General features: G+C 64.9%; 53 protein-coding genes, 1 tRNA gene and 1 pseudogene (1 of these 55 only partly in view). 23 read left to right on the forward strand and 32 right to left on the reverse strand.

What is annotated here, in order from left to right; genetic code table 11:
- Nucleotides 1-24: 24 nt before the first annotated feature.
- The 6 genes from fusA to NIBR502772_RS18225 all read right to left on the reverse strand — a co-directional run bounded on the left by fusA (nt 25) and on the right by NIBR502772_RS18225 (nt 11,815).
- Nucleotides 25-2,139 carry an elongation factor G gene (gene fusA / locus NIBR502772_RS18200; RefSeq protein WP_104062632.1) on the reverse strand — a complete coding sequence of 705 codons (2,115 nt, stop codon included), beginning with the start codon at nt 2,137-2,139 and terminating at the stop codon, nt 25-27.
- A gap of 69 nt (nt 2,140-2,208) precedes the next feature.
- The gene (rpsG, locus tag NIBR502772_RS18205; RefSeq protein ID WP_011692813.1) at nt 2,209-2,679 is read right to left on the reverse strand and encodes a 30S ribosomal protein S7; all 471 of its coding nucleotides are present in this window, start codon (nt 2,677-2,679) and stop codon (nt 2,209-2,211) included.
- 1 nt (nt 2,680) lies between these two features.
- A complete protein-coding gene (gene rpsL, locus NIBR502772_RS18210; RefSeq protein WP_011692814.1) occupies nt 2,681-3,055 on the reverse strand; it encodes a 30S ribosomal protein S12 in 375 nt (124 codons plus the stop codon).
- A gap of 422 nt (nt 3,056-3,477) precedes the next feature.
- Entirely contained in the window at nt 3,478-7,377 is a 3,900-nt protein-coding gene (locus tag NIBR502772_RS18215; RefSeq protein ID WP_104062633.1) for a DNA-directed RNA polymerase subunit beta', read from the reverse strand.
- 161 nt (nt 7,378-7,538) lie between these two features.
- Nucleotides 7,539-11,048, reverse strand: coding sequence for a DNA-directed RNA polymerase subunit beta (gene rpoB / locus NIBR502772_RS18220; protein WP_104062650.1), 3,510 nt, complete (start codon nt 11,046-11,048; stop codon nt 7,539-7,541).
- Nucleotides 11,049-11,344: 296 nt separating this feature from the next.
- A complete protein-coding gene (locus NIBR502772_RS18225; RefSeq protein ID WP_141141215.1) occupies nt 11,345-11,815 on the reverse strand; it encodes a hypothetical protein in 471 nt (156 codons plus the stop codon).
- A 242-nt stretch (nt 11,816-12,057) separates the two neighbouring features.
- Here NIBR502772_RS18225 and NIBR502772_RS18230 point away from each other — a divergent pair, with 242 nt between their 5' ends.
- Both NIBR502772_RS18230 and NIBR502772_RS18235 read left to right on the forward strand, forming a co-directional pair.
- Nucleotides 12,058-13,257, forward strand: a complete 1,200-nt coding sequence (locus NIBR502772_RS18230; RefSeq protein WP_141141216.1) for an acetyl-CoA C-acetyltransferase — start codon at nt 12,058-12,060, stop codon at nt 13,255-13,257.
- A 16-nt stretch (nt 13,258-13,273) separates the two neighbouring features.
- Nucleotides 13,274-13,771: an aminoacyl-tRNA deacylase gene (locus tag NIBR502772_RS18235; RefSeq protein ID WP_104062636.1), complete on the forward strand. Its 498-nt coding sequence runs from the start codon at nt 13,274-13,276 to the stop codon at nt 13,769-13,771.
- Between the two features lie 125 nt (nt 13,772-13,896).
- On the opposite strand, the gene rplL is transcribed toward NIBR502772_RS18235, so the two are convergent.
- From rplL to NIBR502772_RS18280, 9 genes are all read right to left on the reverse strand, one after another.
- On the reverse strand, nt 13,897-14,274 hold the full coding sequence (gene rplL / locus NIBR502772_RS18240; RefSeq protein ID WP_056344416.1) for a 50S ribosomal protein L7/L12: 378 nt from the start codon (nt 14,272-14,274) through the stop codon (nt 13,897-13,899).
- An 80-nt stretch (nt 14,275-14,354) separates the two neighbouring features.
- Entirely contained in the window at nt 14,355-14,954 is a 600-nt protein-coding gene (gene rplJ / locus NIBR502772_RS18245) for a 50S ribosomal protein L10 (RefSeq protein ID WP_141141217.1), read from the reverse strand.
- Nucleotides 14,955-15,250: 296 nt separating this feature from the next.
- Nucleotides 15,251-16,369, reverse strand: coding sequence for a GNAT family N-acetyltransferase (locus NIBR502772_RS18250; protein WP_141142151.1), 1,119 nt, complete (start codon nt 16,367-16,369; stop codon nt 15,251-15,253).
- Nucleotides 16,370-16,377: 8 nt separating this feature from the next.
- Nucleotides 16,378-17,496, reverse strand: coding sequence for a GNAT family N-acetyltransferase (locus tag NIBR502772_RS18255; protein WP_141141218.1), 1,119 nt, complete (start codon nt 17,494-17,496; stop codon nt 16,378-16,380).
- A 158-nt stretch (nt 17,497-17,654) separates the two neighbouring features.
- A complete protein-coding gene (rplA, locus tag NIBR502772_RS18260; protein ID WP_104061918.1) occupies nt 17,655-18,362 on the reverse strand; it encodes a 50S ribosomal protein L1 in 708 nt (235 codons plus the stop codon).
- Nucleotides 18,363-18,504: 142 nt separating this feature from the next.
- On the reverse strand, nt 18,505-18,936 hold the full coding sequence (gene rplK / locus NIBR502772_RS18265) for a 50S ribosomal protein L11 (protein ID WP_141141219.1): 432 nt from the start codon (nt 18,934-18,936) through the stop codon (nt 18,505-18,507).
- 130 nt (nt 18,937-19,066) lie between these two features.
- Nucleotides 19,067-19,933: a transcription termination/antitermination protein NusG gene (nusG, locus tag NIBR502772_RS18270; RefSeq protein WP_141141220.1), complete on the reverse strand. Its 867-nt coding sequence runs from the start codon at nt 19,931-19,933 to the stop codon at nt 19,067-19,069.
- Nucleotides 19,934-20,049: 116 nt separating this feature from the next.
- Complete coding sequence (gene secE / locus NIBR502772_RS18275; RefSeq protein ID WP_056344431.1) at nt 20,050-20,334, reverse strand: preprotein translocase subunit SecE; 285 nt, start codon at nt 20,332-20,334, stop codon at nt 20,050-20,052.
- An 81-nt stretch (nt 20,335-20,415) separates the two neighbouring features.
- A tRNA-Trp gene (locus tag NIBR502772_RS18280) sits at nt 20,416-20,488 on the reverse strand.
- 275 nt (nt 20,489-20,763) lie between these two features.
- Here NIBR502772_RS18280 and NIBR502772_RS18285 point away from each other — a divergent pair.
- A complete protein-coding gene (locus tag NIBR502772_RS18285; protein WP_141141221.1) occupies nt 20,764-21,981 on the forward strand; it encodes a pyridoxal phosphate-dependent aminotransferase in 1,218 nt (405 codons plus the stop codon).
- Between the two features lie 85 nt (nt 21,982-22,066).
- On the opposite strand, the gene NIBR502772_RS18290 is transcribed toward NIBR502772_RS18285, so the two are convergent.
- The gene (locus NIBR502772_RS18290) at nt 22,067-22,765 is read right to left on the reverse strand and encodes a response regulator transcription factor (RefSeq protein ID WP_210412321.1); all 699 of its coding nucleotides are present in this window, start codon (nt 22,763-22,765) and stop codon (nt 22,067-22,069) included.
- Nucleotides 22,762-24,180 (reverse strand): ATP-binding protein, encoded by a 1,419-nt coding sequence (locus NIBR502772_RS18295; RefSeq protein WP_141141222.1) that lies wholly within the window; start codon nt 24,178-24,180, stop codon nt 22,762-22,764. Before NIBR502772_RS18295 ends, NIBR502772_RS18290 begins: the two co-directional genes overlap by 4 nt.
- Before the next feature lie 124 nt (nt 24,181-24,304).
- On the opposite strand from NIBR502772_RS18295, the gene NIBR502772_RS18300 reads away from it, so the two are divergent.
- The 9 genes from NIBR502772_RS18300 to NIBR502772_RS18340 all read left to right on the forward strand — a co-directional run bounded on the left by NIBR502772_RS18300 (nt 24,305) and on the right by NIBR502772_RS18340 (nt 32,348).
- The gene (locus NIBR502772_RS18300) at nt 24,305-25,921 is read left to right on the forward strand and encodes a PspC domain-containing protein (protein ID WP_141141223.1); all 1,617 of its coding nucleotides are present in this window, start codon (nt 24,305-24,307) and stop codon (nt 25,919-25,921) included.
- 1 nt (nt 25,922) lies between these two features.
- Entirely contained in the window at nt 25,923-26,207 is a 285-nt protein-coding gene (locus tag NIBR502772_RS18305; protein ID WP_104061912.1) for a hypothetical protein, read from the forward strand.
- 3 nt (nt 26,208-26,210) lie between these two features.
- On the forward strand, nt 26,211-26,462 hold the full coding sequence (locus tag NIBR502772_RS18310; RefSeq protein WP_104061911.1) for a PspC domain-containing protein: 252 nt from the start codon (nt 26,211-26,213) through the stop codon (nt 26,460-26,462).
- A gap of 149 nt (nt 26,463-26,611) precedes the next feature.
- Nucleotides 26,612-27,574: an ABC transporter ATP-binding protein gene (locus NIBR502772_RS18315; protein ID WP_141141224.1), complete on the forward strand. Its 963-nt coding sequence runs from the start codon at nt 26,612-26,614 to the stop codon at nt 27,572-27,574.
- Entirely contained in the window at nt 27,571-28,437 is an 867-nt protein-coding gene (locus NIBR502772_RS18320; protein ID WP_141141225.1) for an ABC transporter permease, read from the forward strand. The genes NIBR502772_RS18315 and NIBR502772_RS18320 overlap by 4 nt, the downstream gene beginning before the upstream one ends.
- Before the next feature lie 64 nt (nt 28,438-28,501).
- Entirely contained in the window at nt 28,502-29,788 is a 1,287-nt protein-coding gene (locus NIBR502772_RS18325; RefSeq protein WP_141141226.1) for a sensor histidine kinase, read from the forward strand.
- Nucleotides 29,785-30,417, forward strand: coding sequence for a response regulator transcription factor (locus NIBR502772_RS18330; RefSeq protein ID WP_141141227.1), 633 nt, complete (start codon nt 29,785-29,787; stop codon nt 30,415-30,417). The genes NIBR502772_RS18325 and NIBR502772_RS18330 overlap by 4 nt, the downstream gene beginning before the upstream one ends.
- Before the next feature lie 97 nt (nt 30,418-30,514).
- Nucleotides 30,515-31,540 (forward strand): ATP-dependent 6-phosphofructokinase, encoded by a 1,026-nt coding sequence (locus NIBR502772_RS18335; RefSeq protein ID WP_141141228.1) that lies wholly within the window; start codon nt 30,515-30,517, stop codon nt 31,538-31,540.
- A gap of 91 nt (nt 31,541-31,631) precedes the next feature.
- Nucleotides 31,632-32,348 (forward strand): GNAT family N-acetyltransferase, encoded by a 717-nt coding sequence (locus tag NIBR502772_RS18340; RefSeq protein ID WP_141141229.1) that lies wholly within the window; start codon nt 31,632-31,634, stop codon nt 32,346-32,348.
- 19 nt (nt 32,349-32,367) lie between these two features.
- On the opposite strand, the gene NIBR502772_RS18345 is transcribed toward NIBR502772_RS18340, so the two are convergent.
- The 6 genes from NIBR502772_RS18345 to NIBR502772_RS18370 all read right to left on the reverse strand — a co-directional run bounded on the left by NIBR502772_RS18345 (nt 32,368) and on the right by NIBR502772_RS18370 (nt 37,796).
- The gene (locus tag NIBR502772_RS18345) at nt 32,368-33,885 is read right to left on the reverse strand and encodes a DHA2 family efflux MFS transporter permease subunit (protein WP_141141230.1); all 1,518 of its coding nucleotides are present in this window, start codon (nt 33,883-33,885) and stop codon (nt 32,368-32,370) included.
- Nucleotides 33,886-33,888: 3 nt separating this feature from the next.
- Nucleotides 33,889-34,326: an ankyrin repeat domain-containing protein gene (locus NIBR502772_RS18350; RefSeq protein WP_141141231.1), complete on the reverse strand. Its 438-nt coding sequence runs from the start codon at nt 34,324-34,326 to the stop codon at nt 33,889-33,891.
- On the reverse strand, nt 34,323-35,408 hold the full coding sequence (locus NIBR502772_RS18355) for a folate-binding protein YgfZ (RefSeq protein WP_141141232.1): 1,086 nt from the start codon (nt 35,406-35,408) through the stop codon (nt 34,323-34,325). Before NIBR502772_RS18355 ends, NIBR502772_RS18350 begins: the two co-directional genes overlap by 4 nt.
- Nucleotides 35,409-35,444: 36 nt before the next feature.
- Nucleotides 35,445-36,167: a flavodoxin family protein gene (locus tag NIBR502772_RS18360; RefSeq protein WP_141141233.1), complete on the reverse strand. Its 723-nt coding sequence runs from the start codon at nt 36,165-36,167 to the stop codon at nt 35,445-35,447.
- 74 nt (nt 36,168-36,241) lie between these two features.
- On the reverse strand, nt 36,242-36,856 hold the full coding sequence (locus NIBR502772_RS18365) for an FABP family protein (protein ID WP_141141234.1): 615 nt from the start codon (nt 36,854-36,856) through the stop codon (nt 36,242-36,244).
- Nucleotides 36,857-37,028: 172 nt separating this feature from the next.
- Nucleotides 37,029-37,796: a permease gene (locus NIBR502772_RS18370; protein WP_141142153.1), complete on the reverse strand. Its 768-nt coding sequence runs from the start codon at nt 37,794-37,796 to the stop codon at nt 37,029-37,031.
- Nucleotides 37,797-38,145: 349 nt separating this feature from the next.
- Here NIBR502772_RS18370 and NIBR502772_RS18375 point away from each other — a divergent pair, with 349 nt between their 5' ends.
- From NIBR502772_RS18375 to asd, 10 genes and pseudogenes are all read left to right on the forward strand, one after another.
- The gene (locus tag NIBR502772_RS18375; protein WP_056344481.1) at nt 38,146-38,844 is read left to right on the forward strand and encodes a response regulator transcription factor; all 699 of its coding nucleotides are present in this window, start codon (nt 38,146-38,148) and stop codon (nt 38,842-38,844) included.
- A gap of 224 nt (nt 38,845-39,068) precedes the next feature.
- On the forward strand, nt 39,069-40,040 hold the full coding sequence (mshD, locus tag NIBR502772_RS18380; protein WP_141141235.1) for a mycothiol synthase: 972 nt from the start codon (nt 39,069-39,071) through the stop codon (nt 40,038-40,040).
- 148 nt (nt 40,041-40,188) lie between these two features.
- Nucleotides 40,189-42,438: an RNA degradosome polyphosphate kinase gene (locus NIBR502772_RS18385; RefSeq protein WP_104061897.1), complete on the forward strand. Its 2,250-nt coding sequence runs from the start codon at nt 40,189-40,191 to the stop codon at nt 42,436-42,438.
- 10 nt (nt 42,439-42,448) lie between these two features.
- Nucleotides 42,449-43,417, forward strand: a complete 969-nt coding sequence (locus NIBR502772_RS18390) for an NUDIX hydrolase (protein WP_141141236.1) — start codon at nt 42,449-42,451, stop codon at nt 43,415-43,417.
- A 142-nt stretch (nt 43,418-43,559) separates the two neighbouring features.
- A complete protein-coding gene (locus tag NIBR502772_RS18395; protein ID WP_246848580.1) occupies nt 43,560-45,209 on the forward strand; it encodes a hypothetical protein in 1,650 nt (549 codons plus the stop codon).
- On the forward strand, nt 45,206-45,595 hold the full coding sequence (locus tag NIBR502772_RS18400) for a GntR family transcriptional regulator (RefSeq protein ID WP_141141237.1): 390 nt from the start codon (nt 45,206-45,208) through the stop codon (nt 45,593-45,595). Before NIBR502772_RS18395 ends, NIBR502772_RS18400 begins: the two co-directional genes overlap by 4 nt.
- Nucleotides 45,596-45,680: 85 nt before the next feature.
- Nucleotides 45,681-46,484, forward strand: a complete 804-nt coding sequence (locus NIBR502772_RS18405; protein ID WP_141141238.1) for a thymidylate synthase — start codon at nt 45,681-45,683, stop codon at nt 46,482-46,484.
- The gene (locus tag NIBR502772_RS18410; RefSeq protein ID WP_141141239.1) at nt 46,481-47,065 is read left to right on the forward strand and encodes a dihydrofolate reductase; all 585 of its coding nucleotides are present in this window, start codon (nt 46,481-46,483) and stop codon (nt 47,063-47,065) included. The genes NIBR502772_RS18405 and NIBR502772_RS18410 overlap by 4 nt, the downstream gene beginning before the upstream one ends.
- Nucleotide 47,066: 1 nt before the next feature.
- Nucleotides 47,067-47,284 (forward strand): annotated as a pseudogene (locus tag NIBR502772_RS18415) (NF038396 family protein).
- A 91-nt stretch (nt 47,285-47,375) separates the two neighbouring features.
- Nucleotides 47,376-48,509: an aspartate-semialdehyde dehydrogenase gene (gene asd / locus NIBR502772_RS18420; RefSeq protein ID WP_141141240.1), complete on the forward strand. Its 1,134-nt coding sequence runs from the start codon at nt 47,376-47,378 to the stop codon at nt 48,507-48,509.
- Between the two features lie 110 nt (nt 48,510-48,619).
- On the opposite strand, the gene NIBR502772_RS18425 is transcribed toward asd, so the two are convergent.
- On the reverse strand, nt 48,620-49,597 hold the full coding sequence (locus NIBR502772_RS18425; RefSeq protein ID WP_141141241.1) for a type IV toxin-antitoxin system AbiEi family antitoxin domain-containing protein: 978 nt from the start codon (nt 49,595-49,597) through the stop codon (nt 48,620-48,622).
- A gap of 212 nt (nt 49,598-49,809) precedes the next feature.
- Complete coding sequence (locus NIBR502772_RS18430; protein WP_141142155.1) at nt 49,810-50,907, reverse strand: winged helix DNA-binding domain-containing protein; 1,098 nt, start codon at nt 50,905-50,907, stop codon at nt 49,810-49,812.
- 37 nt (nt 50,908-50,944) lie between these two features.
- On the opposite strand from NIBR502772_RS18430, the gene NIBR502772_RS18435 reads away from it, so the two are divergent.
- On the forward strand, nt 50,945-51,454 hold the full coding sequence (locus NIBR502772_RS18435; RefSeq protein ID WP_141141242.1) for a hypothetical protein: 510 nt from the start codon (nt 50,945-50,947) through the stop codon (nt 51,452-51,454).
- Nucleotides 51,455-51,474: 20 nt separating this feature from the next.
- Here NIBR502772_RS18435 and NIBR502772_RS18440 read toward each other — a convergent pair whose 3' ends face one another.
- From NIBR502772_RS18440 to NIBR502772_RS18475, 7 genes are all read right to left on the reverse strand, one after another.
- Entirely contained in the window at nt 51,475-52,542 is a 1,068-nt protein-coding gene (locus NIBR502772_RS18440) for a UDP-N-acetylmuramate dehydrogenase (RefSeq protein ID WP_141141243.1), read from the reverse strand.
- Between the two features lie 26 nt (nt 52,543-52,568).
- Nucleotides 52,569-53,843, reverse strand: a complete 1,275-nt coding sequence (locus NIBR502772_RS18445; RefSeq protein ID WP_141141244.1) for a sugar MFS transporter — start codon at nt 53,841-53,843, stop codon at nt 52,569-52,571.
- A 4-nt stretch (nt 53,844-53,847) separates the two neighbouring features.
- Nucleotides 53,848-54,285, reverse strand: coding sequence for a MaoC family dehydratase (locus tag NIBR502772_RS18450; protein ID WP_141141245.1), 438 nt, complete (start codon nt 54,283-54,285; stop codon nt 53,848-53,850).
- Between the two features lie 2 nt (nt 54,286-54,287).
- Entirely contained in the window at nt 54,288-54,755 is a 468-nt protein-coding gene (locus tag NIBR502772_RS18455; protein WP_141141246.1) for a MaoC family dehydratase N-terminal domain-containing protein, read from the reverse strand.
- A gap of 44 nt (nt 54,756-54,799) precedes the next feature.
- A complete protein-coding gene (locus NIBR502772_RS18460) occupies nt 54,800-55,024 on the reverse strand; it encodes a DUF3188 domain-containing protein (RefSeq protein WP_141141247.1) in 225 nt (74 codons plus the stop codon).
- 301 nt (nt 55,025-55,325) lie between these two features.
- Nucleotides 55,326-56,189, reverse strand: coding sequence for a CoA ester lyase (locus NIBR502772_RS18470; protein ID WP_104061883.1), 864 nt, complete (start codon nt 56,187-56,189; stop codon nt 55,326-55,328).
- Nucleotides 56,190-56,357: 168 nt separating this feature from the next.
- Nucleotides 56,358-56,647, reverse strand: the 3' portion of a protein-coding gene (locus NIBR502772_RS18475) for a low molecular weight phosphatase family protein (RefSeq protein WP_141141248.1). Its footprint extends 133 nt past the window's final position; 290 of the gene's 423 nt are visible here — the last part of the coding sequence; the start codon falls outside the window, past its right edge; its stop codon occupies nt 56,358-56,360.

Here is a 56,647-nt window from a genome sequence, read left to right on the forward strand (position 1 = left end):
GTTTTTGCTGCGAAAGTCGGAAGACTACTCGCCGCGGTTCTTCTGGATGATCTCGTCGGCAAATGCCTTCGGGACCTCGGCGTAGCTGTGGAACGTCATGGAATACACAGCGCGGCCCTGGGTCTTGGAACGCAGGTCACCGATGTAGCCGAACATGCCGGACAGCGGGACGTGCGCACGGATGACCTTGACACCCTGCGCATCTTCCATGGACTGCATCTGGCCACGGCGGGAGTTGAGGTCACCGATTACTTCACCCATGTATTCCTCAGGGGTGCGGACCTCTACATCCATCAGCGGTTCGAGCAGGATGGGGTTCGCCTTGCGTGCGGCTTCCTTGAAAGCCATACGGCCGGCGATCTTGAACGCCATTTCCGAAGAGTCAACATCGTGGTAAGCGCCGTCGATCAGCGTCGCCTTGATGCCAACAACCGGGTAACCGGCCAGGACGCCGTCATTCAGTGCATCCTGGATACCGGCGTCAACCGACGGGATGTATTCGCGCGGAATGCGGCCACCAGTGACCTTGTTCTCGAACTCGTACAGCTCGCCCTCGGAAGTGTCCAGCGGCCCAATGGCAATCTGGATCTTTGCGAACTGACCCGAACCACCGGTCTGCTTCTTGTGCGTGTAGTCGTGACGCGCAACAACATTCTTGATGGTTTCGCGGTAAGCGACCTGCGGCTTGCCAACGTTGGCCTCGACCTTGAATTCGCGGCGCATGCGGTCCACCAGGATATCCAGGTGGAGCTCGCCCATGCCGGCGATGATGGTCTGACCGGTGTCCTCGTTGAGGGAGACCTGGAAGGTCGGGTCCTCAGCGGAGAGCTTCTGGATAGCCAGTGAGAGCTTCTCCTGGTCACCCTTGGTGTTCGGTTCGATGGCAACCGAGATCACGGGCTCCGGGAAGCTCATGGACTCGAGGACGATCTGGTTGCTGGAGTCACACAGGGTGTCGCCCGTGGTGGTGTCCTTCAGCCCGATCGCTGCGTAGATGTGGCCGGCGGTAGCGCCCTCAACGGGCATTTCCTTGTTGGCGTGCATCTGGAACAGCTTGCCGATGCGCTCCTTCTTGCCCTTGGTGGAGTTGACCACCTGAGCACCCGCTTCGACGTGACCGGAGTACACGCGGATGAAGGTGAGCTGGCCGAAGAAGGGGTGCGCAGCAATCTTGAACGCCAGAGCCGAGAACGGCTCCTCAGAGGAAGGCGCGCGCGTGAGTTCCTTCTCTTCGTCGCGAGGATCGTGACCGATCATCGGCGGAACGTCGAGCGGGTTGGGCAGGTAGTCAACCACGGCGTCAAGCATCGGCTGAACGCCGCGGTTCTTGAACGCGGAGCCACAGAAGACCGGGTAGAGCTCAGAGTTGATCGTCATCTTGCGGATGCCGGCCTTGAGCTCCTCGACGGAGAGTTCTTCACCCTCGAGGTACTTCTCCATGAGCTCTTCGGTAGCGTCAGCCACCGTCTCAACGAGGGCAGCCCGGTATTCCTTGGCCTTCTCCAGCAGATCCGCGGGGATCTCCTGGACCTCGTACTTGGCACCCATGGTGACGTCACCCTTGGAGTCGCCCGGCCAGACCAGCGCGCGCATTTCCAGGATGTCGACAACGCCGACGAAGTCGTTCTCGGCACCGATCGGCAGCTGCATAACGAGCGGCTTGGCACCGAGGCGGCTGATGATGGTGTCTACCGTGTAGTAGAAATCAGCACCGAGCTTGTCCATCTTGTTGACGAAGCAGATACGCGGAACGTTGTACTTGTCAGCCTGGCGCCAAACGGTCTCAGACTGGGGCTCGACGCCTTCTTTACCATCGAACACGGCAACGGCGCCGTCGAGGACGCGCAGTGAGCGCTCAACCTCGACGGTGAAGTCAACGTGGCCGGGGGTGTCAATGATGTTGATCTGGTTGTTGTCCCAGAAGCAGGTCACGGCGGCAGACGTGATGGTGATGCCGCGTTCCTTCTCCTGTTCCATCCAGTCAGTCGTCGAAGCGCCGTCGTGCGTTTCGCCGATCTTGTGGTTCACACCTGTGTAGAACAGAATGCGCTCGGTGGTGGTGGTCTTGCCAGCATCGATGTGAGCCATGATGCCGATGTTGCGGACCTTACTAAGGTCTGTAAGCACGTCCTGTGCCACGGTGTCTCCCTTTCGGATGGACTACGCGTTCGCCGCCGGCTCAGTCGAGCCGGCGGCGTCCGGGAAGTATTACCAGCGGTAGTGTGCGAAGGCCTTGTTGGACTCGGCCATCTTGTGGGTGTCTTCGCGACGCTTCACAGCGGCACCGAGACCGTTGGAGGCATCCAGGATTTCGTTCTGGAGGCGCTCGGTCATGGTCTTTTCACGGCGGGCCTTGGAGTAACCAACCAGCCAACGCAGGGCGAGGGCGGTGGAGCGGCCCGGCTTGACCTCAACCGGAACCTGGTAGGTAGCGCCACCAACGCGGCGTGAGCGGACCTCGAGGGAAGGCTTGACGTTCTCCATGGCCTTCTTGAGGGCTGCTACGGGGTCGCCGCCGGACTTGGCGCGGGCGCCTTCGAGGGCACCGTAAACAATGCGCTCTGCGGTGGACTTCTTACCGTCAACCAGCACCTTGTTGATCAGCTGGGTAACCAGCGGGGAGCCGTAAACGGGATCTAGTACGAGCGGCCGCTTGGGGGCCGGACCCTTGCGAGGCATATTACTTCTTCTCCATCTTTGCGCCGTAACGGCTGCGTGCCTGCTTACGGTTCTTCACACCCTGGGTATCGAGGGCGCCACGGACGATCTTGTAGCGAACGCCGGGGAGGTCCTTCACGCGACCGCCGCGAACGAGCACAATGGAGTGCTCCTGCAGGTTGTGGCCTACACCGGGGATGTAAGCGGTAACTTCAACGCCACCGTTGAGGCGCACACGTGCAACCTTACGAAGAGCCGAGTTCGGCTTCTTGGGGGTGGTGGTGTAGACGCGGGTGCAAACACCGCGGCGCATCGGGCTGCCGTTAAGCGCGGGAGCCTTGGTCTTTTTGACCTTAGGCGTGCGGCCCTTGCGGACCAGCTGGTTAATCGTAGGCACTCTCGTGTTCTCCGTTGGTTTGATCTCTACCTTCACGCTCAGGCGCCAGCCTGAATATGATGGTTTTGGCGTTGCTCCTTGCAGCTGCGGCCTCTGGAAACTTGCGTAGGCGTGCAAAAGCGTGGCATTCGTTGCGCACCTTACCCGCAACCCGGAAACAAGCTCCACCCAGCATCATGAGAACAAAACCAAAATGATGCTGCGGCGGCCTTCATCCACTGCCACACAGAACAATTACCAAAATTCTAGCACGGCTTGATCCCGCGCCTTAATCGGGTGTATAGCGCACGACGGCGGACCTCGGGTGCCGCCGTCGTCCTCCACTCAAAGTTCCTTCAGCACTTAAACAGCAACGCGAGGTCACTTTGAGCCCAATCCGAGGTGCAGATTGGGCCGTAAGTGACCCCGCGTTGCTTTAGGCGTTAGCGGAAATCGTTGCCGAGATCGTAGTCATCCAGCGGGATGGCGTGGAACTCAGGAGCTCCGTCGCCGCCCAGGGAGTCGTACGAGAAGTCACTGAATGCGCTGGGGCCGGTGAACAGGTTGGCCTTCGCTTCCTCAGTGGGCTCCACGGTGACCTCGGTGTAGCGCGGGAGACCCGTGCCGGCCGGGATCAGCTTACCGATGATGACGTTCTCCTTGAGGCCGAGCAGCGGGTCGCTCTTGCCTTCCATGGCCGCCTGCGTCAGGACGCGGGTGGTCTCCTGGAAGGAAGCTGCCGACAGCCAGGACTCGGTGGCCAGGGACGCCTTCGTGATGCCCATGAGCTCAGGACGTCCGGAAGCCGGAGTCTTGCCCTCGGACACAACGCGGCGGTTGGCCTCCTCGAAGCGGCTGCGCTCGGCGAGCTCGCCGGGGAGCAGATCCGATTCGCCGGACTCGATGACCGTGACGCGGCGCAGCATCTGGCGAACGATAACCTCGACGTGCTTGTCGTGGATACCGATGCCCTGGCTGCGGTACACGCCCTGGACCTCGTCCACCAGGAACTTCTGCGCGGCACGGGGACCCATGATGCGCAGCACCTGCTTGGGATCCACCGGACCGTTGATGAGCTTCTGGCCCACTGTGACGTGCTCGCCGTCCTCAATGAGGAGGCGTGAACGGCGCAGTACCGGGTAGGCGATCTCTTCAGAGCCGTCATCCGGAGTGATGACCAGGCGCATCTGGCGCTCGGACTCTTCGATGGCGATGCGGCCGGCTGCTTCAGCAATCGGTGCGACACCCTTCGGAGTACGGGCTTCGAAGAGCTCCTGGATACGGGGCAGACCCTGGGTGATGTCGTCGCCACCGCTGGCGGAAACAGCACCACCGGTGTGGAACGTACGCATGGTCAGCTGGGTACCGGGCTCACCGATCGACTGTGCGGCGATGATGCCGACGGCCTCGCCGATGTCCACGGTCTTGCCGGTGGCCAGTGAACGGCCGTAGCACAGGGCGCAGGTGCCGACGCTGGACTCACAGGTGAGTACGGAGCGGACCTTGACCTCGGTGATGCCGGCTGCGAACAGCTCAGCGATAACGACGTCGCCGCAGTCGGTGCCGCCGGCCGCAAGGACATTGCCCTTGGAGTCCACAACATCAACAGCGAGCGTACGGGCGTAGGCGCTGTTCTCGACGTTCTCGTCCAGGACCAGCTCGCCGTTGGCGTCCGGCACGGCGATTGCCGTGACCAGGCCGCGCTCGGTGCCGCAGTCCTCTTCGCGAACGATGACGTCCTGCGACACGTCCACCAGACGACGGGTCAGGTAACCCGAGTTGGCGGTACGCAGCGCGGTGTCAGCCAGACCCTTACGGGCACCGTGCGTAGCGATGAAGTATTCCAGCACCGACAGGCCCTCGCGGTAGGAGGACTTGATGGGACGCGGGATGATTTCACCCTTAGGGTTGGCCACCAGGCCACGGATACCCGCGATCTGACGGACCTGCATCCAGTTACCACGTGCACCCGAGGACACCATGCGGTTGATGGTGTTCATCGGCGACAGGTTGTCACGCATCACCTGGGCGATCTCGTTGGTTGCCTTGTTCCAGATCTCGATCAGTTCCTGGCGACGCTCGTCGTCGTCGATCAGGCCCTTGTCGTACTGGCCCTGGATCTTGGCAGCCATGGTTTCGTAGCCGGCGAGGATCCGCGGCTTGTCCTTGGGTACCTCGATGTCCGAGATGGCGACTGTAACGCCTGAGCGGGTGGCCCAGTAGAAACCGGCGTCCTTCAGATTGTCCAGCGTTGCCGCCGTGACCACCTTCGGGTAGCGCTCGGCGAGATCGTTGACGATCGTGGACAGTTCGCCCTTGTCCGCAACGTTCTCAACCCACGGGTAATCCGCCGGCAGCGTCTGGTTGAAGATGACCTGTCCCAGGGAGGTCTGGACGATCACCGGCTGGCCGGCTTCCCAGCCTTCCGGAGCTTCCCAGCCCGCGTACGGAACGAAGCCTTCGAGACGGATCCTGACCTGCGAGTTCAGGTGCAGCTCGCGGAGGTCGTAGGCCATGATGGCTTCGGCAACCGAGGAGAAGACGCGTCCTTCGCCAGCTGAACCGACACGCTTGGTGGTCAGGTGGTAAAGACCGATGATCATATCCTGCGAAGGCAGGGTGACCGGACGGCCGTCGGACGGCTTCAGGATGTTGTTCGAGGACAGCATCAGGATGCGTGCCTCAGCCTGGGCCTCAGGGCTCAGCGGCAGGTGGACTGCCATCTGGTCGCCGTCGAAGTCAGCGTTGAAGGCGCCACAAACCAGCGGGTGGAGCTGGATTGCCTTACCTTCAACAAGCTGCGGTTCGAACGCCTGGATGCCGAGGCGGTGCAGGGTGGGTGCACGGTTGAGCAGCACCGGGTGTTCGGTGATGATCTCTTCCAGCACGTCCCAGACCTGCGGACGGTAACGCTCGACCATGCGCTTGGCCGACTTGATGTTCTGGGCGTGGTTGAGGTCAACCAGGCGCTTCATCACGAACGGCTTGAAGAGCTCCAGTGCCATCTGCTTGGGCAGGCCACACTGGTGCAGCTTCAGCTGCGGGCCGACGACGATGACCGAACGGCCGGAGTAGTCAACGCGCTTGCCGAGGAGGTTCTGGCGGAAACGGCCCTGCTTGCCCTTGAGCATGTCGCTCAGGGACTTCAGCGGACGGTTGCCCGGACCGGTGACCGGACGGCCGCGACGGCCGTTGTCGAAGAGGCTGTCAACAGCTTCCTGAAGCATGCGCTTCTCGTTGTTGACGATAATCTCCGGGGCACCGAGGTCAAGCAGGCGCTTGAGGCGGTTGTTGCGGTTGATCACACGACGGTAGAGGTCGTTGAGGTCGGAGGTCGCGAAGCGGCCACCGTCCAGCTGGACCATCGGGCGCAGTTCCGGCGGGATCACCGGGACGGCGTCGAGAACCATGCCGAGCGGGCTGTTGTTGGTGGTCAGGAACGCGTTGACCACCTTCAGGCGCTTCAGGGCGCGGGTCTTGCGCTGGCCCTTGCCGTTGGCGATGATGTCGCGCAGCAGGTCAGACTCGGCCTGCATGTCGAAGTTCTCAAGACGCTTCTTGATGGCTTCGGCACCCATGGAGCCTTCGAAGTACATGCCGTAGCGGTCGCGCAGCTCGCGGTAGAGGCCTTCGTCGCCTTCGAGGTCTGCGACCTTCAGGTTCTTGAAACGGTCCCAGACCTGCTCAAGGCGCTCGATCTCGGCGTCGGCACGCTTACGCACGTTGGCCATCTGACGGTCCGCGGAGTCGCGGGCCTTCTTCTTGTCGGCAGCCTTGGCACCTTCACCTTCGAGGCGCGCGATCTCGTTTTCGAGGTCACGGGCGATCGTGGCGATGTCGGAGTCGCGGTTGTCGATCAGCTGCTTCTTCTCGATGTCGTGCTCAACCTGCAGGTTGGGCAGTTCCTCGTGGCGGCTATCGGCGTCGACGCTGGTGATCATGTAGGCAGCGAAGTAGATGACCTTTTCGAGGTCCTTCGGTGCCAGGTCAAGGAGGTAGCCCAGGCGGGACGGAACACCCTTGAAGTACCAGATGTGCGTGACCGGGGCGGCCAGCTCGATGTGGCCCATGCGCTCACGGCGGACCTTCGCACGGGTGACTTCAACGCCACAACGCTCGCAGATGATGCCCTTGAAGCGCACGCGCTTGTACTTACCGCAGTAGCATTCCCAGTCGCGGGAAGGGCCGAAGATCTTCTCGCAGAAGAGGCCGTCCTTCTCGGGCTTGAGCGTGCGGTAGTTGATGGTTTCCGGCTTCTTAACCTCGCCGTAAGACCAGCCACGGATGTCATCCGCGGTGGCGAGGCCGATCTGCATGAGGCCGAAGGAGGATTCGCTGGACATATGGTCCCTGTTCTCTCTTGTTCTCTAAATTCTGAAGTCTTGAGGGCACCTGGGTCTCGACAAGCTCGACCACCGGTTGCCCCGGTTACGGGAAGAGGGAGGTGATGCCGGGGAAAAGGCAGCGCGGCGGGGCCGCTTGCTTTTCCCCGGACATCAACCTGCTAAACCTCTTCTACGGAACTGGGCTCTGCACGAGACAGATCGATGCCCAGTTCTTCCGCAGCCGTGAAGACTGCGTCATCAGAGTCACGCATTTCAATTGTGGTTCCGTCCGTGGAAAGTACTTCCACGTTCAGGCACAGCGACTGCATTTCCTTGATCAAGACCTTGAAGGACTCAGGAACGCCCGGCTCGGGGATGTTCTCGCCCTTGACGATTGCTTCGTAGACCTTGACACGACCGTGGATATCATCCGACTTGATGGTGAGGAGTTCCTGGAGCGTGTACGCGGCGCCATAAGCTTCCAGCGCCCACACTTCCATCTCACCGAAGCGCTGGCCACCGAACTGTGCCTTACCACCCAGCGGCTGCTGCGTGATCATGGAGTACGGGCCAGTGGAACGGGCGTGGATCTTGTCGTCCACCAGGTGGTGGAGCTTCAGGATGTACATGTAGCCGACCGAGATCGGATCCGGGAACGGCTCGCCGGAGCGGCCGTCGAAGAGGCGGGTCTTGCCTGAGGAGTTGATCAGGCGGTCGCCGTCGCGCGTGACGTTGGTGGAGTCCAGCAGACCCGTGATTTCCTCTTCACGGGCGCCATCGAACACCGGCGTTGCAACAGTGGTGGAGCCACTCTCGCGCGGCAGGTTCGGCAGCTGCTTCATCCACTCGGGCTCGCCTTCGATCTTCCAACCGGTCTTGGCAACCCAGCCGAGGTGCGTTTCCAGTACCTGGCCGACGTTCATACGGCCCGGAACACCCAGCGGGTTCAGGACAATATCAACGGGGGTACCGTCGGCAAGGAAGGGCATGTCCTCGATCGGGAGGATCTTGGAGATAACGCCCTTGTTGCCGTGACGGCCGGCGAGCTTGTCGCCGTCAGTGATCTTGCGCTTCGCGGCCACGTAGACGCGAACCAGCTGGTTCACGCCCGGGGGCAGTTCGTCGTCGTTGTCGCGGTCGAAGACGCGGACGCCGATGACGGTGCCGGACTCGCCGTGCGGAACCTTCAGGGAGGTGTCGCGCACTTCGCGGGACTTCTCGCCGAAGATGGCGCGCAGCAGGCGTTCTTCCGGGGTCAGTTCGGTTTCACCCTTCGGGGTGACCTTTCCGACCAGGATGTCGCCGGCTTCAACTTCGGCACCGATGTGGATGATGCCGCGCTCGTCCAGGCCTGCCAGGACTTCCTCGGACACGTTGGGGATGTCACGGGTGATTTCCTCGGCACCAAGCTTGGTGTCGCGGGCATCGATCTCGTGCTCCTCGATGTGGATGGAGGAAAGAACGTCCTCGGCAACAATGCGCTGCGAGAGGATGATGGCGTCCTCGAAGTTGTGGCCTTCCCATGACATGAATGCCACGAGCAGGTTCTTACCGAGGGCGAGTTCGCCCTGGTCCGTTGCCGGACCGTCGGCGATGATGCCGCCGACCTCGAGACGCTGGCCTTCGTTCACCAGGACACGGTTGTTGTAGCAGTTGCCCTGGTTGGAGCGTGCGAACTTGTTGATGCGGTAGTTGGTTTCCGTACCGTCGTCGTTGAGCATGATGACGAGTTCAGCGGAGACTTCGGTAACCACACCGGCCTTCTTCGCAATGGTGACGTCACCGGCGTCGACGGCTGCGGCGCGCTCCATGCCGGTGCCCACGAACGGGGCCTCGGAACGGACCAGCGGCACGGCCTGGCGCTGCATGTTGGCACCCATGAGTGCGCGGTTAGCATCGTCATGCTCGAGGAACGGGATCAGGGCCGTAGCCACGGACACCATCTGGCGCGGGGAAACGTCCATGAACTCGACCTCGCCGGCGGGAACGAGCACAGGCTCGCCTCCACCACCACGGGCGCGGACCAGGACGGTCTCTTCGGCGAACTTCTTGTTCTCATCCAGCGGAGCGTTGGCCTGTGCGATCAGGACCTCTGCTTCGTCGTCGGCCGTGAGGTACTGGACCTCGTCGGAGACAACGCCTTCAGCGACGAGACGGTAAGGAGTCTCGATGAAGCCGAACGGGTTGATGCGGCCGTAGGATGCCAGCGAACCGATCAGACCAATGTTCGGGCCTTCAGGGGTTTCGATGGGGCACATACGTCCGTAGTGGGACGGGTGAACGTCTCGAACTTCCATGCCTGCGCGGTCACGGGACAGACCACCCGGGCCAAGCGCGGACAGACGGCGCTTGTGGGTCAGACCCGACAGAGGGTTGTTCTGGTCCATAAACTGCGACAGCTGGGAAGTTCCGAAGAACTCCTTGATGGCTGCAACAACAGGGCGGATGTTGATCAGTGTCTGCGGCGTGATGGCCTCGACGTCCTGGGTGGTCATCCGCTCGCGGACAACGCGCTCCATACGGGACAGGCCGGTGCGGACCTGGTTCTCGATGAGCTCGCCGACGGCGCGGATACGACGGTTGCCGAAGTGGTCGATGTCATCGATCTCAACGCGCAGCTCGTGGTCCTGGCCGTCGCGCTTGCCCGTGAGGGTCTTCTCGCCGGCGTGCAGGGCAACCAGGAACTTGATCATGGCCACGATGTCTTCAACGTGCAGGACCGAAGCTTCCTTGTCGCCAAGGGAGCGGTCGATGCCAAGCTTGCGGTTGATCTTGTAACGGCCAACCTTGGCCAGATCGTAGCGCTTGGAGTTGAAGTACAGGTTGTCCAGGAGGGACTGGGCAGCCTCGACTGTGGGCGGCTCGCCCGGTCGCAGCTTCCGGTAGATGTCCAGCAACGCGTCTTCGCGGGTCTCGGTGGCGTCCTTCTCCAGCGTTGCGCGCATGGAGTCGTACTGGCCGAACTCTTCGAGGATCTGGCCTTCGGTCCAGCCGAGGGCCTTCAGCAGAACGGTGACGGACTGCTTGCGCTTGCGGTCGAGGCGAACGCCGACCTGGTCGCGCTTGTCGATTTCGAGTTCAAACCATGCACCGCGGGACGGGATGATCTTGGCAGTGAAGATGTCCTTGTCACTGGTCTTGTCGGCGGTGCGCTCAAAGTAGGCGCCCGGTGAACGGACCAGCTGGGAGACGACCACACGCTCGGTGCCGTTGACGACGAAGGTGCCCTTCTCCGTCATGAGGGGGAAGTCGCCCATGAACACGGTCTGCTGCTTGATTTCGCCCGTGTTGTTGTTCATGAACTCGGCCTTGACGTACAGCGGTGCCGAGTACGTTGCGTCCCGGTCCTTGCACTCGGCCATGGTGTACTTCGGGTCAGCGAACTCCGGATCGGAGAAGCTCAGGGACATGGTGCCCTGGAAGTCCTCGATCGGGGAGATCTCTTCAAAGATGTCCGACAGTCCGGACGAGGTGGCGACGCTGAGATCGTTTTCTTCGACGGCCTTCGCTACGCGCGCCTGCCAGCGTTCGTTTCCGACCAGCCAGTCGAAGCTGTCCGTCTGCAGGGCAAGGAGATTCGGAACGTCCAGCGGTTCGTGAATCTTTGCGAATGATAGCCGGCGAGTGGCACCATCAGTGCTGTCGGCGGTGTTAGCGGTTTCGTTATTAGAGGTGCTCGAGGCGACCAAGAGGGATCCTTCCACAGACCTTCAGGCGTTTTCAGATCTCCCCCGCTGTGCACCCTGCGGAATGACTCCGCAGTGCTACCATCCGGTTCCGCTATATGACCCGGGCCGGGGCTTTCCATACAATGACGTTGTTGACGGCACGTTGATGGTCAGCTGCCAGGCAAAGCCCACCGCTATATGAAGGCTGAAGGTAAACAGGGAAGACGCAAATATCTACGATACGGCAAAACCAATTACGTGTCTACCCCACAACCGGACTTATTGCAAGCACTGATTTTTTGATACCGGAAGCGGCATCAGAGCCGGAGCGTAACGTCCTCAGCCGTGCAGGCCTGGGCGTTTGCGAAGACCGCGTCACGCACACCATCCTTGGAAGCCTGCTCGGGATCGCCGCCGCTTTTCGCGGCCGTGGAGTGGTCGAGCGCAAGGACGCTGAGCGATGTAAACAGTCCCACCAGGTTCCCCGACACCGTGTCCTTGGCGTCCTGCGCGGCAAAGTAGATGTCCTCGTAGGCGTTGGAATCGTCCTGGATGGCCTTGTAGTCGGCATAGAGCGAGTTGAACGTCTCGCAAGCTCCCTTAACACCACCGGCCTGGGGCGCTGCCGACGGACTGGAAGAGCGCGACGGCGACGCGGTGGAAGGTGCCGACGTGGACGCAGTGGGGGCTGCTGTGGATGAAGTGCTGTCCGGCGCAGGAGTGGCAACGCTGCAGGCGGTGAGTCCGGCGAGGCTGGCCATGGCTGCCGCGGCGAGGATTTTCTTCAAGATGCTGCTGCTCCCTGTTTTGCGTTGCTCTGATGTTTTGCGTTGCTCTGTTGCTTTCGTCTTCGCCGTCCACCCTACGCACCACCGCGACCTCGCGCACAACCGGCGGATGGGTAGTTCTCCCCTGGTGGCCACGGCCGGCACGATTGGAATCATCGGCACCCCTGCGGCGTTTGGATAAATAGGTGACAAGCCTCACGGTAGCCTTGGAAGTACATCGATTCAGAGCGGAAGAGATCACAATGGGCAACTCCAACGACAACACTGACGTGGTCATCCTGGCCGGTGCGCGCACGCCGCAGGGCCGGCTCAACGGGCAGCTGGCGAGCTTCACCGCCGTCGAACTGGGAGCGCACGCGATCAGGTCCGCGATTGCAGCGAGCGGCGTGGACGCCGGCCAGGTGGACGCCGTCATCATGGGCCAGGTACTGCAGGCCGGCGCCGGGCAGAACCCCGCACGCCAGAGCGCTATCGGAGCGGGAATCGGCTGGAACGTTCCGACCGTCACCATCAACAAGGTGTGCCTGTCCGGGCTGACCGCGGTGATCGACGCCGCCAGGATGATCCGCAGCGGCGACGCCACCGTCGTGGTGGCCGGCGGCCAGGAATCCATGACCCGTGCGCCTCACCTGCTGCCGGGTTCCCGCCAGGGCTGGACCTATGGCGCCATCCAGGCGCTGGACGTTGCGGCGCACGACGGCCTCACGGATGCATTCGACGGCCAGTCCATGGGCCTGTCCACCGAAACCAAGAACCTGACCCTGGGCATTGACCGGATCTCGCAGGACAACGTGGCCGCCCAATCGCACCAGCGTGCGGCGCTGGCGGCGAAGAACGGCGTCTTCGACGACGAGATCGCACCCATCAGCGTCAAGCAGCGCAAGGGAGATCCCATCGTTGTCTCCACGGATGAAGGGGTACGGCCCAACACGTCCATCGAGTCCCTGGCCGGGCTGCGGGCAGCCTTTGTCAGCGACGGAACCATCACCGCCGGCAACTCCTCTCCCCTGTCCGACGGCGCCTCCGCACTGGTGCTGGCATCGCGCCGTTTCGCGGAGGAGAACGGCCTGGAATACCTGGCTGTGGTGGGGAAGCCCGGACAGGTTGCCGGTCCGGACAATTCCCTGCATTCGCAGCCGTCCCACGCCATCATGAACGCACTGCAGCGGGCGGAATGGAGCACCGCCGACCTGGACTTCATCGAAATTAACGAAGCGTTCGGTTCGGTCGCGGTGCAGTCGCTGAAAGACCTGGACTACCCGCTGGAGAAGTGCAACATCCACGGCGGCGCCATTGCCCTGGGCCACCCGATCGGGGCTTCCGGTGCGCGGTTGGCGCTGCACGCGGCCCATGAACTCAAACGGCGGGGCAGCGGCAAGGCCGCGGTCTCCCTGTGCGGCGGCGGCGGTCAGGGCGAAGCGCTCCTGCTGTACCGGGACTGATGGCGGGCACGGACTGATGGCGGGGCAGGCGGACAACGGGAGCGCCGCCGTCGGACGTCAGCGCTTCCTTGCTGACGCCGCCGCGCGCGGCTTGGACGTGCAGCTGGTGGAGCGGTTGGCCGCGCGGAGCCTCGAGGAGGCTGCCGGGATCCTGGGCATCACGCCCGCGGACATCGTGAAGTCCCTGGTGGTCAAGCACAAGGACGGGACGTTCCTGTTCGCGCTGATTCCGGGCGACCGGCAGATCTCCTGGCCAAAACTGCGGACCCTGGTGGGCGTCAACAAACTCTCGTTGCCGCCCGCGGACGTGGCGCTTGGTGCGACCGGCTACGAACGCGGGACCATCACCCCGCTCGGCAGCACCACCGCCTGGCCGGTGTACGCGGACGCCACCATTGCCGGCCGCCGGATCTCCATGGGCGCCGGCGAACACGGCTACAGCGCGTTTGTGGACGCCGATGCGCTCACCGCAGCACTGGGCGCCGTCGTCGCCGATATCTCCGAACCGAGCTAGCAACGCGGGGTCACTCACGGCCCAATAGTGGGCACTTCAGGGGCATTATGTGACCCCGCGTTGGGTTAAATGCAGGAAAACCCCGCCCACCGAAGTGGACGGGGTTTTCCGTGAAGCGGCGTGAGTTACTTGAGGGTAACGGTTGCGCCGGCAGCCTGGAGCTGCTCCACTGCCTTCTCGGCAGCTTCCTTCGTGACGCCTTCGAGAACAGCCTTCGGAGCGCTGTCAACAACGTCCTTAGCTTCCTTCAGACCCAGGGAAGTGATTGCGCGAACTTCCTTGATCACTGCGATCTTCTTTTCGCCAGCTGATTCGAGGATAACGTCGAATTCAGTCTGCTCTTCAGCTTCTTCAGCTGCGCCGCCACCGGCGGGGCCAGCAACAGCAACTGCAGCTGCAGTAACTTCGAAGGTCTCTTCGAAGAGCTTGACGAACTCGGAGAGCTCGATGATGGTCAGTTCCTTGAAAGCTTCAATGAGCTCTTCGTTGGTGAGCTTCGCCATGGTGTGGCGTCCTTCCTATAGGTGGTGCTTGGCGGCCTGGGCCATTGCCTTCACACCGGAGTCTGGTGGGTGAAGAGAAACTAGTTCTCTTCGGCAGCGGGTGCTTCAGCCGAGGCTTCTGCAACTGCTTCGGGGGCTTCGTCTGCGGCCGGAGCTTCTTCAGCGGCGGGAGCCTCGGCAGCTGCCGGTGCACCGTTCTCTTCTTCAAGCTTGAGGCGCAGTGCGTCAATCGTGCGTGCAGCGGCGGCAGCAGGAGCCTTGAGGATGCCTGCAACCATGGCGAGCTGCCGCTCGCGGGACTCGAGCGCTGCCAGTGCAGAAACTTCGCTGGCGGTCAGTGCCTTGCCCTCGAAGTAACCGGTCTTGATGACCAGCTGCTTGTTGGCCTTGGCAAAATCCGTCAGGCTCTTGGCAGCTGCAACTGCGTCACCCTTGATGAACGCGATTGCAGTGGGGCCGGAGAGCTGGTCGTTGAATGCTTCGACACCAGCTTCCTTGGCTGCAATTGCGGTCAGGGTGTTCTTGACGACCGAGAACTTGGTGTCCTGGCCGAGAGAAACACGCAGCTGCTTGAGCTGTGCAACGGTGAGCCCACGGTATTCGGTCAGGACAGCGGCGTTCGATTCCTTGAAATCGTTAGTGATCTCAGCTACTGCTGAAACCTTTGTAGGCGTTGCCATAACCCTCCTTCCGGGGATAGTGCCGGTATGCGACGGTCCCCGCTCAGATGAGCTAAAACAAAAAAACGCCCCGCGCAGATGCACGGGGCTTGGCTCAACACGGTTTTCACTGTGGAGCGTTGCTTCGTTCACCTGCGCCGGCCGCCCTATGTTCAGGGTCCTTCGTCCAGAAATACATTTGGCCTCCCGCACACAACTGCAGAGTTGAGCTGCGTTCAGGAGAATGGATTTCCAACAACCGACGGTCTTTGGTAGTTCAAGCTTACGGGACGGGCCGCCGGACCACCAAATCGGCCTCAGCTCTTGCTGGTCCCCAGGTGTGGGAGCTCTTTCTGCCAGATGCCGGTCACGCCGGCCGTGGTGAAGCCAAGCTGCTGGTTGACCGTCAGCAGATACCTGTTCTCCGGCGCGTTCCAGGTGTAGATCACCCGGGCGTCGGGGAACTGCTCGGTGAGCCGCTCCATGTTGGCCACCTTGATCAGCAGCCCCAGCTTGTTCCCGCGGTGCTCCTGCAGGACCAGGGTGTCGTCCTGGAACACCACATCGGGCCGGTGCGCAAGGACGCTGATGGTGGTCAGGCCCACCAGTGCCCCGGTGGCCAGATGCTCGACGGCGGTGACCACCGTCCGCCTCCCCTGCGCGATGGTGACCTCTTCCGCCTCGCGGAGGATGCCGCCGTCGAACACCATGTCCTGCTCAACGGGAGTCTCCAGGGAAGGGTCGACGTCGGCGCCCGCCTGGTTTTCGAGCACGGCCACGGCTTCCAGCCACTCATCCGGGCAGCGGTCCGTCCAGTGATGAAGCCGGTACCGCCCGTTGTTGGCTTCATCGGCCTCGGCCTGGAGATCGGCCACGAGTTTGGTGTCCAGGGGCAGTGCACAGGCGCTGAACTGTTCGATGTGCTGCAGTGTGTAGCCCGTCCGGCGCGCGAATTCGACTTCCCGACTGTCCAGCGGCACAAAGCCCTGCCCGGAACCCGGCACCAGCTGGGCCGCCTCGAACTCGTGCAGGGACGCGCCGGGATGGTTGGTGTCAACGAGGATCAGCGTGCGGCCCTCGCTGCGTGCCAGGTGTTCTGCCGCGAGCAGCAGCTTGCGGCCTACCCCCTGGCGCTGGAATTCCGGCAGGATGTCCAGCGTGAACTCCGCCATGTCCAGGTTGTCAGTCAGCGGCAGTGCAATGTCCACCGTGCCGATGATCTGGTCCCCGGCCTTGGCCACCAGGATGATCTGGCGCTCATAGGGATCGGCCAGCTCAAGGAGCTTCTCCAGCGGCGTGTACGCGAGGTCATCACTGCCCCAGGTCTGCATCCGGACTTTGCGGCCCACCTCCACGGCAGCCAGAAAATCCACTGCGTCGGGTGCGTCCACGGTATCCGGGATCCACAACTGCTCGATCCGTACGTCTTCTGCCATCAGGTGCGTCATCCCAGCCGTTTCTGCCATTCGCCCTCATAACCAGCAGGTTTGAATCCAAGCAAATTATTTATCGCCAGCATATGCCGGTTTTCCACGGCGTTCCATGTCAGCACCGATCGTGCCGCGGGCCACCGATGCTGGGCCGCCCGGAGGTTCGCCGTCTTGATCAGCAATCCCAGCCTCTTGCCGCGGTGCTCGGACGAGACCAGCGTGTCCTGCTGGGCAATGCTCGCAGGAATTCCCGGCCGCCAGTTCAGGACCGTGTAGGCCACAAGCTTGCCGGTAGGCCTGTGCAGCGCCGCTGCGACCTGGCTCTGCACGCCGCCGCGGCTGCTCGACTGTTCCTCCTGCCGGACCCTGGCTGGGTCCCAGTCCTCGGCTTCCCAGTCCAGGCCGGCAATAGGGACATCTGTGCTCATCCGGTTCTTGAGGACTGCGTATTCAGCCACGAGTTCGTCAGGACACGTATCAGACCAGCCCACCAGGGTGTAGCCGGTTGCCCGTGAAGAGGCCTCCATCTCTAGGGCGTCGAGTTGACTCGCCGGTACCGGCAGGGCGAGCCGGCTGGCCCTCTCCACCTGCTCAAGTTCGTAGCCCGCAGAGGCTGCAAAGGCCACGGCAGGGTCATCTGCGGGGAGCCCGCCCGCGCCGGATTTGGCGGGGATCAACCGGGCCGCGTTCTCCACCGGCCCGGCGGGCAGCTCACAGTAGGCGTCCAAGGAAGTGCGTCCGCTGTCCGCGGCCACAGCCTCGGCGTGCTCCAGCAGCCGGCGGCCCCAACCCTGACGCCGGAAGGCTGCCGCCACGTCCACCATGATCCCTGCCGTGGACGTGTTCTCACGCAGGGGCAGGGTTACGGAGCAGGTACCCACGGTTTCCTGGCCCAGCTGTGCTATGAAGAGCCGGCGTTCCTCATACTCATTGCCGCGCCAGTATTCCAGGCTCTCCATGGCCGTGGGGCAGCGGTCCAGGTCGCCCCATTTCTCCAGTTCGTGCTTCTCGCGCAGGGCGTGGCACTCGAAGAAGTCCATCACGCCGCCGGTGCCGCCGGCACTGTGGTCTGTCCCGGCGTCGAGCGCTGAAGGAATCGCGACTGGGGTGATCATCAGCTGCTGACCGGTCATGCCCCATCCTAACCATCCGCGACTATCCGCATGGTTTGGTCGGGGGCGGGCGAAGGCCGTTTGGTCCAGGGTCCTTGGGTATGCAAAAGGACCGTCCGGCGCAGTGCCGGACGGTCCTTTTGTGTGCCGGGATAAACCGGCCGAAGTGCTGTTGAGGACTAGACCTCGGTCAGGACCTTCGTGACGTTGGGGTCGACAGAGATGCCGGGACCGAACGTGGTGGCCACGGTGGCCTTCTGGATGTAGCGGCCCTTGGAAGCGGACGGCTTCAGACGAAGCACCTCTTCCAGTGCTGCTGCGTAGTTCTCGGCCAGCTTGAGGGCGTCGAAGGAAACCTTGCCGATGATGAAGTGCAGGTTCGAGTGCTTGTCGACGCGGAAGTCGATCTTGCCACCCTTGATGTCGTTGACAGCCTTGGCGACGTCTGCGGTCACGGTGCCCGTCTTCGGGTTCGGCATCAGGTTACGGGGACCCAGGACCTTACCAAGACGGCCAACCTTGCCCATGAGGTCAGGGGTGGCCACGGCTGCGTCGAAGTCGGTCCAGCCGGCTGCGATCTTTTCGATCAGGTCATCGGAACCAACGAAGTCGGCACCGGCAGCGATTGCTGCCTCAGCCTTGTCGCCCGTTGCGAAGACCAGGACGCGGGAGACCTTACCGGTGCCGTGGGGCAGGATAACGGTGCCGCGGACCATCTGGTCAGCCTTGCGAGGGTCAACGCCCAGGCGGAAGGCAACCTCAACGGTGGCGTCGAACTTGGACGGGTTGGTGTCCTTGGCGAGCGTTACTGCCTCGAACGGCGCGTAGAACTTCTCCGCGTCGATCTTGGCGGCTGCTGCCTCATATGCTTTGCTGCGCTTTGCCATGCTGCTTATTTCTCCTTGTGCAGTTGTGGTCTGCGGACCGCGCTGGGCCCTGCCACAGCCGAGGATCCTGCATGGATCCTGCGGCATTACGGTTTGTGCCGGTTGTCCGGCAGTGGTGCCGGTTTCCCGACGGTGAAGGCTATTAGCCTTCTACGGTGATACCCATGGAGCGGGCGGTACCGGCGATGATCTTCGCTGCGCCTTCGAGGCTGGTGGCGTTGAGATCTTCCATCTTGGTGGTGGCGATCTCGTTGACCTGGGCCTTAGTCAGCTTGGCAACCTTGACGGTGTGCGGGGTGGGTGAACCCTTGGCAACGCCTGCAGCCTTCTTGATGAGCTCTGCAGCCGGCGGGGTCTTGGTGATGAACGTGAAGGAACGGTCTTCGTAGACCGTGATTTCCACGGGGATAACGTTTCCGCGCTGGGCTTCTGTTGCAGCGTTGTACGCCTTGCAGAATTCCATGATGTTGACACCGTGCTGGCCAAGCGCAGGACCGATCGGCGGTGCCGGGTTAGCGGCGCCTGCCTGGATCTGCAGCTTGATGAGGCCGGTGACCTTCTTCTTGGGAGCCAATGTAAGGTCCTTCTCTCAATATCTTCCTGGGACACAGGAGCGTGCCTCAGGTTGTTGGCCGCCATGGCGAGGCGACCGGCCGTTCCGGGGCTGCTAAGCGGGCAGTCCGGAACGAATTCTGTGCGGTTTATTAGATCTTGCTGACCTGGTTGAATGCCAGCGTGACCGGGGTTTCGCGTTCGAAGATCGACACGAGCACCACGAGGGTCTGGGATTCCACCTTGATCTCGGAGATCGTGGCGGGAAGGGTCTCGAACGGACCTTCCTTGACGATGACCGATTCGCCGACCTCGAAGTCGACGTCGATCTGGGCGGCAGCGTGCTTGACGGGCTTGCCCTTTTCGGCCTGCTCTTCTTCGAAGACCGGCGCGAGCATGGAGAAGACTTCGTCGAGTCGCAGCGGCACCGGGTTGTGGGCGTTGCCCACGAAGCCGGTAACACCGGGAGTGTGGCGGACGGCGCCCCAGGAAGCATCCGTCAGGTCCATGCGGACCAGGACGTAGCCGGGGATCCGGACGCGGTTGATGACCTTGCGCTGAGCGTTCTTGATCTCAACGACCTCTTCCATGGGCACCTGGATTTCGAAGATGTAATCTTCCATGTCCAGGGTCTGGATGCGGGTCTCAAGGTTGGCCTTGACGCGGTTTTCGTAGCCGGCGTAGGAGTGGATGACGTACCAGTCACCCTCCTGGCGGCGCAGCTTGGCTTTGAATTCGTCGGCGGGGTCAACCTCGGCCTTGGCGGCCGCGGCGGCCAGGGCGTCTGCATCAGCGTCGTCGCCCTCTGAGTCGTCCTCAGCAGGTTCGCCTTCTACGGCGTCACCCTCTGAATCGGCATCCTCTGAATCGTCTGAATCGTCGGCGGAATCGGCGTCGGCGGATTCGGGCGCAGCGGACTCAACCTCGGACTCTTCACCGGCTTCAGCCGTGGGGGCCGCCGTGTTGTCCGTGGACTCTTCCAGCTCAGTCTCGGTTACCTCGAGCTCCTGCTCAGACACTTGGTCTCCTGCTTCCTCATTGCCTAACATGCCTATTTAAATGGCTCAATTCCGCACACCGCGTGGATTCTTCCGGTTTACCCGGACAAGGCCACGCGGCCTGCGGACGATATGCCTTAGCGGTCCCCGGGAGCTATCCCGCCGAAGACCCAGCTGACCGCGGTTCCAAAACCGATGTCCAGCAGGCTGACGATCACCATCATGATGGCCACGAACACCAGCACCACGAGCGTGTAGTTGATCAGTTCCTTGCGGGTTGGTGCAACAACCTTCTTCAGTTCGCCGATGACCTGGCGAATGAAGAGTGCAATTCGAGCGAAGAAGTTTGCCTTGGCGTCCTTCTTAGCTGGGCGGCCCTTGGAGCTGCTGGCAGCTGTTTCGGTCACCTGGTCCTCGCTCATCTTTGCAATGTTGGATTACCCGGTCCTGATCAGAACCATGGTTGCTGCGCTTGCTCCGGCATTCCGCCGGAACAGCTTGCGCAGGGCAGACAGGACTCGAACCTGCAACCTGCGGTTTTGGAGACCGCTGCGCTACCAATTGCGCCACTACCCTATGGATCGAAAACAGCATCATGACAAAACTTCCGCAGTTTGCACTGGGGCGCACGTCATCATCCGTGTTTTCAACACCGGAGAACCAGTCTACGCAACAACTTCGTCTACGTCGAACCAGCCTCATTCCGGACCGTCCAATCCGCCCTGGTGGGTGACTTGACCTGCAGTCATATCCACGCCGGCAGCCCGAACGATCCGCTGAACAGCATAGAGTAGATCACGTCGAATTCCACCATTCAGCCTCCGGGCTGCAAGCGAAGAACGGACCCTGCCATGTCTGCCGCCCGCGTTTCCAAGCGCATTTCCGCTATTGCCGAATCCGCAACCCTGGCCGTTGATGCCAAGGCCAAGGCGCTGAAGGCAGCTGGCCGGCCCGTTATTGGCTTCGGGGCAGGGGAACCGGACTTCCCCACCCCGGACTACATCGTCAAGGCGTCCATTGAGGCCGCCAGCCAGCCCAAGTACCACCGCTACTCCCCCGCCGCCGGCCTGCCGGAGCTCAAAAAGGCCATCGCCGAGAAGACTCTCCGCGACTCCGGCTACGCCGTGGATCCGTCCCAGGTCCTGGTGACGAACGGCGGCAAGCAGGCCGTGTACAACACCTTCGCCACGCTGGTGGATCCGGGCGACGAAGTGATTGTCCCCACGCCGTTCTGGACCACCTACCCGGAGGCCATCAGGCTCGCCGGCGGTGTCCCCGTTGAGGTGTTCGCCGGGCCTGAGCAGGACTACCTGGTCACCGTTGAGCAGCTTGAGGCCGCAGTGACGGACAGGAGCAAGATCCTGCTGTTTGTCTCGCCGTCCAACCCCACAGGCTCCGTCTACAGCCCCGAGCAGGTCGCCGAAATCGGCAAGTGGGCCGCCGCCAAGGGGCTCTGGGTGGTCACCGACGAGATCTACGAGCACCTGACGTACGACGGCGTCCCGTTCACCTCCATCGCGACGGCGGCCCCGGAACTCGGCGACAAAGTGGTCATCCTCAACGGCGTCGCCAAGACCTATGCGATGACCGGCTGGCGGGTCGGCTGGATGATCGGCCCGGCCGACGTCATCAAGGCTGCCACCAACCTGCAGTCACACGCCACCTCCAACGTTTCGAACATCATGCAGATTGCAGCCCTCGCCGCCGTCTCCGGACCGCTGACCGCCGTCGACGAAATGAAGGTGGCGTTTGACCGCCGCCGCAAGGCGATCGTTGCCGGCCTGAACGCGATCGACGGTGTTGAATGCCCGACGCCGAAGGGTGCGTTCTACGTCTACGCGGACGTCCGTGCGCTGCTGGGGAAGGAATTCCCGACGGCGGCAGGCACCGCAACGCCGTCCACCTCCGCCGAACTGGCTGCTTTGATCCTGGATGAGGTTGAAGTAGCGGTGGTGCCGGGCGAGGCGTTCGGCCCCTCAGGCTACCTGCGGCTCTCGTACGCCCTGGGCGACGAGGACCTGGCCACCGGCGTCGCCCGGCTCCAGGACTTCCTGGGCAAGGCCAAGTAGGCACGCTCTCTCACACCCGATGCTCTATCACTTTTGGTCCCCATTCGAGCCTTATGGGGACCAAAAGTGATAGAGCATCTTTGGGTTAGAGGAGGCGGCGTTCGGCGGCCCACTTGGTCAGCTCGTGCCGGCTGGAGAGCTGGAGCTTGCGCAGCACAGCCGACACGTGGGTTTCCACGGTTTTGATGCTGATGAACAGCTCCTTGGCCACCTCCTTGTAGCTGTAGCCCCGGGCGATCAGCCGCATCACTTCAAGCTCGCGCGCGGACAGCCTGTCCAGCTCGTCGTCGGCAATATCGGCCGGAGCGGTGCCGAAGGCGTCCAGCACGAAGCCGGCCAGCCGGGGGGAGAACACAGCGTCGCCGCCGGCGACTCGGAACACGGCGTCGGTGATCTCGGCCCCGGAAATCGTCTTGGTGACATACCCCCGGGCACCGGCTCGGATGACCGACACCACGTCCTCGGCGGCGTCGGAGACGCTCAGGGCCAGGAACTTGGTGGTGGCCAGGAGCGACGCGGAACCCGCGATGACTTCCCGGCCGCCGCCACCCAGACCACCGGGCAGGTGCACGTCCAGGAGCACCACTTCCGGACGCTCCTGCGCGATCACTGCGATGGCCTGCTCAACCGTTGCCGCTTCCCCCACTACCTGGATGCTCTCAGAGAGGTCGGCCTTGAGTCCCGAGCGGAAGATGGCGTGATCGTCCACGATGACCACCCTGACCGGCGTTGCGGGGCGGATGGGCCCGGTCCCCTGGATGCCGGTCCCCTGTACGTTGTTCATGATTTCCCTTCCGCGTTTTCCGGTTGGAGCGCCGGCATTCCCAGCCGCACCTCAGTGCCGTTGGGCGTGCTGGTGATGGAGGCGGACCCGCCGTGGCGTTTCATGCGTCCGATGATCGATTCGCGGACACCGAGACGGTCTTCGGGCACATCCTGCAGGTCAAAGCCCGGCCCCCTGTCCTTGATGAAGATTTCCGTCCGACCATCGGAAACTTCGAGGTAGACAGAGACGGTCCCGCCGCCGTGCCGGGAGGCATTGAGCATCGCCTCACGGCTGGCCTGGACCAGGGCTTCGTGGGATTCGGTCATGGCTGTGTCCCCGACGCTCACCACTTCCACGGCGTTGCCGAGCGAGTCTTCCACTTCGGCACCCACGGCCTTGATGCGGTCCGAAAGCTGGCCCGCCTCCTTACCCGGGTCCTGGAACAGCCAGCTCCTGAGCTCACGTTCCTGCGCCCGGGCGAGCCGGACAACGTCGTGCTCGTTTCCCGCCCGCCGCTGGATCAGGGCGAGGGTCTGGAGGACGGAATCGTGCAGGTGGGCAGCGATCTCGGCCCGCTCCGTTTCACGGATACGGCCCGCCCGCTCAGTTTCCAGGTCCCGCCAGAATTTGAGGGCCCACGGAAGAAGTACCAGCACTACGCCGCCCAGCACCGCCACCGATGCCAGCAGCGCCAGCCAGGTCTGTTCCCAGGATCCGGAACCGGACACCATCACCAGCACGCCGGCAACCACCAGCGCCAGACCGGCGGCCAGGCGCGCCCAGCCGCCTGCCTGATCGGCCTTGGTTTTGTCCACGAGCCCCGCGCGGCGGGTTTCGTCGAGCTGCATCCAGGCGATGGCGGCACCGCCCAGCACGGCAGCCGCGGGGATAAGGGTTTCCAGGGGTACGTCCACGCCCAGGAGCCGGGCAATCATGATCCCCGCCACGAGGAGGAGGCCGGCGCCCAGCAGAATCTCCTTGCCATAGCGCATGCTGCGGACCCGGAACCATGGCGGCCGCACGGCGGCCCCGTAGCTCGACCCGTAGCCGGCGGCGGGCCCGCCGGGGGAAACCCCCGGGGCGTCAGCACCGGCGTCGGGATTTCCCCACCAGGGAGCGGCCGCGGGCGAGCCCTGCGACGGCGCCGCCGAGGGCGGCCCGGCGCGGAATGCCGGGTCAAGGCTGACGGCCGGCGCAATGGGCGACGCCGGACGCCTGGCGTTGCGGCGGGCGCTTTCGTCTGCGGTGGGGACCATGATCCACAGCCACGCGTAGAAGGCCAACCCGGCGCCGCCGGCGAGGGTCGCGAGCGCCATGCCGATCCGCACGCTTTTCACCGGCCAGCCCAGATGCGCCGCGAGGCCGGCACAGACGCCCGCGATGACGCGGTCGCTGCTGCGGACAAGCGGTGGTCGAGTGAGGGCGGTGGTCATGTGTCAATCCAAGCACGGATCAGGGTTCCCCGGACCAGATTCCGGCCTGAACCGGGGGTAACTCAGGGGCGAGTCAGGGTGTTCCCCAGTAGAGCTGCGCCGCCCCGGACGGCAGGATCGAAGTATGAACTCCCAGACCCCCACCCCCGATGACGGCCAGCCCACGGAACCGCTCCCCCCAAGCGACCCGGACCAGCCAACCGCACCCCTGCTGCCACCCCCGGCTGCTTCGCAGGACACACCCCCGACCGCCGGTCCCAATCCCGGCCCCAATGCCGGCCCCAATGCCGGCCCGTATGCCGGACCTTACTCAGGCCCGTATTCCGGCCCGTCCGCAGGCCCGTACTCCGGCCAGTATGCCAGCGCCAAAGCACCAGGCCAGTCCGGTGACTTCTTCACCTGGGTCCGGAGCCACGGTATACAGCGCGGACGCGACCGGTGGATCGGCGGTGTCTCCAGCGGCATCGCGCACCGGATGGGCATCGATCCGCTGATTGTCCGCGGCATCTTCATTGTCCTCACCCTCTTCGCCGGAATCGGCGTCCTGCTCTACGGCCTGGCCTGGGCATTCCTTCCCGAACCCGACGGGCGCATCCACGTCCAGGAAGCCGGCGCCGGCCGCTGGTCCAGCGGCATGACAGGCGCCCTGATCACCACCGTGGTGGGGCTCACCGGGCTGGGCGGCGGGTTCTGGGGCTGGAGCCGCAACGGCTTCGGCGGATTCCTCTGGACCGTCTTCTGGGTGGGCGGCGCCATCTACTTCATCTACTACCTGGCCCAACGCAACAAGGCCCGGAATGGAGCTCCCATGAACGCCGCACCGCAGCCGGCCGGCGCAAACTCCGGTTACCCGGCCGACCCCACCGCCCCCTATGCCGCGCCGTTTGCGGCCACGGATTCGGCCTCTACCCGCACGTCGAGCACGTCCGGCGCGTCCGGCGCGTCCGGCGCGTCCGGCAGCGCACCTTACCTTCCGGTCCCGCCGTCGAGCGTCAACCCGCCCTATGGCGGCGACACTTACGGCGGCGGCAGCTACGGTGGGGGCGGCAGCGACGGCGGTGCCTACGGCGGCTACCAGCCTCCACAGGGCCCGGCACGCGTACCCAAGGTCCGCCCCTCCGGCCCCGGCGCCCCGGCAGTAGCCATAACCGCCGGAACAGCGCTCCTGGTCGGTGGCGGGCTCAAAGCCCTGGACGCCGGCAACGTGATCAACCTCGGCGACGCCGCCAACGCGATCGTCTGGGCCAGCGGTGCAGCCGTCCTGGGCCTGGGCATCCTGATCGCTGGCCTGCGCGGCAGGACGTCCGGAATCCTCGGTTTCTTCGCCGTTGTTGCTCTGGTGATTGGCGGCATCTTCAACGTTGTGGGCAACGGCGACAGGGTCCGCTTCACCCAGGTCGACTGGGCGCCGGCGAGCCAGCAGCAGGCGGCCGATGGCTTCAGCGTCACCGGCGGCCGGGGAACCGTTGACCTCACACAATTGGCCGCGCAAGCCCCGCTGGACTCAGAAGTCGTGGTTCCACTGGACATCACGGCAAGCAACGTCACTGTGATCCTCCCCAACAACATTCCCGTGGACGTGAGGGCAGACATGACGCTGGGGAACCTCAACCAAGGCACCAACCACAGGGGCGGCATTACCTCCCAGGAAACCAGCTACAACACCGACAAGCCAGGTGGCCACCTGATCATCCGGATCGACGGCACCCTCAGCAACGTCACCATCAGGGAAGGAAACTGACATGAGCAGCTTTGATCCGGCACCGGATTCGTCTACCCCGCAAACCCCGACGACGGTGCACACCGACGCGGCCGGACCCACACGCACACGGGTGGGAACGGTAGTCTGGGGCCTCATCGTGATGGCGCTGGCCGCCCTGATCATCATCGCCCAGCTGGGCATCGTAACCCTGAACGGCACCTACGTACTGATCGGCCTGATGATAGGCGCCGGCGCCGCGCTGGTGATCGGCGGGCTGCTTTCGGCCCGAAAGCGTGACAATGAACCCACAACAGGGAAGTCTTGAACCATGGACAAGTTCTTCAGCATCGTCAGGGGCTTCGGCCTGAAACGTGGACCCCAACGCTGGCTGGGAGGTGTGTGCGGCGGCATTGCAGCAAAGCTCAACGTGGATGTGGCATTCGTCCGGATCGCTTTCCTGGTCTTCTGCCTCCTCCCCGGTCCCGCCGTCGTCCTCTACATTGCAGCGTGGCTGGTCCTTCCTGACCAGCAGGACTCCATCCCGCTGCAGAACTTCCTGGACCGCCGCTCCATCAGCTGACCTCAGGCAGGAACCGCAAGGCCCCCGCTCCCCGGACAACCCTTCCCGGAGCGGGGGCCTTTCTGCTGTCCTTGTCCACCGGCCGGTGGACAACGGATTCAACCGGCCGGGCCTGTTGACCGGCACCCCGGGACTGCAACGCTGGAAGCATGAACACTTCCCTCATCCCCGGGCAGCGGCAATCCCCTGATGCCATCACCGTGCGCGGCCTCAACAAAACGTACGGCCTGCCCAAAGGCGGGACCCTCACGGCCGTGGACCAGCTGGACCTCACCATCCATGCCGGAGAGACCTATGCCCTGCTGGGCCCCAACGGCGCCGGCAAATCCACCACCATCGAGATACTGGAAGGCCACCGGAAACCTGACAGCGGCGAAGTCATGGTTTTGGGAACGCGCCCCTGGAAGGCGGCCCCGTCCTTCCGCGCCCGGATCGGCATTGTGCTCCAGGAGGCCACAGACTCCGGGGAACTCAGGGTTTCCGAGGCCCTGCGGTCACTGGCTTCCTGTTTCCCAACGCCCCGGCCGGTGGACGAGGTCATTGAGGCCGTGGGACTCGGCGGCAAGGGCGGCGTCCGGATCTCAACCCTTTCGGGCGGCCAGCGGCGAAGGCTGGACGTGGCGCTGGGCGTCATCGGCAACCCGGAAGTCCTGTTCCTGGACGAACCCACCACAGGATTCGATCCGGAAGCCCGTCGGCAATTCTGGGACCTCATCCGCCATCTGAGCAGCGGCGGCACCACCATTGTCCTCACCACGCATTACCTGGACGAGGCCGAGCAGCTGGCGGACCGGATCGGCGTCATCAACCACGGGCGTCTGATCGCCGAAGGCAGCCCGCAGGAGATCGGAGGCCCGGGCCTCCGGGTTCCCCGAGTCCGGTGGCGGGATGCTTCCGGCCTTCGCGAAGTGGTGACCGAGCAGCCGGCTTCCCTGGTCGCGTCGCTGTCCGACGGCGGCGCGTTAGAGCCGGCGGAGCTCGCCGTCGTCCGTCCCAGCCTTGAGGACATTTACCTCCAGCTGATCGGTGCCGCCGACGGCGCCCAGCCCTCTGCCGAACCATCCGCCGCACGATCTACGGAAGCATCGTCCGTTTCAGGAGCCCTCCGATGAACACAGCAGTCCCCGCATCCGTCTCCCCCACCATCGGCCGGCCGGCCTGGCGCCCATCAGTCCTGCGCCTGGGACTTGGCCGGGTCCTGCTGGAGATCAAACTATTTAACCGTGACGTGCTATCTCTGGTCCTGGTTCTCTTCTTCCCGATCCTCATGATGTCCCTGTTTGGAACAGTTTTCGGTGATGAGCCGGTCTTCGGGGCCGGCCCGGACGGGCAGGGCGGCATCACCCCGGCGCACTACTATCTGCCCGGAATGCTTGCGCTGAGCACCATCCTGAGCGGGTTCCAGAACCTCAGCAGCTACGTGGCCACCGAGCGTTTCAACGGCACGGTGAAGCGGCTGGCCGGTACGCCATTGCCCGCAGCGTCGTACTTCATCGGGAAAACAGGCCAGACGCTCTACTTGATCGTGGCCCAGACTGTTCTCCTGCTGTTCGCGGCGGCCGTCCTGTTCGACGTCCCGCTGCCCCGGGACGCCGCGCAGTGGGGCCTGGCGGCGCTGCTGATGATCCTGGCCACGGCAGCCTGGGCCACCGTGGCCATCGCGTTCACGGCCTTGCCCAAGTCGGCACAAAGCGCGTCCACCCTGGCCGTCCTGCCCGTACTGCTCCTGTCCTTCACGTCGGGCGTGTACTTCCCGTTCTCCCAGCTTCCGGACTGGCTGCAGTCCGTGACCAATTTCTTCCCGCTGCGCTGGACGGCGAGCGCCTTCAGGTCTGTTTTCCTTCCTGCCGGCTTTGAAGCCGTGGAGCCCGGCGGCACGTACAACCTGCCGCTGACGTTTCTGGTCCTGGGCATCTGGGTGGCCGCGGGTGCCGTGCTTGCCCGGTTGGCGTTCAAGTGGCCGCCGCAGAAGTAGCCGGTGCCGGGCCTCACCAATCGTTGATCTTGGTGGCTCGGCGGCGCGCGGATAGGGTGCAGCCATGAGCTATATGAGCGGACGGACCGAGCGGCTGCTGCCGGCACGGTCCGTATGGACCACCTCCATGGTCTGGTGGCATGCCGGCTTCTACGCCGCGCTGGCCTGCGTGTCCTATTTCGCCCTGTTCGGCGACGAGCGCCATTCCGGGACGCCCCTGGTCATTGGTCCGCTGGTGCTCCTCGGGGCCGCATACCCGTTCCTGACCCGGACCAGGGATCTCCGGACGCTGCGGCCCACCATCTACGTGGCACTGCTGGTGGCGGTGGTGGTGTTCCTGTCCTTTGTGTACGACGGCGCCGGGGTCCTGCTGTTTGTGGCCTTCCCGCAGGTCTGGATGTTCACGTCCTCGCAGCGCCAGGGCGTGGCAGCCACCGCCGTGCTGTGCGTCGGCGTGGCCGTTGGCCAGATCAGCCGCTGGGGACTTGCGGGCACGGAGGTGTACGGCATCACGGCCCAGCTGGTGACCTCGTTTGTGGCCAGCTGCATGATCGGACTCTGGATCTCGAAAGTCATTGAGCAAAGCGAACAGCGTGCCGAGCTGCTGGCCGAGCTTGAGGCCACGCGCCACGAACTGAACAACGCCGAGCAGGCACGCGGTGCATTGGCTGAGCGTGAGCGGATGGCCCGGGAAATCCACGACACCCTGGCCCAGGGGTTCACGTCCATCGCCATGCTCTCCGAAGCGGCGCAGGCCCAGCTCAGGGCGCAACCCGAGGCCCCCTCCGGGCTGGTGCGCAGCCTCACCGCCATTTCGCGGACCGCCCGGGAGAACCTCGCGGAAGCGCGGGTCCTGGTGGCCTCCGGCGTCCCGTCCGATGTCCAGGGCGGAGACCTCCTGGCGGCACTGAAGCGGCTGCCGGACACCGTGCACCTGGACAGCGTCCGGCTGACGATGGAGCTGCCCGACAGCCTGCCCCCGCTGCCGTCCACGCAGCAGGTGGCACTGCTCCGGACGGCCCAGGAGGCACTTAACAACGTCCGCAGGCATTCCGGGGCCACGGCCGCGGAGGTACTGATGGATATCCCTGCCGGCGGCCCGCCGCTGCTCCGGCTGACCGTCTCGGACAACGGGCAGGGCTTTGACGTCTCGGCGGATCACCAGGGGTTCGGCCTGAAGTCGATGGCTGCCCGGCTGGACGAAATCGGTGGCCGGCTCCAGGTCACTTCCGCGCCGGGCGCCACCCGGCTGGTGGCGGTGGTCCCCACCGAGGCCCTCGGGCCCGGCGGCACAGACACCGGGCCAGTGACCCGCGGTACGGACGCACCACTGCCCGGAGCCGTGACATGAGCCTCCCGGAAACTGTGACAGTTGTCCTCGCCGATGACCACCCCGTGGTCCGGAGCGGCCTGGCCGCGCTGCTGGACACCGCGGACGGCATCGATGTGGTGGCCGCCGCGGCCAACGGCGTGGAGGCGGTGGACGCCGTCAGCCGGCTGCGCCCCGCCGTCGTCCTGATGGACCTGCGCATGCCCGTCCTTGACGGCGCCGGCGCCACGGCGCAGATCCGGGACCGGTTTCCTGACACCAAGGTGCTGGTGCTGACCACGTACGACGACGACTCCGACATCATGCGCGCCGTGGAGTCAGGGGCGGTGGGCTATCTCCTGAAGGACACGGCCGGGGACCGCATCATCGAGGCCGTGCGTGCTGCAGCGCGCGGTGAGACGGTTCTCGCTCCGCCGGTGGCGGCACGCCTGGTCTCGCGGATGCGTGCGCCTGAACTGCCCCGCCTGACGGCCCGCGAGGTGGAGGTCCTCGGCTGCGTGGCGCAGGGATTGAGCAATCCCGAGGTGGCCACCGCGCTCCATATCGCCGAGGCGACTGTCAAGACGCACCTGCTGCGGATCTTCAACAAGCTGGACGTGGACGACAGGACCCGTGCCGTTGTCCTGGCCATGGAGCGGGGCCTTTTGTAACCGATTTGTGTCGTAACGCACACTGCCGACTACAATCTAGGTGAGCTCAGCGTGGCGCTCTGCCTGTAAACCTTCACACCAGGATTTGAGCCGAGACATGAAAATTGGAATTCTTACCAGCGGTGGCGACTGCCCCGGACTGAACGCCGTCATCCGCGGGGCCGTCCTCAAGGGCATCGCCATTCACGGCCACCAATTCGTGGGTTTCCTGGACGGCTGGCGCGGCGTCGTTGAGGGCGACATCATCGATATTCCCCGCACTTTGGTCCGGGGTATTGCGAAACAGGGCGGAACCATCCTTGGCACCTCCCGCACCAACCCCTTTGAAAACGGCGGCGGTCCGGAGGTCATCAAGGCCCACATGGACCGCCTCGGCATCGACGCCATCATCGCAATCGGCGGCGAAGGGACCCTCGCTGCGGCCAAGCGCCTCACCGACGTCGGGCTCAAGATTGTGGGTGTCCCCAAGACCGTGGACAACGACCTTGACGCCACGGATTACACCTTCGGTTTCGACACGGCCGTGCAGATCGCCACCGAGGCCATCGACCGGCTCCGGACAACGGGCGAGTCCCACCACCGCTGCATGATCGCCGAGGTCATGGGCCGCCATGTGGGCTGGATTGCCCTGCACGCCGGCATGGCCGCCGGTGCCCACGCCATCCTGATCCCCGAGCAGAAGGTCAGCCTTGATCAGATCACCGAATGGGTCCAGGAAGCCCACGACCGTGGCCGCGCCCCGCTGATTGTTGTGGCCGAGGGCTTTGTTCCGGACCACATGGATTCTCCGCACTCCGAGCGCGGCCTGGACACGTTCGGCCGGCCACGCCTCGGCGGCATCGCGGACCAGCTCGCCCCCGAGATTGAAGCGCGCACCGGCATCGAAACCCGCGCCACCACCCTCGGGCACATCCAGCGCGGCGGCGTCCCGTCCGCATTCGACCGTGTGCTCGCCACCCGGCTGGGCATGGCCGCCATTGACTCCGTGGTGGAGGGCTACTGGGGCACCATGGTGGCACTCAAGGGCACCGACATTGAGCACGTGAGCTTCGACAAGGCCCTGGGCCAGCTGAAGACCGTTCCGCAGAAGCGCTACGACGAGGCAGCGGTCCTCTTCGGGTAAGCCCGGTCAGCGCGAACGGACACTTGAGGCCCCTCCGCTGTGGGGCCTCAAGTGTCCGTTCGCGCTTCCCTGTGCTGGGTAGGCTGAGGATATGACTCTTGACCCCGGTTCCGCCGCCATCATCCAGCTCGCTTGGGCCCGGCATTTGGGGCTCGACGACGGCGCTTTCGCAGCGTCGCTGACTTCCGGCGAGCGGATAGTCAGGGCCAACGACGCTGCAGAGACTGTGGAGTTCGTCAGGCTGTTCGGCAGCTCGGCACTGGTGGGGCCGCAATGGGTCATTGACGCGGCGGCCGGAATTCCGGACGAGGAGATGGCGCATCATGTGACCCTCCTGACCCTGACTCGGTCCCATGGAGGCCACGGCCTGGGCTCGGCGGCGTTGTTCTTTGCCGACGACCTGCCACTGCGCCAGCCTTCCGAAGAGCTGACCGTGTCCCACGGAAATCCGGAGGCGATCGAGCTCGAGGGCCTGTGCCCGCCGGACGACGTCAACGAAGTGCGCCTGTCAGAACTCGAGAACCGCTACACGATCCTCCATGAGGTGGACGGGCTGCGTGTTCCGGTGGCCTGCGGCGCCTACGGGGAGTGGGAAGGACTTCTCGCGCAGATGGGAGTCCTGGTGGACCCCGAGTGGCGGCGCCGCGGGCTGGGATCCGTGGCCGCATCGATCGCAGCCCACGAGGCCCTCGCGGCGGGCCTCACCATCCAGTGGCGCGCCGAAGTCAGCAACACCGGGGCGGTGGCCCTGGCGCGGCAGCTGGGCCTGTCCACCGGCGGCATCCAGACCAGCGTGCACCTGGGCTGACGCCGCCTGGGACGGCTGCCTACTTTTGTGACGCCGCCTGGGACGCCCGGGTGGCCTCTACGGCCGGAGCCGCCGGCTGACCGCTCCAGCCCGCCACGGCCTTGGGCTTGGCGAAGAACAGTGCCACGGCAGCGCCCACCAGGATCACACCGGCAGGAAGCAGGATGGACTGTCCCATCGCCGTCGAGAATCCCTCATGGAGCGCCTCGGGCAACTGGCCGGAGAATTCCATTCCGCCCGCCCCGGGACCGTGCGCGGGAAGCTCCGCGGCCAGGCGCGCCTGGATGAGCACTGCGATGGCCGCGCTGCCCAGTACCGCGCCGATCTGGCGGGTGGTGTTGTAGACCCCGGAACCTGCCCCGGCCTGACGCGGGGGCAGATTGCGCGTGGCCGTGGAGCTCAGGGGCGCCCAGATGCCGGCATTCGCGAACCCCAGGACGGCGCTGGGCAGGAGGAAGAGCAGGATCGGTGTATCCGGGTGCATCAGGGCGGAGTTCCAGAACAGCGCCACGGCCATCAGGACCAGCCCGCCGGCAGTGATGTACTTCGGATCGACACGGTCGATGATCTTGCCCACCACGGGCGCCAGGCCACCGGAGATGAGGGCCATGGGAACCATCATGAGCGCCGATTCGGTGGGCGTCATGCCCCGCACCAGCTGGTAGTAGAAAATGAGCGGCAGCGCGAAGGCGGTCACGGTGAAGCCAACGGTGGTGATCCCGATGTTGGCCAAGGAGAAATTGCGGTCCCGGAACAGGCCCAGTGGCAGGAGCGGCTCGCCCTTGTTGAAGCGCTGCCAGAGAATGAACGCCCCAAGCACCACCATGCCCGTGATGATGAGACCCCAGACGCTGACGGGGCCCACGATGGTCCCCCAGTTGTACGTCTCGCCTTCCTGGATGCCGAACACCAGGAGGAACAGCCCGGCGGCGCTGAGCAGCACGCCCGGGATGTCGAACTTATGGGGGTGCGTGCTGAGGGTGGGGACGAACCGCCAGGCGAGGATAAATCCAACGATGCCGACCGGGACGTTGATGAAGAAGATCCATTCCCAGCCGAGGCTGTCCACGAGCAGGCCGCCCAGGATTGGTCCCACCAGCGTTGCCAGGCCCGCGGTGGCGCCCCACAGGCCCATGGCGGCGCCCCGGCGGTCCGGCGGGAAGATCCTGGTGATCACCGCCATGGTCTGCGGCGTCATGATGGCGGCGCCCAGGCCTTGGAAGATCCGGGCCGTGATCAGCGTCTGGACGTCACCGGCCAGCCCGCACCAGAGGGAGGCGAGCGTGAAGACCACGAGGCCGGAGAGGTAGAGCTTCTTGGGTCCGAAGCGGTCGCCGAGCCGGCCAGTGATCAGCAGCGGCACGGCGTAGGCCAGCAGGTAGGCGCTGGTCACCCAGATCACGGCATTGATGTCCGTTTCCAGTCCCTCCATGATGCTGGGGTTGGCCACCGAAACGATGGTGGTGTCGATCAGGATCATAAAGAACCCGATGACCAGGGACCAGAGGGCTGGCCAGGGCCGCGCTACATTTTCCAAGCCTCAGTTGCCCAGCAGATCGAGGATGTCGGTGCGGGCGAACATCTGCGCGGCGGCCCGGGCGGAGGGGCTGCCGGCGTCGGGATCTGCACCGGCGTCCAGCAACACGCGGGACACGTCCACATACCCCTTGAATGCTGCACCGGCCAAGGGGGTCTGGCCGCGGTCGTTGGCCGTGTTGGCCTCTCCGCCGTGCTCCAGGATCAGCTGTACCGTCTCAGCGTGGCCGTGGTAGGCGGCCAGCATCAGCAGCGAATCGCCCGCAGTGTTGGTCATGGTGGCGGGCGCCCCGGCCTCGAGATATCTCCGCAGCAGGCCGGTGTCCCCCTCCCGGGCAGCCTGGAAGAGCCGGTGCGCCAACGCCACCGCTTCGTCGTCGGGCGCGGCCTCGGGTTTGGCGGCGCCGGGCGTAGCGGCGTCGGGTGCGGTGTTCTCGGTCATGAGCGGGTCCCCCTCAGGAATCCAGTCTGGCGTCCCACTACCTGGCCGGCGTCGGGGGCAACAATTACTTCCTGGGCAGCGATGTAAGGCTCCTCGCCGTCCAGCACGGTCAGCATTTCGTCCGGTGCGACGGACCGTTTGATGACGGCCAGCGCCACCGGGCCCATTTCGTAGTGCTGCGCAACGGAGGTCACTGTTCCGACCTTCCGCTCGCCCAGCATGACCTGGCTACCGGGCGCGGGCATGGTGTGCTGCGATCCGTCCAGCTGGAGGAACACCAGGCGCCGCGGCGGATGGCCCAGGTTGTGCACGCGGGCGATGGTCTCCTGGCCTTTGTAGCAGCCCTTCGACAAGTGCACGGCGGTGCGGAGGAGGTCCAGTTCGTGCGGAATGGTTTTGTCGTCGGTTTCCGCGCCCAGCCTGGGGCGCCACGCGGCAATACGCAGGGCTTCGGCCGCCATAACACCGGCCAGCGGGCGGTCCGCCAACGTGTCCTCAAGTGCAGCGGCCGGGACGAGGTACTCGATCCAGGGGCGCTCCAGCCCCGGGTGCCCTTCCTCCGGAACCACAGCGTAGGAGTAGCCGCCGGCGCCGACGTGCGGCCACGGATCCCGCCAGGCCAGCAGCCCGGACCATTCCTCCACAGTCTTGGTGGACCCGAGCACGGCCCAGTCGGCGGAGACGTCGGTGACCTCCACGCGCAGCATGAACTTCATTTTGTTCAGCCACTCAGCCAGCGGTGCAGCCTCGGCGGCTTCAACAATCAGCCAGGTGGTCCCGCCGTCGTCCACTACACGGGCGTCAAACTCGATCCGGCCCTGGATACTCAATAGCAGCAACTCACTTGACTCCCCCGGCTGCAGGCCGGTGACCTGCTGGGAAGACAGGGTGTTCAGCCAGGTCAGCCGGTCCGGACCGCTGACCGTCACCACGCCGCGGTGGGAGAGGTCGACGACGGCGGTGCCGGCCGCGAGGGCGCGCTGCTCACGCAACGGCTCACCGTAGTGGGATGCGACGCCGGTGTCCGCGCCGGTGGCCTCGACGGCGCCGGGGCGCGACAGTAGGGGGCTGGGAGTAGTCATACTGGAGGAACGTCCTTAGGTCGGTGGGTATTCCGGTCAGCGGTATTCCGGGTTTTCGAAGTCGAAGCGTGTTCCGGCTTTCCATTCTTCAGGAAGATTGCCGTAGGCGGGAATCCCGCCGGCGTCCTTAAGCATCCGGGCGAAATGCAGCAGGTTCCATGTCATAAAAGTGGTGTTGCGGTTGGTGAAGTCGGATTCGGGGCCGCCGGAGCCTTCGTCAAGATAGCTCGGGCCGGGGCCAACCGGGCCGATCCAGCCGGCGTCGGCCTGGGGAGGGATGGTGAAGCCGATGTGCTGCAGGCTGTACAGCACGTTCATGGAACAGTGCTTGATGCCGTCCTCGTTGCCGGTGATCAGGCAGCCGCCAACTTTGGGGTAGAACACCCATTGGCCCTTGTGGTTGAGTTCCCCCGAATGCGCGTAAAGCCGTTCGATCAGCTTCTTGGTCTGGGAGGAGTTGTCGCCCAGCCAGATGGGACCGGCCACCACCACAATGTCGGCCTCTTCAACTGCAGGGTACAGTTCCGGCCACTCATCGGACGGCCAGCCGTGCTCGGTCATGTCCGGGTAAACACCGCTGGCGATGTCGTGATCGACAGTCCTGATCACGCGGGTGCTCACGCCCTGCTTCTCCATGATGAGGCGGCTGACATTGATCAGGCCTTCGGTGTTGCTGGTCTCCGGCGACCGTTTCAGAGTGCCGTTGAAGAACACAGCCTTCAGGTCGCTGTAATCCGTGGAGTCCTTCTGTGTAGCCATGATGCTCCCTTGATTCACTCGTGGGTGAAGCCCAGGATGCCAAGTCTACTGATGACCGGTGTCACGGCAGGGCGTCAGGAAACCCTTTTCAGGAAGGCAGAGGCGTGCGCTTCGAGGCCCTTGCCGGGCTGCGATGTTCCGCCGGTGGCCACGTCCCAGCGCCAGAGCAGGTTGCCGTCCACCAGTCCGAAGATCCGGGTGGCCGCGCTGTAGTCCTTGGAATGGCTGCCGCGCATCACCATGTCGGTGGTCAGCTGGATCTGCGGGCCCTTGATCTGCCCGTAGTAGAGCTCGGAGATCCCGCCGGGATGTGAGATGGACACCGAGATATCGAACCCGCCGTCTTTATTGCGGAGCGCTTCGACTTCATCGGCGCTCTTAAGAGCGGGAACAATATCGGCCGGAATCAGGCCCGGTCCGCCGTCGGCATCAAGCTGTTTGCGCTCCAGCGCCCAAAAACCGGTCTCAACCGTCAGCGGCCGCAGGCGCGTGCCGTCGTCGTCGGTTAACCAGCTCTCCGCGCGGTACTGAAGATACGGCAAGCCGTTGTGCGTGAAGGAGACATGCTGGAGGAAGTGCTCCGAGTCCTCGTCCCCGCTGCCGAGACGGCCGCTGCCTTCCCACTCACCAATGAGCCAGGAAAGCGGAACAAGTTCCGGTGTCAGGTCTGTCGGAATTTCTATCGGCACGGCAAATTACCTCAGGAAAAGTGCTAGCTCGTTGAACGGGTTTACTTCTGGCCTTTGAAGAGGCGGTAAACCACAAAGCCGGCGAACCAGGCCATGGACAGGCTGGCGATGCCGAGCAGGACGAGGAAGAAGATTTCAAATGCAAGAACGGACATGATGCCATCCTAACCGGTTAGTAGATGAGTAGTTTGTCTATGAAGTAAGCCAGGGAGCCCACGGCCGAAACCGGCGCAAGGCCCATGCTAACCGCAGCCAGAAGATTCAGCGGACCGCCGCGGAGTGTTACGAGTCGGCGGAAGCTGACCAGCACGGCGCCCACCACAACACCGAAGGTCGCCGCCGGCAGAACGGCAATATCGGAGAAGACCAGGCCGGCGAGCGGCCCGGCAAGTCCTGCCATCACGATGCCGAGGGGGGCCACGATGCTGTCCGGCCAGCGGATCAGGCCGGCCAGCAGAGCCACGGCAGCGCTGACGGCTGCCACCAGGAGCATCTCCCGCACGCCGTTGAAGCGCGCGCCGGCAATCCAGCCTGCCCCCAGGCACGAGAGGAGCACTCCGGCGCAGCAGCCCAGGGTGGACTCAAGCCGTTGGGCCTGGCCCGTGCCTCGGATGAGCTGCACCACAAACACAGCCATCATTCCCAACGCCATGAACGCCGGTGTCCAGTCCAGAAAACCCGGGGCGGGGACAAAACCGGCAGCGAGCGCCGATCCGACGCCGGGCAGCGCAATGACGGCTGCAAGGGTCTTTTTCGCGGGGATGCGCAGGAAATGGGGCCAGCCGATGCCTACTGCCACAGCGATCACCACAGCGACGCCGATGAGTACCTCGCGTGAGATGTAGACGCCGGCGATGATCGCTACGAGTCCCGCCACTCCGACAACACCGATGACCCACGAGCCCAGCGACTTTGCCGGGGCCTGCACCTCGGCGGTCATCGGGAACCCGGCCGGCCGGTTCGCTTCGGCTTCGACTCTGCACTCAATTCGTGGCATCCCATTCTGGCTGTGGACCCGGCGGCTCGGCCTTCGGTGTCAGGGCGTTCTGCCCGACGGTACAATCCTGCCTTATGTGACCCGGATATGTCGCAAAACGAAGGTTTGACGGGGCGGAATCCGTGCTGTCGTGCAGGGCGATGGGTATACTCAGAGTTCAGCTACGCTTCCTGCTACGGATGCCGGCCGGATAGATTATTAGTCGGCCAAGTCCGCTGCAGCGGAGATAGTACCGGCCGGTGAAAACCCGGTTCAGTCGCCCAAAGATGCGCGGACGCCCCTTGGAGGAACAATGTCGCACATCCTGCTATTGACGAACAGCACCGGTTCTTCGGTAGACATTCTGCCTGCCCTGGAATTGCTGAACCACCGCGTGCATATCCTCGCCGCGGAACCCACAGCCCTGCTGGAGACCGATCCCTGCGATATTGTGCTTCTCGACGCCCGCAAGGACCTGGTGGGCGCCCGCTCCCTCACCCAGCTGCTCAAGGCCACAGGTCTGAGCGCACCCCTGGTCCTGATCCTGACCGAGGGCGGCATGGCCGCTGTTTCTTCGGCCTGGGCCGTGGATGACATCGTGCTCGATTCAGCCGGTCCCGCCGAAGTGGAAGCCCGCATCAGGCTCTCCGTGGCGCGTGCAGTGCCGGACAAGGATGACGCCCCCACGGAGATCCGGGCGGCAGGCGTGGTCATCGATGAAGCTAGCTACACTGCCCGCGTCAACGGCGCCCCGCTGAACCTGACGTTCAAGGAATTCGAACTCCTCAAATACCTGGCCCAGCACCCCGGCCGCGTCTTCACCCGCCAGCAACTGCTCACCGAAGTGTGGGGCTATGACTACTACGGCGGCACGCGCACCGTGGATGTCCACGTCCGGCGGCTGCGGGCCAAACTCGGTGCGGACCACGAAAACCTGATCAGCACGGTCCGGAACGTCGGCTACCGCCTGACCCTGGTGCGGCAGCAGGAAGACGAACTGACGGAAGCCTGACACCGTTCCGACAGGAACAGCCCCGGACCTCTGGTCCGGGGCTGTTCCTGTCTTAGTGATGCTGTATTTGTGGAGGACATACGGGTCGAACGTATCGAGGCCACCCCACTGGTGGATCCCCCTCGTTTCCCACCGTTACCGGCGGGTGAGATATCGACTATACGTGCCCGCCCCGGGGCCATCAAATCGGAGCGCCTTCCGGCCGGGGCGTATAGCCTAGCCTCATGAGTCCTGCGCACCCGGAAAAATGGCCCGTCCTTATCGTCCACGGCGGTCTGGAAGAACAGCTGCTGAAGGACTCCGTGGCGCTCCTCGCAGCTGCCGAAGAGTCTGACGGCAACCCCTCACTTTCCGAGCAAACGGTGGTAACGCTCCGTGCCGGTGACTCCGCCGAGCATTCCCTCCTGACCCTGGCGCTCTACGCGCCGGACGAGGACTCCGATCCCTCCTCCGGCCAGGACCTGGCCGGGTTTGCCGTTGTTGTGGAGGAGCCTGACGGCAGCGGAGTGCTGGAAATTGCCGTCCACCCCAGCTACCGCAACCAGGGCGTGGCGGACAGGCTTGTCGGCGCACTGCAGTCGGGGCGAGGCCTGGATGGGCTGAAGGCCTGGTCCCACGGCAACCATGAGGCAGCCGCGGACCTCGCCGCCCGCTACGGCTACGGTCCGGTGCGCGAACTCTGGAAGATGAGGCTGACCACCGCCACGGCAGAACTGCCCGACGTCGGCCTGCCGGATGGCGTCACGCTCCGCCCCTTTGTGCCGGGCAAGGACGAGGACCGCTGGCTGGCTGCGAACCGCGCCGCATTTGCCCACCACCCCGAGCAGGGCTCGATGTCCCGCGCGGACTTGGATGCCCGCATGGCCGAGGACTGGTTTGATCCCGCCGGCTTTCTGTTGGCCGTGGACGCCGAGGACCGGTTGCTGGGATTCCACTGGACCAAGGTGCATCCGCGCCACGGCGCCCACCCGGCGATTGGCGAGGTCTACGCTGTTGGTGTCACGCCGGCCGCGCAGGGTATGGGCCTGGGTAAAGCCCTCACAGTGGCTGGCATCAGGCATCTGCAGGGTCTGGGGCTTCACGCCGTCATGCTCTACACGGATGCCGACAACACCGCTGCCGTTTCCCTCTACCGGGGCCTGGGCTTCACACGCTGGGATATGGACGTGATGTACGGACCGCTGGCCTCCGTTTAGTGGCACCCGGGTGAGTTATCCCACTCGTGTGACTAACGACTTCAGGTGGCCCGAAATCTAGGGCTTGTGGACGCTGATTGATTGTAAGGTTGGTAAAGAACCGCGCCGGCCGAGGGCCAGCATCAAGCGCCAGGTAAGAGGAGAGACCATGAAACCGGAACCCGCCGGAACAGTCACGTCCGAGGGCGCTTCAGCGCCGGTGCGCGCGCGCTTCGGCTCATCCGAAGTCCCTGCCTCGCGCGCAACGCAGGACCGGATCGACATCCCCGAGTTTGCGCCCAATCTTGTGCCCGAAGGGGACATCCGGCCGGACCGTTTCCTGGACCGCGAGCTCAGCTGGCTGGCTTTCAACTCCCGTGTCCTCGAGCTCGCCGAAGATCCTACGCTCCACCTCCTGGAACGCGTGGCGTTCCTGTCCATCTTCGCGTCCAACCTGGACGAGTTCTTTATGGTCCGGGTGGCGGGCCTGAAGCGGCGCATCGCCACCAACCTCGCCGTGCCCTCCCCTGCCGGCCTCAGCCCGGTGGAGGTGCTGGAGAAAATCGGGGACGAAGCCCACCGACTCCAGCAGCGCCATGCCCAGGTCTACGCCGAACAGATCCGCCCCGCCCTGGCCTACGAGCACATCCACCTGATGCACTGGGACGAACTGGACGACACCGCCAAACAGCAGCTCAGCGCCATGTTCGCCGAAAAGGTCTTCCCGATCCTGACGCCGCTGGCGGTGGACCCGGCACACCCGTTCCCCTACATTTCGGGCCTCTCCCTCAACCTGGCCGTGGTGGTCCGCAACCCCGTGAGCGACAAGGAACTTTTCGCCCGCCTCAAGGTTCCGGACCAGCTTCCCCGCCTGATCTCCATCGACGGTCCGCGGGCCGGGGCGGTCGCGGGACGCGTGGCGCGTTTCATCGCGCTTGAGGAAGTCATTGCCGTCCACCTGGACAAGCTCTTCGCCGGCATGGAAGTCCTGGAACACCACATCTTCCGCGTCACCCGCAACGAGGACCTCGAAGTGGAAGAGGACGACGCCGAGAACCTCCTGCAGGCGCTGGAGAAGGAACTGCTGCGCCGCCGGTTCGGCCCGCCCGTCCGCCTCGAGGTCACCCACGACATCAACCCGAACATCCGGGCCCTGCTCATCCGTGAGCTCGGAGTGGACGAGTCCGAGGTGTACTCGCTCCCGGCTCCGTTGGACCTCCGCGGCCTGTCCGTCATTGCCGGGATTGACCGTGCCGACCTTCATTACCCCAAGCACATGCCGCACACGTCCCGGTTCCTCAACGAGTCCGAGACGTCCAAGGCCGCCAACGTTTTCTCGGCCATGCGCCGCCGCGACATCCTGCTTCACCACCCGTACGATTCCTTCTCCACGTCCGTGCAGGCGTTCCTGGAACAGGCGGCCGCGGACCCCAAGGTCCAGGCCATCAAGCAGACCCTGTACCGGACTTCGGGCGACTCCCCCATCGTTGACGCCCTGATCGATGCCGCCGAGGCCGGCAAGCAGGTGCTGGCCCTCGTGGAGATCAAGGCCCGGTTCGACGAGCAGGCCAATATCTCATGGGCCCGCAAGCTGGAACAGGCGGGCGTCCACGTGGTCTACGGCATCGTGGGCCTGAAAACCCACTGCAAGCTGTCGCTGGTGGTCCGCCAGGAAGTGGACGGGCTGCGCCGCTACTGCCACATCGGCACCGGAAACTACCACCCGAGGACCGCGCGCTACTACGAGGACCTTGGCCTGCTGACCGCGAACGACCAGGTGGGCGAGGACCTGTCCAAGCTGTTCAACCAGCTCTCCGGCTATGCTCCGAAGTCAACGTTCAAGCGGCTCTTGGTTGCTCCGCGCTCCGTCCGCTCCGGGCTGATCGACCGCATCGAGACCGAGATCCGCAACGCCAGGGCCGGGCTGGCCGCCAGGGTGCAGATCAAGGTCAACTCCATGGTGGATGAAGCCATCATCGACTCCCTCTACCGCGCGTCCCAGGCCGGCGTGATGGTGGACGTCGTTGTGCGCGGCATCTGCTCGCTGCGTCCCGGCGTTCCGGGCCTCAGTGACAACATCACAGTGCGCTCCGTGCTGGGCCGGTTCCTGGAACACTCCCGGGTGTTCGCCTTTGCCAACGGCGGCGATCCTGTGGTTTACATCGGCTCGGCGGACATGATGCACCGGAACCTGGACCGCAGGGTCGAGGCCCTTGTCCAGCTGTCCAATCCCGACGACATCAGCTACGTCCTTAACCTGCTGCGCCGCTACATGGATCCGGAGACCGCCAGCTGGCATCTGGATAGCCAGGGTCTATGGAACCGGCACCACATTGCCGACGACGGCAGCCACCTCGACGACATCCAGTCCTGGCTGCTGGCGTCGCGCACCCGCCAGCGCAGCCTGAGCCGTCGGTAGGGCTGCGGCGTTGGCGAGCGACATCCTCGTAGCAGACCAAACAGATCATCCCGGCGAGGCAGTCGCCGTCGTCGCAGCCGGGGCGCTGCCCTGGCGTATCAACTCTGAAGGTCTCGAAGTCCTGCTGATCCACCGTCCGCGGTACGACGACTGGTCCTGGCCCAAGGGCAAAATCGACGCCGGCGAGACCCTTCCCGAATGCGCGGCCCGTGAGGTGCAGGAGGAGATCGGACTTGATGCACCCCTGGGCATTCCGCTGCCGCCGATCCACTACCGGGTGGCGACTGGACTGAAGGTGGTCCACTACTGGGCGGTCCACGTCAACGGAGCCCGCCTCGTTCCCGACGGCAAGGAGGTGGACCGCGTGGTGTGGTGCGCCCCTGAAACGGCCGCGGGGCTGCTGTCCAATCCGACCGACGTCGTTCCCCTGGAGTACCTGCGGGCAGCCCATGGCCGGGGTGACCTGAACACGTGGCCGCTGATTGTGGTCCGGCATGCAAAGGCCAAGCCCCGCTCGTCCTGGTCCAAAGCCGAGGGTGAACGGCCCCTGGCCGCGACGGGAATCAGGCAGGCGCAGGCCGTCAGCCGGCTGCTGCAGGCCTGGAAGCCACCCCGCGTGGTGACGAGTCCCTGGCAGCGCTGCGTGTCAACCGTGGCGCCATACCTGAGGGCAACAGGGGCCAAGGTCAAACTGGTGGAAGCGCTGACGGAACACCGGCACGCCAGGACCCCCAAAAAAACCGCTGCCGCCATTGAGTCGCTCCTGGAGAAGGCACGCCCCGTCGCCGTCTGCACGCACCGCCCCGCCCTGCCCACCATCCTGGGCCAGCTGGGCAAGCACATGCCCGGCCGCGTGCGCGCGCTTCTGCCGGACGCCGACCCGTACCTGTCCCCTGGTGAGCTGGTGGTGTGCCACGTGGCCATCGACAACAGGCGCCGCGTCGTGGCAGTGGAGCAGTTCAAGCCCTTCGACGACTAGGTTTTCGGCACGCCCGGCCGCGACGCAGCCTGTTGACCCCGAGATGTTTGTATCAAATACTTAGTACATTGATGCGCAAAATCTGGGGGATGATGTGCCGGGCGTCGACGGTCTCGAATTAGCGGTTCACAATGTGCCGCCCATGGTCATGTTGTGGCCGTTCCTGTTGGCCGCCGGCCTGTACCTGCTGTTGCGGTGGGTGATCAGGGCCCCGGGCGGCGGGACCACAGCCGTGACGGTTTCCCAGCATGCGCTGTGGATCGGCGTGATCGGATGGTTGGCTAGCTCCCTGCAGCCCGCGTGGACTGCGGGCATCCTTCCGGCGGGCAACACATCGCCCGCCCTGGCCACGCCCACAAGCATCCTCGGAGCTTTGGCGTGGCCGGTCCTGGGCTGCGTGGCGGTCCATGCCGTGGGGCAGCTGAGCTACCCCGGACCCCGGCTCCCGCGCCGGCTGGCCTGGTTGGAGATCCGCCGCGTCCGGGACTACCTGCCCCGTACCCTCGCCTGGACTGTCGCTGCGATCTTTGTCGGTTCGGCGCTGCAGATCGGGTTTGTGGCTGGCCTTCCGGCCTACGACGCCATCCCGTATGGCGCTTTGCAGGAAGACCCCGGCAGTTTCAGGCGCACCGGTGGGGACGGCCGGATCCAGGGTTTCGTTTTGGCCGCCTGCCTGGGCGCCGCCTGGCTAACCCTCGCGTTGGGAACCGCGCTGGTGCTCACACTCATCAGCCACCGGAGGCAGCTCGAGGCCCTGGATGCACCGGAGAACGACCTGCTGCGGTCCATCGCCATGAACAGGCTCCTGAGGACCGTCGCAACCATCGCCGCCGGGCTTGCCGCGGTGGCAGGCAACTTTGCTGCCCGGCCCGATCCGGCCGCCAATGTAACCAGCTGGACCAACCCGGCCGGATTCGCGGCGTTCGTGGTGCTGCTGGTCATGTGGGGGTGGGCGCCACCCAAGCTGCCCAGCGTCCAGGTCAACGGCAAGGGGAACAGGGCAGCGCTCTCAGGATCACCGGCCGCCGCGCATCCGGCAACCCGTCTCGTTGTTTCCCTCGGGGCAGCCATGGGGCTGGCCACGCTGCTCGCCGCCCCGTTGGGATTCTTTCTTCTCGGCGCCGGTCTTCCGGGGCTGCCGGTGCTGTTTGTCGCGCTGATGGCGGCAGCCGTTCTGCTGGTGGCTGGGGCTGGCGAGCTGCTGCTCCAGCGCAGCTATGGCACCCACGGGATACCGCGGACATGGCCGCGGCAGGTGGTGAGCCCGGCTTTGCTCACCACGGCGATCGTCGCCGTCGTACTCTTCGTCGCGATCACGGTGCTGACTGCTGCGGGGGAATGGGAACTGCGTGAGGCTGGGCTGGACGGTATTCTGCGCCCGGGCGGCACGGCCCCCGATGGTTCTCCCGGCTGGGTGGTCGCGGCGGTGGCGACGGCGGCCGTCGCGGCCATCGCCAGCCTGCCGGTTGTTGCGGCCCGGAGGCGTCGCAGCATATCCACCGACATCCACGGCCTGGACGCCGCGCTGCGGGCCATCACGGTCCATCGTGTGGTGCGGACGTTCGCCGCGTACTGCACAGCCCAGGCGGGCGTGCTGCTGATGACGGCAAGCCAGGCCTGGCCGCCGTTGCTGGGCCTGCCGGCAACAACCTGGGCAGCCCCGTGGCAGCCGACCATCATTGCCGGGGTGCTGCTCGCGGCTGCCGGCGTGGTGATCGCCGTCATCCCGGTCAAGGGTTTCGCCCGGACTCCGGCCGCCCCGGTGAAGCCTGTCCGGGAAGGGGTGCCGTGAACGCCGGCGTCTCCGTGGACCTGCGCTCGGCAACCCCGCCGTATGAACAAATCCGCTCGCAGATCAGCGCCCTGATCGCCACCGGAACACTCACCGCCGGAAGCCGGCTGCCCACCGTCCGCAGCCTGGCCGCCGATCTGGGCATCGCCGCCGGAACGGTCGCGCGGGCGTACAAGGAACTTGAGGCTGCCGGACTCATTGAATCCCGACGGCGCAACGGCACCGTCGTCGCGCAGCCGGCACCGGTCGGCGCCCAGCAGGCAGGCGGGCCGGTGCCGGAAGCGGTGACTGCCGCCGTCGACCTTTTGGTCAATGCCGGCCGCGACGCCCGGCTCACCGATGAGCTGCTGCTCGATCTGGTCCGCGGCAAGCTGAGGAAGGGCTGATCCGATGCGCGGCCGGCGGCCAACACTGAGGCCGGCCGCGGGACCATTGCGGGGCCGGCAGGGCTTGGCCCGGTAGACTTTAGCCGTGAGCATCCCGACGCCTTATGAAGACCTCCTGCGCGATGTCCTGGCCCATGGCACGCACAAATCCGACCGCACGGGCACCGGAACCACCAGCGTTTTCGGCCGTCAACTGCGCTTTGACCTTGGCCGGAGCTTCCCCCTGATCACCACCAAACGCGTGCATTTCAAGTCCGTGGCGGTGGAGCTACTGTGGTTCTTGCGCGGTGAATCGAACGTCAAATGGATGCAGGACCAGGGCGTCAGCATCTGGAACGAGTGGGCCGACGCAAACGGCGAACTCGGCCCCGTCTACGGCGTCCAGTGGCGCAGCTGGCCCACCCCTGACGGCGGCCATGTTGACCAGATCGCCGAGCTGGTGGAGAACCTCAAAACCAACCCGGACTCGCGCCGGCACATCGTGTCTGCCTGGAACGTCTCCGAGCTCAAGGACATGGCACTGCCCCCGTGCCACGCGTTCTTCCAGTTCTACGTGGCCAACGGCAAACTGTCCTGCCAGCTGTACCAGCGCTCGGCGGACATGTTCCTGGGTGTCCCCTTCAACATCGCCTCCTACGCCCTGCTGACGTGCATGATTGCGCAGCAGGTGGGGCTGGAGCCCGGCGAGTTTGTCTGGACAGGCGGCGACGTCCACATCTACGAGAACCACATGGACCAGGTCCTGAAGCAGCTGGACCGGGAACCGTATGAATACCCGCAGCTGAAGATCACCCGGAAGCCGGCGTCGATCTTCGACTACACACTCGAGGACTTCGAAGTGGTGGGCTACCAGCACCACCCCACGATCAAGGCCCCGATTGCCGTATGAGCACCGAAAATGCAGCAGACCCCCAGGACTTCACGCAGGAACTCGCCGGTTCCGTGACCGGTGTCGGCCTTGTGTGGGCGCAGACGTCCGGCGGTGTGATCGGCAAGGACGGCGATATGCCCTGGCACCTCCCTGAGGACCTCAAGCACTTCAACCGGCTCACCATGGGGCACCCCGTGATCATGGGCCGCAAGACGTGGCTGTCCTTCGCGGACAAGTACCGTCCCCTGCCCGGCCGGACAAACATTGTGATCACCCGGCAGAAAAACTGGGGCGAATCGCCCGAGGCGGTGGGCGCCGTCGTGGTCCCCTCCCTGGATGATGCCCTCCTTGAGTCGCAGTTCGTCGACGGCGGCGGGACCGTGTGGATCCTGGGCGGCGGGGAAGTCTTCCGCCAGTCCACCGGACTCGCCAACGTCGCGGTGGTCACCACCATCGATGTGGAGGCCGACGGCGACACGTTCGCTCCAGACCTCGACGAAACCTGGGAGGCGGCCGCGTCCGTCCCGCCAGACGGATGGCTGACGGCAGCCAACGGAACGCGCTACAGGTTTACCAAATGGATTAGGACGCAGGGCTGAGATGTTGAAGAAACCGGAAACACTGTTTGTGCTGGGCTACATGCTGCTGCCGCTGTTCGCGCTGCTGTCTGCGATCGTGGGCCTGACCATGATCCTGGGCGGCAACAAGGTCGCGGGGCCATCGTGCTGGTGGTGGTGACGCAGGTGTTTGCCTTCGGCTCCTTCTACGCGTTGCGACTCCGCAAAGCCGCGGTGCTGGCGGAAACCAACCGCAGCTGACGCCTGTTCCCCCGCACGCCGCTCGTACGCATCCCGGCGCGAGTGACGTAACCGACTGCGACCTGCTCGTTCCGGCGTCTAAACTGGACGGATGACTACAGCAGCTACCCCCTCCGTCGGCCTGGTCGGATGGCGCGGCATGGTCGGCTCCGTCCTGATGCAGCGCATGCAGGACGAGGGCGACTTCGCCAACATCAACCCGGTGTTCTTCTCCACGTCAAACGCGGGAGGTGCCGCGCCGTCGATTGCCGGTGCTGCCGCCGGCAAGCTTGAGGACGCGTTCGACGTCGACACGCTGGCTAAGCTGCCCATTATTGTCACCGCCCAGGGCGGGGACTACACCAAGCGCGTGCACACCGAGCTGCGTGGCCGCGGCTGGGACGGCCTCTGGATCGACGCCGCCTCCACGCTGCGCATGAACGACGACTCGATCATCGTGCTGGACCCGATCAACCGCGACGTCATCGACAAGGGCCTGGTCAACGGGACCAAGGACTTCATCGGCGGGAACTGCACCGTTTCCTGCATGCTCATGGGCCTCGGCGGGCTGTTCAAGAACGGCCTCGTCGAATGGGGCACGTCCATGACCTACCAGGCTGCCTCGGGCGGCGGCGCCCGGCACATGCGCGAACTGCTCAGCCAGTTCGGCACGCTCAACGCCGAAGTGAGCTCGGAACTGGACGACCCGGCGTCGGCCATCCTGGAAATTGACCGCAAGGTCCTGGCCCACCAGCGCTCCGACATCGACGCCACCCAGTTCGGCGTGCCCCTGGCCGGCTCCCTCATCCCGTGGATCGACGCGGACCTCGGCAACGGACAGTCCAAGGAAGAGTGGAAGGCCGGGGTTGAAACCAACAAGATCCTGGGCACCTCGGACGAAAACCGGATCATCATGGACGGCCTGTGCATCCGGATCGGCGCCATGCGCTCCCACTCCCAGGCGCTGACGCTCAAGCTCCGCGAGGACCTCTCCGTGGCCGAGATCGAGAAGCTCCTCGCCGAGGACAACGAGTGGGCCAAGGTCATCCCGAACACCAAGGAAGACTCCATGGCGGGCCTGACCCCCGTGGCCGCGTCCGGCACGCTGGACATCCCCGTGGGCCGCATCCGCAAGATGGAAATGGGCCCTGAGTACATCAGCGCCTTCACCGTTGGCGACCAGCTGCTCTGGGGCGCCGCCGAGCCGCTGCGCCGCATGCTCAACATCGCCACCGGGAACCTGTAACTCCCCGCGGTTCCCCGCCACTCGAACGGCCCTGCCCCGCAGGAACGGTGCTGCCCCGCACCGCTTTTGCGGGGCAGAGCCGTCTTTGCGTTCAGCACGCGTCCTTGCGTTCAGCACGCCAAGCCTGACGCACGCAAGATCCTGGACCGATCCATCATGGCCAAAAGCCGGCGCCGCACTTCTGCCGGATACGCCAAGTGCTTCCACTCAAGTCGAAGGACCAGCCAGCCTTCTTCGATCAGTGCGTTCTCCCGGCGACGCTCTGCGAGCAGCACCTCCTCCGTGGGCCTGTGGTCGGTGTATTTGCCGCTGCCATCAAACTCAATCACTATGCGGGTCATCGGATCCGCGAAGTCTGCCCTGAATTGTCCACTTGGCGTCTGAATCTCGAACTGCGGAATGAACATGTGCAGATCGAATGATCGCAGCAGCAGCCTGGTCCGGGTCTCCCCCACTGATTCCGACCGCCCATCCAGGGCCGCCAACAGATCCAGCGCCCGCCGGTTCCCGCGTTTGACGGGTCCCACGTCCAGAAGTTGCCGCATGCTGTCGATCCCGGCTCCCTTGCGCAGCGCGTGGTCGCCGATCACGGCTGCCTGCTCCAGTGGCAGGATACGGGCGCAGTCCAGGACGGTCCGTTCAATGCCGGTAGCCAGAATCTCTTTGCCATCCATGCTCCACCGTGTTGTCACGTCTACGGGTTGCAGGTCCATCCGGTGGGTGCGGACGTCCGTGCCGGCACTTTTCGTCGAGTTGGCGTAGGCCGTGGTGACGTGGATCATGGGCCCGGCATCCCAGACGTGACACTCATGCAGTCTGGCGGCACTGATATGGCTGTAGCGGCAGGCCCCGCCGGTGGACAGGAAGTGCGCCTGGATCCGCAGGGCGTCCCTGGTCCACGGCTCCGCTCCCTTCCAGTCAGCGTTCCGGACGTAAGCTCCGCGTCGAAGGCGCAGGATGGTTCCGGCGCGGACTGCCGCGGTCAGGACCCGCTCGTCCAGCCCTGCCGCGTCCAACTGTTGCGTGGAGGCAACGGGGAAGGCTGGCCAGCGCCCATCCAGGAGCACACGGACTTTGTCGCCATTCATGGTCCAAGGTTCTCGGACCACGGCTGGCCCCGGTAGAGCGCGGGCACATTATGTGGACAACCCCCGCAGAAATACACGCATCCGCTTCTTCCGGCATCATTCGCTGCCCTGCCCCGCAGGAACGGTGCTGCCCCGCACCGCTTTTGCGGGGCAGGGCCGCTCGTGTTCGGCAGCACCGCTCGTGTTCGGCGGGGCGGCGAATGGGGCCTGGCTTAGCTGTCCAGGAATGCGAGGTACTGTACGGCGGCCTTGCTGAACACGGCCTGCGCAGCGGGTCCAAGTGGCTTGGCGTCGTCAAACAGTTCAGGCACGACGGCGGCGCTGCGGCTGGTGCCGGCCCGCGCCCATGTGCCGATCACCTCGCCCCCTGCCACGACGGTCTTCTTGAACACTCCGTTGCCGCCCGGGACGATCTTGTTGGCGTGCTCAGGGGCCAGCACAAGGCTCCGGTCCATGTAGCCCAGCACAAACTCGTCGAAGCCCGGCAAGAGGAGGACGGACCGCTGGCCGGGCACACCGCCGTCGAGCATTGATGCAGTCTCCGGTGACATCCAATAGTGGACGCCCCCGAATTCCAGCTCCACGAGCTGCCCGCTGACCAGCTCAAAGGCCGCCCGCACGTCGGTCAGGGGAATCTGCGTCCACCAGGCGAAGTCGCGGACGGTGGCAGGGCCGTGGCTGCGGAAGTAGCGCAACATGAACTCGGCGATCGCTTCCTGCCGCTCAAGCCCGCGCGACACCGGAATCCAGTCATCGAACGCCACCAGCAGCTGCTGGTTCCCGGCCAATGGGCCTTGAACCAGCCAGGCGTGCCGGCACAGCGTCCCCAGGAGGTGGATCCCCCGCTGGCCGGAGGTGGGCTGCCCGGCTGCCTCAAACACCTCGAAGAGTTCGGTGCGGCTCACGGGACCGCCGGCCGCAATCCGCTCCAAGGCAACGTCGCGGCACTTCTCGATGTCCGCCCAGGTGATGTCCAGTTCCCGGTGCCGGCCGGCAATGATGCGGCTAAGACGCTCGGTGGTGAGGTCCAGCATCCAGCGCAGATCCTCCGGAGCCACCAGGTGCAGGGTGCCGCGCATCGGCCAGGACCGGACCACCCTTCCGCTGTCCAGCGCGTCGCGCACGTCAGTCAACCCTGCGCCCGGAACGCGGACGCCGATGGCCCAGAGCGCGGCCTGCAGGTCCTGAGCCTGCGTGGCCGTCATCCAGCGGACCGCGGCCTCTACGGAGCCGAGTCCGGTACCGAGCAGTCCTTGAGAGGCAAGGCGTAACCTGCCCAGCACCTTGGGGCTTACGCGGTTCACTGCCATGTCCTCATCGTAGGACCTGGCCCGATAGGGTGTAAGCATGACTTTGGGGAGTTTGTGGCAATTGTTCGCGCGCGGAACACAGGCATGGCTGGTGGCAGGGACCGTATCGGTCCTGGCCGGCGTGGCCATCGGGCTGGCCCCGGCCATTGGTTTCCAGCCCCAGGGATTCCCGGGAGGCGGCGGCGAGGCACCCCTGGAACTCCTCTTGCCTTCCCTGTTCCTGTCGCTCGGCGGAGGGTACGCCGTGCTTTTTCCCGGTATCCGGGTGGGCCGCGGCAAGGTCCGCATCGTCCGTGACTGGAAGCTCTATCCCGTCAGCGGCCGGCTGCTCTGGTTCCTCGCCCAGGCCACCGCCGTGATCGGTTTGGTGGTTTGCATTCTTGCCGCCGCGACCCACCCGGCGGCTCCGGGCCTTATGGTCTGGCTGTTTATGGGGCCATATTTGGCGCTGACCGGCTGGGCCGCCGCCCTGCTGGGCATGGCCACGAACGTCCGGCTGATCGGCGCCGTTGACGGGCACCTGGCGCCGGTCACGCAAGCAGGCTGATGCGTTCGACGAGCTGAACGCTAGAGCGTCAGGCCGATGAGCAACGGTTCCGGGTGCAGTTCAATGCCAAAGCGTTCGACGACGCCGGCGCGCACCTCGCGCGCGATCGCCAGCATGTCCTTGGCGCTGGCGGAGCCGCGGTTGGTAATGGCCAGCGTGTGCTTCGTAGACAGTGACGCCCGCCCGCCGGAGGCGCTGGCCTCCTCCAGGCCGTAGCCCTTGCCGAACCCTGCCTGGTCGATCAGCCACGCGGCGGACAGCTTCACCAGCCCGTCCGCCCCGGCGGGGTACTTCGGTGCGGACTCCGGCAGCGTTGCCGCCACGTCCACGGGGACTATGGGGTTGGTGAAGAAGGAGCCGGTGGAATAGGTGTCCCGGTCGGCCGGGTCCAGCACCATGCCTTTGGATGCCCGCAGCCTCAGGACTTCCCGGCGCACATCGTTGGAGTACGCACGCTTGCCTGCCTCGACGCCCAGTGAGCGGGCCAGTTCGGCGTAGCGGATGGGCGCGCTCATCCGGCCCAGCGGGAGCTGGAATTCCACGGTCAGCACCACGTAGCGGGGTGAGCCCTGGACCGTGGTCTGTTTCAGGATGGAATCGCGGTAGCCGAACTTCAGCTCGGAGTTGGTGAATGTCTGGACCGCGTTCCGGGTCCGGTCCCAGGTGCGGACAGCCGCGATGGTCTGGGAGACGTCAGAGCCGTAGGCCCCGACGTTCTGCACGGGCGTGGCGCCGGTGGCCCCCGGGATGCCTGAGAGTGCTTCGATGCCGGACCACGCATGCAGCACGGCGTGTTCCACGAGAGCATCCCAGTTGTGGCCGGCCTGGACCACTACCGCCACGCCGCCGCAGGAGTCCTCGGCGTTGACCGTGAACCCTTCCGAGGCGATCCTGATCACCGTACCGGGGAACCCGTCGTCGGAAATCAGGAGGTTGGAGCCGCCGCCGATGATGAGGACCTGCTCCCCCGCGGCGTCAGCTGTGCGGACGGCGTCGATGATCTCCGCCTCGGTGCTGGCCTCAATGTACTTGCCGGCGGGGCCCCCGACGGCGGCCGTGGTCAGGGCAGAAAGCAGGATGGAAGTCACCTATCCACCCTAACTTAGGGAGAAGGCTAGGTAACTTTCCGGGCCACCGGTGAGAGCAGGAAGGTGGCCACCAGCATGACCATCACGGCCAGCAGCGAGTGAAGGATGCCCACGTGTTCAGCCAGCAGGCCCAGCAGCGGCGGCCCGCATAGGAAGGCGCCGTAGCCGATGGTGGAGACCACCGAGACGCGGGCCGCAGCCTTGGCGGGATCATCCGCGGCGGCGGACATGCCCACCGGGAACCCCAGCGAGGCGCCGAGTCCCCAGATGGCCAGGGCCACAAAGGCGAGCCAGGGAACGGGGGCAAACACAAACAGTCCGAGTCCGAACACTGCCAGCGCGGCGCACCAGCGCATCACGGGAACGCGGCCGAAACGGTCCAGGACCACAGTGCCGGCGAACCGTCCGATGGTCATGAAGGTCACGAAGAGCCCGTAGCCGGCGGCTCCGGCGGCGTCGGTCTGGCCGTGCCCGTCGGCGAGGGCCAGTGCCACCCAGTCCCCTGCCGCACCTTCGGCCAAGGCAAGCCCCAGGACCATGACTCCGAGAAGCAGGGTGCGCCGGTCGCGCCAGGCCTCCGCGATCTTCCGCTTGTTGTCCAGCGGGGCGCCGGAAGCGTCAGCCGACGCCCCGGCGGTGACAATGGGGATCGGGCCCGTGAACGGGTCCTCGAAGTTGTCCGGGACATACTTCCGTTCCCCCGCGACCGGGGTGACATCCGCACGGAACCAGGCTGCCGCCGTCGTCACCGAGACGGCAACCACAACGCCGGCCGCCGCCAGGTGCCAAAACACCGGGACGGAAGCGGCTGCGGCCCACGCCCCAAGGCCTGCACCTGCCACGGTGCCGAGGCTGAATGCGCCGTGGAGCCGTGGCATGATGTGCCGGCCCACCGCGCGTTCCACCGAGGCGCCCTCGACGTTGGCGGCCGTACTCCAGCTGGCGGAGCCGAGCCCGATGACGGCAAGTCCCACGGCCACCGCGACCGGCGTGGCCAGCACCGACGTTCCGAATCCGGTGATGGCCATGCCGCAGGCCACCATGATGGCGCCCGTGCGGATGGTCCGTTTGGAGCCCAGACGGAGCACGATCAGCCCCGATGCGGACACCGAGACGAACGATCCCAAGGTCATGCACAGCAACAGCAAACCGACCGTGCCGGGCGTCAGGTCCAGCCCGTCGCGGATTGCCGGAAGCCGGGAAACCCAGGACGCGAAGGCCAGCCCGCTGCCGGCATAGGCAACCACTACGGCATTGCGCCAGGCAGTGACCTCGGCAGCGGCAGTTTTGTTGACGGTCAAAGGATCATGACAGCCTGACGACGGCCTGGGCCTTCATCAGCACTTTCTGGCCGGCAGCGACCACGGTGAGGTCAATGCGGGCGGCGCCCGCATCGGCGTCGAGCTTTCCAATGGCGCCGCTGACCTCGATGGTGGCCCCGGCGTCCATGGTTCCGGTGGTGTCCGTAACCAGGACCGGCTTGGTGAAGCGGGTCTGGAAGTCGACGACGGCGGCGGGGTCGCCTGCCCAGTCGGTCACCAGCTGAACGGCGGCACCCATGGTGAACATGCCGTGGGCAATGACGCCGGGCAGTTCCACGCCGGTGGCGAAGGCTTCGTTCCAGTGGATGGGGTTGAAGTCGCCGGAGGCGCCAGCGTACTTGACCAGGTCGGTCCGGGTGACCTCGATGGTGCGGCTGCCGATGTCCTGGCCGGCGCTGAGTTCGTGGAAGCTGGGGCTCATGGTTATTGTCCCTCTCCGCGGACGAGGATGGATGAGGTGGTGGTGGCGACTGCCTCGCGCGACCCGTTGCCACCGTCGGTCAGGGCAAAAATTTCCTGGCGGGTGGTGATCATGGCCCCGCCGCCCATGGCACGGACACCGTCAACGTGCAGTTCGGCAACCAGGCGGTCGCCGGCAAAGATGGGGCGGTGGTGGATGAAGCGCTGATCGGCGTGGACCACGCGGGAGAAGTCGATGCCGGCGTCCGGATCCTCGATCAGCTGGGCATCGGCGCGCTGGGCGATGATGATGGCGAAGGTGGGTGGTGCCACCAAATCCTTGTGTCCCAGGGCCTTGGCGGCCTCGACGTCGAAGTGGGCTGGGTGCGTGGCCTTGACCGCGCGGGCGAACTCGCGGATCTTCTCGCGGCCGACGTCGTAAACCTCTGCGGCAGGGTAGCTGCGGCCCTGCAGGTCCGGATTGATAGTCATGGCCTCAAGCCTATCGGTCTGCCCCGGGACACCCGGAATTCCGGCTACTTGCGGAGGTTCCTCCGGATGGTCTGGCCACGCACCACAATCCCGGCGATGTGCAGCAGGAGGCCTAGCCCAATCAGTGGCAGTGACGCAGTGGCGAGGCCCTGGTTTCCGGACGTGTTGCCGATCAGGTTCAGGATGATGCCGACGCCGATGAGGCCCATGGCGCCGAAGACCAGGACTTTGTACGAGGTGGGCGCTGACTCCCAGAATTCTTTGAGCACCGTGACAGTCTACCGAGCACGTTCAGAACAGCGATTCCTGCACGGCCGGGACTGTGCCCACCTTGCGGCGCCGTCGGCGAACATGGCCACGTAGAGCCGTGATCGGCCACCGCAAAACCGAGCCTGGCGCCCGCCCCGAGGCTGACCTCCCGGAGATCCCCGGACGGTGACTGGAGGCGCAGAGCCGGGCTGCCGCCGTCGTGCCTTACCGTCTGCGCCGGGGCGCCATCCCAAAAGACCCCGTGAACCAGATAGCGGGTATCGGTCACGGGGTCTCCAGTGCTTGGGTGTACGGGTGGCGTTACAGCGCGGGCTGCACGCCGAACGCTACCGCGAGCTTCATGATCTTTTCGGCGCGGCCCAGGCGGGGCAGGTCCGAGCCGTCACGGATGACGCGGCCGTTGGCCTCGAAGTCGGACATAAAGTCCGTGGCCCAGGCGACGTCCGACGGGGTGGGGCTGATGACCTCGTTGATGACGTTCGTCTGGTCGATGGCCAGGCACAGCTTGCCGGTCATGCCCATCATCACGGTGATGCCGGTCTGCTCGCGCAGGATGGGGTGGTTGGTGCCGACGGTGGGGCCGTCAATGGGGCCGGGCAGGTTGCCGACGCGGCTGGCAACCACCAGTTTCGCGCGCGGATAGGCCATGGCCTCGGGAGTGGCCGCCATGCCGGTGTCGCGGCGGAAGTCGCCGGAGCCGAACGCCAGGCGGAAAGCACCCTGGGCCTTGGCGATGTTGTTGGCTTCCTCGATGCCCAGAGCGGATTCCACGAGCGGGATGACGGGCGTCTTGCCGTCCATCCGGTGGAAACTTTCGGTCACCTGGTCAGCTGATTCGGTCTTGGCGAGCATCACGCCGAGCAGCCCGGGAGTACCGCGCAGCCCTGCAAGGTCATCGGCCCAGAACGGGCTGGTGGCATCGTTGATGCGGACCCAGGCCTGGCCGCCGCCGCTGAGCCACTCAATCACGTGTCCGCGCGCCTCGTCCTTTTGCGACGGGTCCACGGCGTCCTCGATGTCCAGGATGATCGAGTCAGCGCGCGAAACAGCCGACTGGTCAAACAGGTCGGTTTTCATGGCGTTGACCAAAAGCCATGAACGGGCGATTTCTGCTGGGATGTTGCGCTTGGCGCGTAATGTCTCGGTGGCGGTGGGTGACGTCATGCTACTACCGTATCTGCCCGGGCACCGCCAGCGCTAAGCCATGGCGCCGGACGTGCCGAACAATACAGATACGACCGGCCGGCGCCGGTGGTCGAGCCTGTCGAGACCCAGGTTTCGACAAGCTCAACCACCGGTTTGGACAGGCTCTACCCACGGCGTTGGGCCAGCTCAGTTGCCGGTGAGTTCCGCATGAAGCTTGCGGACGCGGGCGTTGATGTCGTCGCGGACGAGGCGCATGCGCTCCGTGCCTTCGATGCCCCGGGTGGAAGGTTCGTCGGTTTCCCAGATTTCGAAGCGGGTGCCTTCGCGGGGTTCGAGCTTTGCTTCGGTGCCCAGGACGATCACGACGTCGACGGTGTCAAGCACTTCGTCTGTGACGGGCTTAGGGTGTTCCCCCGAAATGTCGATGCCGAGTTCGTTCAGGGATTCCACAGCCTCGTTGTTCAGGCAGCTGCCCG

The sequence above is a fragment of the Pseudarthrobacter sp. NIBRBAC000502772 genome, assembly GCF_006517235.1.
Classification (GTDB): Bacteria; Actinomycetota; Actinomycetes; order Actinomycetales; family Micrococcaceae; genus Arthrobacter.

What these genes read in the sequence shown, in the direction of transcription:
- NIBR502772_RS18235 (WP_104062636.1), top strand. Translation starts at nt 13,274, where the DNA reads ATGGCGGGGCAGGCGGACAACGGGAGCGCCGCCGTCGGACGTCAGCGC.
- NIBR502772_RS18430 (WP_141142155.1), bottom strand. Translation starts at nt 50,907, where the DNA reads ATGGCAGTGAACCGCGTAAGCCCCAAGGTGCTGGGCAGGTTACGCCTT.
- NIBR502772_RS18290 (WP_210412321.1), bottom strand. Translation starts at nt 22,765, where the DNA reads ATGAACAACGTACAGGGGACCGGCATCCAGGGGACCGGGCCCATCCGC.
- rplA (WP_104061918.1), bottom strand. Translation starts at nt 18,362, where the DNA reads ATGGCAAAGCGCAGCAAAGCATATGAGGCAGCAGCCGCCAAGATCGAC.
- NIBR502772_RS18455 (WP_141141246.1), bottom strand. Translation starts at nt 54,755, where the DNA reads ATGACTATCAATCCGGACCTGCAGGGCCGCAGCTACCCTGCCGCAGAG.
- NIBR502772_RS18425 (WP_141141241.1), bottom strand. Translation starts at nt 49,597, where the DNA reads ATGAATGGCGACAAAGTCCGTGTGCTCCTGGATGGGCGCTGGCCAGCC.
- NIBR502772_RS18250 (WP_141142151.1), bottom strand. Translation starts at nt 16,369, where the DNA reads ATGGCAGAAGACGTACGGATCGAGCAGTTGTGGATCCCGGATACCGTG.
- NIBR502772_RS18385 (WP_104061897.1), top strand. Translation starts at nt 40,189, where the DNA reads ATGAAACCGGAACCCGCCGGAACAGTCACGTCCGAGGGCGCTTCAGCG.
- NIBR502772_RS18215 (WP_104062633.1), bottom strand. Translation starts at nt 7,377, where the DNA reads ATGTCCAGCGAATCCTCCTTCGGCCTCATGCAGATCGGCCTCGCCACC.
- NIBR502772_RS18435 (WP_141141242.1), top strand. Translation starts at nt 50,945, where the DNA reads ATGACTTTGGGGAGTTTGTGGCAATTGTTCGCGCGCGGAACACAGGCA.
- NIBR502772_RS18395 (WP_246848580.1), top strand. Translation starts at nt 43,560, where the DNA reads ATGGTCATGTTGTGGCCGTTCCTGTTGGCCGCCGGCCTGTACCTGCTG.
- rplJ (WP_141141217.1), bottom strand. Translation starts at nt 14,954, where the DNA reads ATGGCAACGCCTACAAAGGTTTCAGCAGTAGCTGAGATCACTAACGAT.
- rplL (WP_056344416.1), bottom strand. Translation starts at nt 14,274, where the DNA reads ATGGCGAAGCTCACCAACGAAGAGCTCATTGAAGCTTTCAAGGAACTG.
- secE (WP_056344431.1), bottom strand. Translation starts at nt 20,334, where the DNA reads ATGAGCGAGGACCAGGTGACCGAAACAGCTGCCAGCAGCTCCAAGGGC.
- NIBR502772_RS18410 (WP_141141239.1), top strand. Translation starts at nt 46,481, where the DNA reads ATGAGCACCGAAAATGCAGCAGACCCCCAGGACTTCACGCAGGAACTC.
- NIBR502772_RS18350 (WP_141141231.1), bottom strand. Translation starts at nt 34,326, where the DNA reads ATGACCGAGAACACCGCACCCGACGCCGCTACGCCCGGCGCCGCCAAA.
- NIBR502772_RS18320 (WP_141141225.1), top strand. Translation starts at nt 27,571, where the DNA reads ATGAACACAGCAGTCCCCGCATCCGTCTCCCCCACCATCGGCCGGCCG.
- NIBR502772_RS18330 (WP_141141227.1), top strand. Translation starts at nt 29,785, where the DNA reads ATGAGCCTCCCGGAAACTGTGACAGTTGTCCTCGCCGATGACCACCCC.
- NIBR502772_RS18335 (WP_141141228.1), top strand. Translation starts at nt 30,515, where the DNA reads ATGAAAATTGGAATTCTTACCAGCGGTGGCGACTGCCCCGGACTGAAC.
- mshD (WP_141141235.1), top strand. Translation starts at nt 39,069, where the DNA reads ATGAGTCCTGCGCACCCGGAAAAATGGCCCGTCCTTATCGTCCACGGC.
- NIBR502772_RS18375 (WP_056344481.1), top strand. Translation starts at nt 38,146, where the DNA reads ATGTCGCACATCCTGCTATTGACGAACAGCACCGGTTCTTCGGTAGAC.
- NIBR502772_RS18470 (WP_104061883.1), bottom strand. Translation starts at nt 56,189, where the DNA reads ATGACGTCACCCACCGCCACCGAGACATTACGCGCCAAGCGCAACATC.
- asd (WP_141141240.1), top strand. Translation starts at nt 47,376, where the DNA reads ATGACTACAGCAGCTACCCCCTCCGTCGGCCTGGTCGGATGGCGCGGC.
- NIBR502772_RS18305 (WP_104061912.1), top strand. Translation starts at nt 25,923, where the DNA reads ATGAGCAGCTTTGATCCGGCACCGGATTCGTCTACCCCGCAAACCCCG.
- NIBR502772_RS18300 (WP_141141223.1), top strand. Translation starts at nt 24,305, where the DNA reads ATGAACTCCCAGACCCCCACCCCCGATGACGGCCAGCCCACGGAACCG.
- NIBR502772_RS18255 (WP_141141218.1), bottom strand. Translation starts at nt 17,496, where the DNA reads ATGACCGGTCAGCAGCTGATGATCACCCCAGTCGCGATTCCTTCAGCG.
- NIBR502772_RS18285 (WP_141141221.1), top strand. Translation starts at nt 20,764, where the DNA reads ATGTCTGCCGCCCGCGTTTCCAAGCGCATTTCCGCTATTGCCGAATCC.
- NIBR502772_RS18340 (WP_141141229.1), top strand. Translation starts at nt 31,632, where the DNA reads ATGACTCTTGACCCCGGTTCCGCCGCCATCATCCAGCTCGCTTGGGCC.
- NIBR502772_RS18355 (WP_141141232.1), bottom strand. Translation starts at nt 35,408, where the DNA reads ATGACTACTCCCAGCCCCCTACTGTCGCGCCCCGGCGCCGTCGAGGCC.
- rpsG (WP_011692813.1), bottom strand. Translation starts at nt 2,679, where the DNA reads ATGCCTCGCAAGGGTCCGGCCCCCAAGCGGCCGCTCGTACTAGATCCC.
- NIBR502772_RS18450 (WP_141141245.1), bottom strand. Translation starts at nt 54,285, where the DNA reads ATGAGCCCCAGCTTCCACGAACTCAGCGCCGGCCAGGACATCGGCAGC.
- NIBR502772_RS18370 (WP_141142153.1), bottom strand. Translation starts at nt 37,796, where the DNA reads ATGACCGCCGAGGTGCAGGCCCCGGCAAAGTCGCTGGGCTCGTGGGTC.
- NIBR502772_RS18315 (WP_141141224.1), top strand. Translation starts at nt 26,612, where the DNA reads ATGAACACTTCCCTCATCCCCGGGCAGCGGCAATCCCCTGATGCCATC.
- NIBR502772_RS18295 (WP_141141222.1), bottom strand. Translation starts at nt 24,180, where the DNA reads ATGACCACCGCCCTCACTCGACCACCGCTTGTCCGCAGCAGCGACCGC.
- NIBR502772_RS18325 (WP_141141226.1), top strand. Translation starts at nt 28,502, where the DNA reads ATGAGCTATATGAGCGGACGGACCGAGCGGCTGCTGCCGGCACGGTCC.
- NIBR502772_RS18310 (WP_104061911.1), top strand. Translation starts at nt 26,211, where the DNA reads ATGGACAAGTTCTTCAGCATCGTCAGGGGCTTCGGCCTGAAACGTGGA.
- NIBR502772_RS18360 (WP_141141233.1), bottom strand. Translation starts at nt 36,167, where the DNA reads ATGGCTACACAGAAGGACTCCACGGATTACAGCGACCTGAAGGCTGTG.
- NIBR502772_RS18230 (WP_141141216.1), top strand. Translation starts at nt 12,058, where the DNA reads ATGGGCAACTCCAACGACAACACTGACGTGGTCATCCTGGCCGGTGCG.